This window comes from Telluria antibiotica, from assembly GCF_011682055.1.
Taxonomy (GTDB): domain Bacteria; phylum Pseudomonadota; class Gammaproteobacteria; order Burkholderiales; family Burkholderiaceae_D; genus Telluria; species Telluria antibiotica.
Window position 1 is genome coordinate 113,145 of record NZ_JAAQOM010000002.1, and the last position, 55,278, is coordinate 168,422.

Below are 55,278 nucleotides of genomic sequence, written 5' to 3' on the forward strand. Positions count from 1 at the left end.
ACCTTGCCTGCCTGTTCATCGGCCGCGTGGTGGGCGGAGCGTCGTCGGCCAGCATGTCGGTGGCGGCGGCGTATGCATCCGACGTGTCGACGCCGGAGAACCGCGCGAAAAGCTTCGGCAAGATAGGCGCGGCGTTCGGCTTCGGCTTCGTGTGCGGCCCCGTCCTCGGCGGCCTGCTGGGCAATGTGGGCCTGCACCTGCCGTTCTACGTGGCGGGCGCGCTGTCCGCCGCGAACTTCGTGTACGGCTACGTCGCCGTGCCGGAATCGCTGCCGCGCGAGCGCCGCACGCCGTTCAAGTGGGACCGCGTGAACCCGTTCGGCGCGCTGCTGCGCCTGGCCGGGCGGCGCGACATCCGCGGCCTCATCGTCGTCTACATGCTCGTGTCGTTCGCCCAGATGATGCTGCAGACGACGTGGGTGCTGTTCACGACGTTCCGCTTCGGCTGGACGCCGCGCGACAACGGCATCGCCCTGTTCTGCGTGGGCGTGTGCTCGATCGTCGTGCAGGCCGGGCTGCTCCCGCGGCTGATCAAGCGCTTCGGCGAAGTGCGGCTGTCGCTGATCGGCGTCGCGTCCGGCGCCGTGACCTATCTCCTGTACGCGCTCGCGACGCACGGCTGGATGATGTACGTTTTCATCCTGTGCAACCTGCTGTCGTTCGCGGCCGGTCCGGCGCTGCAGGGCATCCTGTCCAAAGCGTCGTCCAGCCGCGAACAGGGCGAGCTGATGGGCTCGCTGCAATCGGCCAGCAGCATCGGCTTCGTCATCATGCCCATGATCGGCGGGGAGCTGTTGCGCGCCACGAGCCACGTGCCCCCGCTGGACTGGCGCGTGGGCGGGCCGTTCTTCGTGTGCGCCGCGATGCAGGCCACCGCCCTGGTCGTCGCCCACCGCTACTTCCGCAACCACGGCATCCCGGAGACGGCACCCGCCGCCGAACAGGCGTGACACCCGGCACCGCCATCGCGCCGCCCGTACTGCTCGCGGTGCTGGGCGGCGCGCTACTGCACGCGAGCTGGAACGCCATGCTGAAACGGCGCGGCGAACCGCTGCTCGCGGCCGTCCTCGTCATGGCCGGCTCGGCCTGCGTGGCCATCGTGCTGTTGCCCTTCCTGCCCGCGCCCGCGCGGGCCAGCTGGGGCTATATCGCCGCATCCAGCGCCGTCCAGACGATCTATTACCTGCTGCTCATCGCGACCTACCGCGACGGTGACGTCAGCCACGCCTACCCGCTGATGCGCGGCTGCGCGCCCCTCGTCGTGGCACTGGCGAGCGGCCCATTGACGGGCGACCGGCTCTCCCCCGGCCAGTGGAGCGGCATGCTGCTGATCTGCGGCGGCGTGCTGGGGCAGTGGCTCGCCACGCCATCCGCCGGCGCACGCCGCACGACCGGCTTCGCGCTGCTGACCGCAGGCGTCATCGCGGCTTATACGCTGATCGACGGCCAGGGCGTGCGCCGTTCCGGCGCGCCGGCCGCCTACACGTTGTGGATCTTCCTGCTGACCGGGGCCGCCGTCTGCGCCTGCACCGTGCCCGGCCGCGTGCGGACGCTGGCCGGGTTCGCGCGCGCGCGCCCGCTCGTGGCGCCCCTCGGCGGGCTCGCCTCGGTCGGCTCGTATGGCATCGCGCTGTGGGCGATGACGCGGGCACCGGTCGCCGCGGTCGCCGCGCTGCGCGAGACGTCGATCCTGTTCGCGACGGCCATTGCCGCTTTCGTGCTGCGCGAACGGATCGGGCCCGCGCGCATCGCGGCCGTCGTGCTGATCGCCTGCGGCGCCGCCGCGATGCGGCTCGCATGATGCGACTCCCTGAACTGCTAGTGTCGTTTGATTTTTATCAAAGCTAGATTAGGAAGTTCCTACATTTCGCTCACTGCCGAGGCCGATCATGGCGAACAAACCGTTCTCGTTCTTTCCGTTGCCGTGGTCCGGCCCCGTCACCCAGGACTTGCTGGACCACTGGTTCTCGCCGGCCGTCACCTACAATTTCGCCGGCGATGCCACGATCGAGAAACAGGTCGTCGAAAGTGTGGCCAGCTACGGCCGGCAGATCGGCTGGCTCAACGAGGTCGTGCTGGCACTGGCCGGCGGCAAGACGCCGTCAACTGCCACGGTCGAGCGCATGCGGCAGGCAGCGGAACAGGTCGAGGCGTTGAAGGCCATCCACGCATCGAGCGCCTTCGCCGACGCGACGGATGCGCTCGCACGGCTGAAGAAGGAGTCGCCGCGCAGCTACGATCAGTTGCTGCTTACCCTGATCGAGCGGCGGGGCGGCGAGTCGGACCCGGCAGCGGCGTCGCCGGAAGCACGCGATCTGTCCGTCACCAGGACGTGAGCGGCGCACGGGTGAAGGCCCGCCCCGCTCAGCGACGAACGCGATAGCGGATGTGCGTGGCATCAGGCGTGTCGATCACGCGAACGATCTCCAGTTCGATCCGCGCAGGCAACACCTCGAATAACCGCCGCCCGCCACCGAACAGCACCGGGATCCGATGGATCTGCAACTCGTCCAGCGCGCCGGTCTCGAGTGCCCGTTGCGCCGTGTACGCGCCGAGCACCAGCACGTTCAGGTCGCCGGCGGCGGCCTTCGCACGCGCCATCGCGTTCTCGATGCCGTCGCGCACATACGTGACCAACGGATAGTTCGCGACGGATGGGCCGGGCGGCCGGTGGCTGGGCATGAAGATCGGGACACCGTGATTGTCGCCGCCCCAGTGATCGATTTGCTCCACGGTCCGCCGCCCCGCCAATATCGAACCAGGCGTGTTCCATTCGTCCCATAGTTCGCCGACGGCCCCGGACGGCCGCGAGAAATCCCCATACCACTCGTGCAGCCGGTCGAAGGCATCGCCGCCGGGATTGCCGACTTCGTCGTTCGGGCCAGCAATATAGCCGTCGAGCGACATTGACATGAACAGTACCGATGCGGCCATTTGACTCTCCTCCGGTCATGAAAAATGGTGCTGGCTCTTTACGACGGGCGAGGCGCAGCGGAATCGACATGATCGCTTCGGCTTTTTTATGGAGGTTGCAGACCTACCGGAACTTCTATAGCTGTCCGCACAGCGGAATGTCGAAGGGGCACAGGATCTTCATTGTTTACCAAGCGTCGTATGGCGTACACCACCGGCCCGCTTGAGTATCTCCTGGACATCCTGACGATTTTCGAAAATGGCGACGTCGAGCGGGGTGTGGTGTTCCTTCTCGTTGACGGGAAATCCGGCCTTCAACGCGGCCTCGATCACGCCAGCAGAACTCCGCCGGACAAGGATTTCCAGCAACGGCGCGCCCGTCTTGTAAGTGCAGCGCGTATCCACCCGTCCCATCAATGCGGTCATTGCTGCGTCGATGGCCGCGTCCGGATTCTCGAAATCGCGTACACGTCCTGTGCGATCGGGCGACGGCAGATCCAGCAGCTCGTTTGCCGCCTGACACATGGCTTCACTGGTGCCACCGTGTGCGAGCAATTCGTTAGCCTGCTGCAGCGTCGCGCTCCGCGCCCGTGCAGGAACAGGTACCGGCTCTCCAACGGCGGGCAGCGCCTTCAGATCCTCTTCCAGCTTGGCCGCCCACAGTGGGACCATCTTGGTCGTGTGACAATGTCCACCGCAGAGTACTTGTTTGAGCGGGGCCAGTAGTTCGGTATGTATCTCGCAGAAATCAGCACCCGACAGCCAATACTGTTTCGCCTTGCCGTTCACGTAGACACTAACCACGGCATGCGCGACTTCCGCTGAACAGGCGGAACTATCCGTGATCTGGAACGAGGCATGGCGCGTCGGACCATCACGGCGCGCGTATTGCGCGACGATCTTGCGCGCCGCGTCCGCGTCCACTGCGCGCATGTCGACGGATGAGTAGTCGCGGTCGCGCAGCAGCCAGGCGTGCTCGCCATCGATGAACAGGCCGAAGCGCGTGCCCAGGTCGTGTTGCACGAACACCGCCTCATCCACCCGTGCGAGCGGCACCTGCTGCAGGAAGTACCGCATTTGCCAGCCGCGTTGGTCGATTGTTTCATAGAGATTGAAGGTATCGTTCCAGCCCGGCCGGATCGGCGGCGCGTCTGCCCGCTGCGCTGCAAACGTCAGGTCCCAGCCGGCAGGCACGTCCATGGCCCGCGTCGTACCGGCCAGGCATCCCAATGCAGCCAGCAGCCATACTCCCCAACCGCAGGTGCGCCTCATCTCGTTTTCTCTCCTCCCCGCTCACGCGTATACACGCCGGCGGCTTTGCCATATATCTCGGTGTCCGCTTCATAAGCGAGGCCGAGGCGCTTGGCCACGCGCAGCGACGATTCGTTGGCTGCAGCGATCAGCGCACGGACTTTCGGTTCGCACCGGATCTCGAGCGCATGATGCAGGACGGCAGCGGCCGCTTCGTTGGCGAATCCCTGGCCCCAAAACGCACGATAGGTATTCCAGCCAAGCTCCATCACAGGGGATTCCTCGCGAAAGAACGCGCCCACGTTCCCGACGAGTTGCCCAGTTTCCTTTTCCTCGACAGCCCACCAGCCCGCACCGTAGATGAGCCATTGTCCCGCTTGTGAACAGAAAATTCGCCACGCCGCATGATGATCAGCCGATGCCAGGTGGGCCGAGCTGACGGGGTCGGCTAAATGTGCCGCGAACTGGGCAAAGTCCTCCCGCCGATATTCGCGAAGCAGAAGGCGTTCCGTGTGGAGGTAGGGAACAGACGTGGTGAATTCGCTATTCATGCGTTGGATTCCGTGTGCTGGTGCCAGAGAAATTCTCCATCATCTTCTGTTCGGGAAGTGGCACGAATGAATTCGGCGCATCAAGAACGGCTTCTGGCCGGCTCCCATTGCGGACATCCCGTACGCTGATCGCCGTCCTTAACGGCTTGGATATCGACGGACACTTCGGCATACTGATCTCTTTTGATGATCCTGTACGTGAACCGCCCTTCGCCTAATGGCTGTTCTCCGACATAGTCTTCAGGTTGAAGATGAATTTTTTTCCCAGCCATTACAAGTTGCAGGTCGGCGTAACGGTATGCGGCTTTCATGTGTCGATATCCAGTGATCCCACCAGCTCTACCAGCGCCAGCACGACCGCCGACACGAGGAACATCCGCACACCGGTACCGCACACATTGACGACGGAATCAGGTGTATCGACGACAAAATGAAAGGCGATTTCAAATAGGAACGAACCGGCCATGCTCGAAAATAACAATGCATAGCCGAGATGCCATCTGCGCAGCGCGATCAACGCAGCAGCAAGAGGCGGTATCGCGATCACTACCACGGATATGAAAACGTTCTGCACGAAGGTGGTGGGAACCTCGGCATGAAGATGGCTCCATCCATGGAGGCTGCTCGCGCATACGTGCACGGCGACCGACAGATAGGCAGTCCAGCTAGGTGGCGCAACTGTCCCCGTTACACCCCGGTTTGCGACTGGCGATGCGCTCAAGCCGACCAACTGAGCCAGCATAGCATCTTGTCGCTTTGGAATTGTCACGAACCGTCACGGACGGCAAGATTCGAACAGAGCCACTCATCAGTCGAGATTGCGACTCATATCGTCCTGGCAGCCATCGCTGGCGCCGTGGCGCGCCGTACTGCGCGTGCCGCGCGGGAACTGGCGTGCTCATCCCTCCCATGTCAGAATGGCAAAAATGGCACAGGCGCCATTGTTCCGATGATCGCGGACGGTTCGTTGCCGCAGAGGAAACACACGAAGCGTGGAAATTTTGGCAGTTTTTCCAAAGAAAAAATGCTTTTTGGCAAAACCATTTCCACGTTTGCTCGTGCCGCTATAATTGCGCGTCTTTCTATCGAGGTTCACCGTGTCCGATCGCCTTAAAGTCCTGCCCCAGTACCTGCTGCCGAAGCGGCGCCTGACGACCTTCGCCGGCCGCGTGGCCGGTGCCAAGGGCGGCACGATCACGACGCGCCTGATCCGCTGGTTCGTCGCGAAATACGGCGTCAACATGGCGGAGGCCGAAAACGCCGACATCGCGAGCTACAAGAGCTTCAACGACTTCTTCACGCGCCCCCTGAAAGCCGGCGCACGCCCGCTGGCCGACGCCGACTTCGTCTGCCCCGTCGACGGCGCCATCAGCCAGTTCGGCGCCATCGACGACCACCACATCCTGCAGGCGAAGGGCCACCGCTTCACGACGACGGAGCTGATCGGCGGCGACGCCGCGCTGGCCGCGCAATTCCGGCACGGCTGCTTCGCGAACCTGTACCTGTCGCCGAAGGACTACCACCGGCTGCATATGCCGTGCGACGGCAAGCTCACGCGGATGATCTACGTGCCGGGCGCCCTGTTCTCCGTCAACCCGACGACGGCGCGCGGCGTGCCGAACCTGTTCGCGCGCAACGAGCGCGTCGTCTGCGTGTTCGACTCCGCGGAGCACGGGACGTTCGTGATGGTGCTCGTCGGCGCGACGATCGTCGGCAGCATGGCGACCGTCTGGCATGGCGTCGTCAATCCGCCCCGCCTGGAAAAAGTGACGGAATGGACGTACGCCGACCGCGACATCGTCCTCAAGAAAGGCGAGGAAATGGGGCGCTTCCTGCTCGGCTCGACGATCGTCATGCTGTTCCGCCCCGGCACGATCCGCTTCAACCCGGACTGGGCGCCGGAGCGCTCGGTACGCCTGGGCGAGATGATGGGCAACCGGCCGGCCTGACGCATCAAGAAGATATTGTACTGACAAGTATTTCGTGGCAGCATGGCGTTTCCTTTCACGGAGGCAACCATGCCAGACACCGCATCCTCCACATCGCCGACAATCGCCGCCGCGCAGCAGGACATGCGCACTGCCTACCTGGGCGGCGCGCCCGGCCTGTTCGTGTCGGGCTCCGTCTGGGTCATCGCGGGCGTCGTCTGCCTGATGCGCTCGCCGCAAGCGGCCGTCTGGGCGCTGTACATCGGCGGCGCGCTGATCCATCCGGTCGCCGGCCTGCTGACCCGGCTGCTGGGGAGCCCGGGCCGTCACGCGACCGGCAACCCGCTCGGCATGCTGGCGTTCGCGACGACCATCTGGATGATCATGATGCTGGCCCTCGCCTACGGGATTTCCCAGTGGCGCATCGAGCTGTTCTTCCCCGCCATGCTGTTCGTGATCGGCGGGCGCTACCTGACGTTCGCAACGCTGTTCGGCAAAAAGCTGTTCTGGGTATGCTGCGCCGCGCTCGGGCTGGCCGGGTATGTGCTCGCGACGCGCCATGCGGCACCGGTCGTCGGCGCGTTCACCGGAGGCGCCATCGAAATCGCGTTCGGCTGCATCCTGGCGGCCGGCCAGCGCGGCGTCAAGGACGCGGCGCCTGCCTCCGCCTGACCGCTCACGCGGCCTTGTCGCGGTCCTTGCAAAACATCTCGTCCAGCATGTCGAGGAACGCCCGCGTCTTGGCGGGCATCAGGCGCCGGCCCGGGAAGACGGCCCAGCCGGTCGCGACGGGCATCTCCCACTCGGGCAACACGCGCACGAGCTGGCCCCGCGCGACGTGCTTCGCCACGATGAAATCGGTGCTCGCCGCAATGCCCGCGCCGCTGCACGCGATTCGCGCCAGCAACTGGGGCGAATTCGCCGTCAGGCGCGCCGTCAGCGCCTTTTCCCAGCGTACCTTGCCGCGCTGCAGGACCCACGGCACGGCGCCGCCGGCCCGGCTGAGGACGCACAACAGGTCGTGCCGCAGCAGGTCGTCCGGTTGCTCCGGCAAGCCGCGCTGCGCGAGGTAGGACGGCGCCGCATACAGGCCGAATTGCTGGGTGGCCACGCGGCGCGCGGCCAGGGTGGAGTCTTCCGGCAGGTCGCCCATGCGGATCGCGATGTCGAAATTTTCCGCGACGAGGTCCACGCGCCGCGGCGACAAATCCAGTTCCAGCGACACCGCGGGATAGCGCTCGATGAAGCGCGGAATCATGTCGGCCATGACGACGTTGGCGAAATCCTGCGGCATCGAGATGCGCAGCTTGCCGCTCGGTTCGGCCTGGCGGTGCAGGGCCAGCGCGCCGGCGGCCTCCACCTCTTCCGCCACCTTGCGCGCGTGCTCCAGCAGGCTTGCGCCGAACTCCGTCAGCATCAGGCGGCGCGTCGTGCGCTGCAGCAGGCGCTCCCCCACGCTCGCTTCCAGCAGCGCGATCCGGCGCGACACGGTCGACTTCGGCAAGTCCAGGCGTTGCGCGGCGCTGCTGAAGCTGCCGGCCTCGACGATGCGCGCGAACAGCAATAGGTCGTTCGGTTCGACGTCCATAGATTGTTCCACCTGTTGGATAATGTTATCCATTCTACCGTCTTCCGAACGATATTTGGAACCGCTAAAGTGTCTACATCGAAACGCAAACGGACAAGGAAGGAAAACACCATGAACATCCTGCAAATCAACTCGAGCGTACGCGGCACCCAATCGGAATCGACCCGCGTGGCCAATGCCATCGTCGCCAAGCTGACCGCCGCCAATCCGGGCGCGACCGTGACCGTGCGCGACCTGGGCGCGAATCCGCATCCGGTGCTGGACGAAGCGGCGCTGGGCGCTCTGTTCACCCCGGCCGACCAGCGCACGGCCGAGCAGGCCGCCCGCGTGGCGCTGGACGACGCGCTGATCGCCGAAGCACAAGCCGCCGACGTGATCGTGCTGGGCGCCCCGATGTACAACTTCGGCATGCCGATCCAGCTGAAAGCCTGGTTCGACGCCGTCGCCCGTGCGGGCGTGACGTTCCGCTACACGGCCAACGGTCCGGAAGGCCTGCTGAAGAACAAGAAGGTGATCGTGGCCACGGCGCGCGGCGGCATCTATCCGGCCGACGCCGACCCGCAAGTGCCGCACATCCGCGCGCTGCTGAACTTCCTCGGCATGACGGACCACACGTTCATCTATTCGGCTGCCCAGGCGATGGGTCCGGATGCGGCCGCGCAGGGCCAGGCCGAAGCCGACGCCGCCGTCGCGGCGCTGGCCTGATCGTCGCAACAAACGTCCCGGGAACGGTCCCGGGGCGGCACCGTAAGGAGAAGATCATGACCCAGCAAGTGCAAACGCGGGCCGTGGCCACGAGCCGCGGCGTCGAGCGTCTCGTCGGCGGCCAGTTCGTGATGGACGGCGCGGGCGTCAAGATCAACCGCGTGCTGACGCAGCCGCTGCAGCGCCGCCTCGACCCGTTCCTCATGCTCGACGCGTTCGGCAGCGACAAGGCGGGCGACTACATCGCCGGCTTCCCCGAACACCCGCACCGCGGCTTCGAGACCGTCACGTATATGTTGACCGGGAAGATGCGCCACCGCGACAGCGCCGGCCACGAAGGCTACATCACGAATGGCGGCGTGCAGTGGATGACCGCGGGCCGCGGCGTCGTGCACTCGGAAATGCCGGAACAGAACGAGGGCCTGATGGAAGGCTTCCAGCTGTGGCTCAACCTGCCCGCGCAGGACAAGATGACGGCGCCCTGGTACCGCGACATCCCGGCCGACGCCGTGCCGCGCTTCACGCTGGACTCCGGCGCGACCGTGCAGGTGATCGCGGGCAGCACGCACGGCATCGACGGCGCCGTGCAGCGCGCCGTGACGGCACCGCTGTACCTGGACATCGAACTGCCCGCCGGCGCCACGTTCGACCAGCCGCTGCCGGCCGGGCACAACGCGTTCCTGTACGTGTTCCGCGGCGAAGTCGTCGTCGAGGGCAAGGCCGTGCCGCAAGGGCGCATGGCCATCCTCGACAACGCACCGCAGGCCGACGGCGTGCGCATCAAGGCGGCCGCTCCCGCGCGCCTCCTGCTGATCGCGGGCCGGCCGCTGAACGAGCCGATCGCGCAGTACGGCCCGTTCGTGATGAACACGCAGGCCGAGATCTTCCAGGCCGTCGAGGACTTCCGCAACGGGAAGTTCACGGACAGCACGGCCGCGGCGACCGTGTAACCGCATCGTTTTCCGCGCGGGCGGGCGGCCTTTCCAGGCGAGCCCCCCGCGCGTTTCGCCGTCTTGGTCTACACTAGCGGCCATCGCACTACGATGTTTGCCACGATGCCGCTGCTCCCCGTCCTGTCGTCCCTGCTCTCGCGCGCCAGCCGCGCACTTGGCCTGGAAAGCGTCGACGCGTTCCCGCCCGGCCACCAGTACCCGCGCACCCGCTGGGACCGCGCCTATTTCGACATCGCGTCGGACCTGAAGCCCGAGCAGATGGAGACGGCGATCTGCGACGCCATCGCCAACACGCCCGCCGTGTTCGCCCACATCACCCATCCGACACCGCGCATGCAGCGCACCCTGCTGGGCGTGATCCACGCGCGCCTGCGCCGCGGCAGCACGGCGCCGACGGACCTCGTCGCGATGCTCATCGACGCCTGCGACGATCCCCGCACGCCCGAAGCGCTGCCCGGCCTGCGCGCCGCGCTGGCGTCGACGGCCGGGTACGACCCGTCGATGCGCGTGGCCCACCTGCAGGCCTGGCTGGCGGACATGCCGGCCGCGTTCGACCTCATCGAGACGCCCGTGCGGGTGCGGGGCTGAGCGGCCCGCCGGCCGTACCCGTCGTTTCCGCTACAATGCCGGCATTCTTTTTCTTTGGATAGCCGCATGATTCCCGCCAGCCAGCTGCACTTCAAGTCCGTCAACTACACCGGCCAGGGCCCGGGCCCGAACGTCATCGTCATGGGCGCCACGCACGGCAACGAGATCTGCGGCACCCAGGCGATCCAGCGCGTGATGGCGGACATCGACGCGGGCAAGCTCGCCATCGTGAACGGCAGCGTCACGTTCGTCCCCATCGTCAATCCGCACGCGTACGCCAAGAACACGCGCTCGGGCGACCGCAACCTGAACCGCGACCTGTTCCCGAAGGCGGAGCCGCACGACTTCGAAGACCGCGTCGCCAACTGGCTGTGCCCCCTGCTCGCCAGGCACGACGTGCTGCTCGACCTGCACTCGTTCAACGCGGCGCACGGCGAGCCGTTCGTGATGGTGGGCCCGGTCGACAACGACGGCCCGCTGGAACCGTTCGCGCACATGCGCAAAGAGCGCGCGCTGGCGCGCCGCCTGGGCGTGCGCCGCTTCGTCACGGGCTGGATGGCCGCGTACGGCGGCGGCGTGCAGCGCCGCTCGCGCGGTAACGCGCAGGAACTGGAAACCGTGCTGCGCTACGGTGTCGGCACGACCGAATACATGCGCAGCACGGGCGGTTACGCGCTGACCCTCGAATGCGGCCAGCACCTCGATCCGCGCGCGCCGGAAGTCGCCTACACGGCGATCATGAATACCCTCGCCTTCCTGAAGATCATCGACGCGCCGGAGCCGGAGCCCGTGCCGTTCGACGAGATGGAGGCGCTGCAGATGGTCGTCGTCCACGACAAGCTGGCAGATGGCGACCGCTTCACGCGCCAGTGGGCCAGCTTCGACCCCGTCGCGGAGGGCGAGCAGATCGGCGTGCGTGCGGGCGGTACCCCCGTCGTCGCGGAATTCGCGGGCCGCATCCTGTTCCCGGACGCGAACGCGGCGCCGAACCACGAGTGGTACTACCTCACGCGTCCGAACCCCGTGTTCGGCCGAGAATAACGCACGGCGGCGCGGCGGCGCGGCCAGTGCTACCATGGGCAGTATCGTCCACCGCCGCACCTGCCCTGCCATGACCTCGAACACGCTGCTGCTCATCCTCGGCATCCACGCCCTCGCCCTGATCTCGCCCGGTCCCGACTTCGCCGTCGTGACCCGCACCGCCATCGTGTCCGGCCGGCGCGCCGGGCTGTGGGCCGCCGCCGGCGTGGCGACGGCGATCGGCGTGTACGTCCTCGTCTCCGTGCTCGGCATGTCGCTCGTGCTGGCAGCGCTACCTGGCCTGTCGCGCATCCTCGCCATCGTCGGCGCGCTGTACCTCGCCTGGCTCGGCATCCAGTGCCTGCGCTCCAAGGGGCAGTTGCCGGACGCGCAGCCGGCCGGCGCCAACGGCAGGACGTTCGTCAGCGGCTTCCTCACCAATCTGCTGAACCCGAAGGCGATGCTGTACTTCGGCTCCGTGCTGTCGCAGGCGTTGAAGCCGGGCCTGGCCGCGACGGACGTCGCCCTGCTGTGGACCTTGCTCGTCGCGGAATCGCTGCTGTGGTTCGCGCTCGTGGCGCTGCTGTTCTCGTCGCGGCCCGTGCTGGCGTGGCTGCGCGCGCGCCTCGTCTGGCTCGACCGGACGGTGGGCGCCGTGCTGCTCGTGCTGGCGGCCAAGGTGTCCGTGCTCGCCGTGCGCTAAAACCAATGAGGAATCAGACAACCGCGTTGCAGTGCGCCCTGCTCGCGTGCACGCTCGCGGGCGCGCACGCGCAGGCGCTCGACGTGCGCGTCGCCGCGCAGGAAACGCTGGAGCCGAAATGGATCCACGACGGCGAGCGCCTCAGCGGCATCTGTCCCGACGTCATGGCCGCCATCGAACGGATCGAGCCGCGCCTGCACTTCACGGGCTTTCACCGCGCCAGCCGCTCGCTGTCGGCCATCGAGACCGGCCTCGACACGGGCGCGCTGGACGCCGCCTGCGGGCTCGTGTCGTCGCCGCGCCGGCTCGCCATCGGCCAGCCCGTCGGCAAGCCGCTCTATCCCGTCCGCCACCACCTCGCCGTGCGCCGCAACGACCCCGTGACGATCGAATCGGAGGCCGACCTCGCGCGGCTGGGCGACCTCGTGACGACGCAGCGGTCGCCCGTGTTCACGGAACGGCTGCGCGAGGCCGGCGTGCGCATCGACGACGCCACGGACGACAACCGCGTCAACGTGCGCAAGATCCTCGCCGGCCACGGCCGCTTCGCGTACGTCAACGACCTGACCTTGCGCTACCTGATCCGCACGGAAGGCTGGCAGGACCGGGTGCGCGTGCTGCCCGTCGTGCTGGGCGACGAACCGACGTATTTCTGGGTCGGGCACAAGGCCGATCCCGCGCTCGCGCCGCTGCTGGGCGCCGCACTCGACAAGCTGAAGGCCAGCGGCGAACTGGATCGCATTTACGCGCGCTGGTCGGACGCGCCCTGAACAACCGGCCAGCATAGCAGCGGCGCGGCAAGGTCGTCGCGGCTCGGCGAAATCCGGACCTCCCCTGCAGGAATTCGCACCCTGTTTTAAGATGGCCCCTCTCCGCCGCACGATCGCGGCGGATCATTGAAAACAGGAGTACCAATGACGACTTTGTTTGACCCGATCAAGGTCGGCGGCCTCGAGCTGCCGAACCGTATCATCATGGCGCCGCTGACCCGCTCGCGCGCCGTGGGCGCTGGCCGCGTGCCGAATGCCCTGATGGCCGAATACTACGTACAGCGTGCCTCGGCCGGTCTGATCCTGTCGGAAGCGACCTCGGTGACACCGATGGGCGTGGGCTATGCCGACACCCCGGGCATCTGGTCCGACGAACAGGTCGCAGGCTGGAAGCACGTCACCGACGCCGTGCACGCCGCCGGCGGCCGCATCTTCCTGCAGCTGTGGCACGTGGGGCGCATTTCCGACCCGTTGTTCCTCGATGGCGACCTGCCCGTCGCGCCGTCGGCCTTGCAGCCGAAGGGCCATGTGAGCCTCGTGCGTCCCGCGAAGCCGTACGTCACGCCGCGCGCGCTGGCGCTCGAGGAAATCCCCGGCATCGTCGCCGCCTTCCGCAAGGGCGCGGAAAACGCGAAGAAGGCCGGCTTCGACGGCGTGGAAATCCACGGCGCCAACGGCTATCTGCTCGACCAGTTCCTGCAGGACGGCACGAACCGGCGCACCGACGCGTACGGCGGCTCGATCGAGAACCGCGCCCGCCTGATGCTGGAAGTGACGGACGCCTGCATCGACGTCTGGGGCGCCGACCGCGTGGGCATGCACCTGGCGCCGCGCCGCGATGCGCACGACATGGGCGATTCCACGCCGCTGGAGACGTTCGGCTACGTCGCGCGCGAACTGGGCAAGCGGGGCATCGCCTTCATCTGCGCCCGCGAAGCGATCGGCGACGACCGGCTGGGCCCGCAGCTCAAGCGCATCTTCGGCGGCGTCTACATCGCCAACGAAAAGATGACGAAGGAAAGCGCGGAGCAGCTGCTGACGAGCGGTGACGCGGATGCCGTCGCATTCGGCCAGTGGTTCATCGCCAACCCGGACCTGCCGGAGCGCCTGAAGCGCAACGCGCCGCTGAACGAAGCGCGGCCCGACAAGTTCTACTCCGCCACCGCCGAAGGCTATACGGACTACCCGGCGCTGCAAGCCAACGGCTGACGCCATCGTCCCGTGCAGACGTCCGGCGCCCGGACGTCTGCACACGAGGGGCGGCGCGCAGCATCGCCCTTCTTTCTTGCACATATATCCCGGTAAAAAATCCCTCTGTTTCGTCCCGATCGGGTACGAATGCTATTGCCGACATGATATTCTTGCGAGATTCCTACCGGGCGGAGGTCACGAGCTTCCGCCTTCGTTCATCGTCGCAAGGAGTCCCGTGAAGACCTGCCTACCCCGCCTGCTGCCGCTCGCCGTCGCCACCGCGCTGGCGTTTGCCTCCACCACCGCCAATGCCGCCGCCGCGCCCGCAGCGCGCGCCGAAAACGCCTTCCTGTCGCAGGCCGATGCGGCCGCCCGCGCCGCGCGCGTGTCGAACGTCGACTACCAGCTCGACTTCACGCTGACCGGCAAGGAGACGTTCAACGGCACGACGACGCTGACCTTCGACCTGAAGGACACGGACAGCCCGCTGACCGTCGACCTGGACAAGGCCACGATCAAGTCGCTGACCGTCAACGGCAAGGCGGTCGCGCCGCAGTACAACGGCTGGTTCATGACGCTGCCCGCACAGGCACTCGCGCAAGGCCGCAACACGGTCGTCGTCGCGTACGAGCGCCCGCATAGCACGAACGGCGAAGGCCTGCACCGCATGGTCGACCCGGTCGATGGCCGCGTCTACACGTATTCGCATTTCGAACCGGCCGCCGCGCACCAGATGTTCGCCGTGTTCGACCAGCCCGACCTGAAGGCGACGTACCAGGTCACGGTGAGCGTCCCCGCCGACTGGCAAGTGATCTCGACGACGCGCGAGACGAACGTGGCCCCGGCCGGCGACTTGCGCCGCTGGACGTTCGCCCGCACGAAGAAGCTGAGCCCCTATAATTTTTCGATGCACGCCGGTCCGTACACGATGTGGGAAGACAAGAGCGGCAAGTATCCGATGCGCCTGTTTGCGCGCCAGTCGGTCGCGGCGCAGATCAAGCCCGCGGAATGGTTCAAGTACACGAAGGCGGGTCTCGCATTCTTCGACGATTACTTCGGCATCCCTTACCAGTTCGAGAAATACGACCAGGTCCTCGTGCCCGACTTCCTGTACGGGGCGATGGAAAACGCGGCCGCGATCACGTTCGCGGAGCGCGGCTTCATGTACAAGGCCGACATGACGGCGGAGCAGCGCGCGCGCCTCGCCTCCGTCATCATGCACGAGATGGCGCACCAGTGGTTCGGCGACCTCGTCACGATGCAGTGGTGGAACGGCCTGTGGCTGAACGAAAGCTTCGCGTCGTTCATGGGCACCCTCGCGACGGCCGAGTCGACGGAATTCAAGGACGCGTGGCGCGCCTTCTACTCCGAAGGCAAGCAGAACGCATACAACCAGGACCAGCGCACGACGACGCACCCGATCGAAGTGCCGGTGCCGTCCACGCGCAACGCGTTCGACAACATCGACGCCATCACCTACTCGAAGGGCGCCTCCACCCTGATGCAGCTGCGCCACCTGCTGGGCGCCGACGTGTTCCGCAAGGGCGTGCACAACTATCTCGTGAAGTACCAGTACCGCAACGCGAAGCTGGACGACTTCATCAAGAGCCTGGGCCAGGCGGCTGGACGCGACCTCACGGGATGGACGCGCGAATGGTTGTACGAGCCCGGCGTGAACACGATCGCCGCGAACTACACGTGCAAGGGCGGCAAGATCGCCGGTTTCACGCTGACGCAGACGGCGCAGAGCAAGGCCCTGCCCACGTTGCGCGAACAGCGCGTGCAGGTGGCCGCGTTCCGCCTGGCCGGGAAGGAGTACAAGCTCGAACGCAACGTCGCCGTCACGTACAAGGGCGCGCAAACGGCCGTGCCGGCGCTGAACGGCGCCGCATGCCCGGACCTCGTCTACCCGAACTACGGCGACTGGGGCTTCGTGAAGGTGCAGCTCGACCCGCGCTCGTTCGACAGCGCGCGCACGCATCTCGCCGCCGTCGACGACCCGCTGCTGCGCGCGATGCTGTGGCAAAGCCTGTGGGACGGCGTGCGCGACGCCAAGCTGCCGCTGAACGATTTCCTGGCCACGGCGCTGAACAATGCGCCGCAAGAAAAGGACTACACGCTGCTCGGCGACGTGCTGGGCAAGGTCGCGGCCTCGAAGCGCTACCTCGACCTGATGGACCCGCAGGCGCCGTACGCGCAGGCCGTCACGCGCCAGCTGGAAGACATGGCGTGGACCGCCACGGAGGCGAACAAGGACGACGACAACTTCCAGCGCCGCTGGTTCGGCGCCTACGTCGCGCTGGCGAGTTCGCGCCACGCGCTGGACCGCCTGGCTGCCCTCCTCGACGGCAAGGAGAAAGTCGACGGCCTCGCGATCAACCAGGACCTGCGCTGGTCCATCATCGGCCGCCTGAACCGCTATGGCTATCCGGGCGCGGCCGCCCTCGTCGAGACCGAGCAGGCGCGCGACAAGTCCGACTCCGGCCAGGCCGCCGCGCTGTCCGCCGTCGTCAGCCGCCCCGACGCGGCCGTCAAGATGGAATGGTTGAACACCGTGCACGACCTGCAGACGAAGCTGCCGTTCTCGAAGGTGCGCACGGCGATGGAGCATCTGTACCCGGCCGAGCAGCACCTGCTCGGCGAACAGACGGCCGCCGCGCGCTTTGCAGGTCTGCCGCAGCTCGACAAGGCCGCGGGCCCCGTGTACATGCGCGCCTACGGGCCCACGTTGATCCCGGCGGGCTGCACGACCGACAGCGTCAAGCGCCTGCAGGCGGCGGCCGATGCCGACCAGGCCCTGTCGGCCGGCACCCGGCGCGCCCTGCTCGACACGCTGCAGGAAGACCAGCGCTGCGTGGCGATCCGGCAGGCCATGACGGCGCACTGAGTACGGGACGGGCATCTTGGACTGGGATTACCCCCACCCGTTCACGCTGCCACGCGTGCCGCAGGCGGCCGACATCGACGGGCTGAATCACACGAACAACGCCGTCTATGTGCGCTGGTGCGAACAGGCGGGGTGGGCGCATTCGGAGGCCCTGGGCCTCACGCTGGGCGACTACCGGCGGCTGGACCGCGCGATGGCGATCCGGCGCGGCGAATACGATTACCTGCTGCCGACGTTCGCCGGCGACCTACTCGTGCTGGGCACGTGGCTCGTCGCGGGCGACGGCAAGCTCGCCATGGAACGCCGCTTCCAGCTCGTGCGCGAGTCCGATGGCGCGACGGTGCTGCGCGGCCGCTGGGATCTCGTGTGCATCGAACTCTCGAGCGGCCGCCCGCGCCGCATGCCGCAGGCCTTCCTCGACGCGTACATGGGGGCGGTGGTGCCCGTCACGGCACCGCGTCGATGATCCAGTCGGCCGGCTTGCCGCTGGCCTGGCGCGGCAGGCCCGGGCCGAACGTCCAGGCAACCGGGCACTCGGGCGGCGCCAGGCGCTGCCGGGCCCACGCCGGCAACCCGGCGCGCAACGCGGCCACGTCCGCACCGGGTCGTGCCACCACATACGCTTTCAACCGCCGTCCCTCGTCCGGGCGCATCAGGCGCACGGCGGCCTCGCGCACGTGCGGATGTTGCGCGAGCACGTCGGCGACATAGGCCGGGAACACGTTCGTACCGCCCACCTGCACGGCGGCGTCGATGCGGCCGGCCGGCAGGAAGTGAGTCGCGTCCGTCCAATCCAGGCGGTCCTGCAGAGGATAGGAGCGCGTCGACCCGTCGGGCAGCATGCGCAGCAGGGCATCGGAATCGTCCGCGCGGGTCCAGTGCGGCAGCAGTGCGAACGGCGTGTCGGCCCCGTCGCGCCAGCCCACGCCCGCCGTTTCCGAGCTGCCGTACACCTGCAGCAGGCGCAGGCCCGCAGCCGCCAGCGCATCGGCAAGCGCTTCCGGACAGGGTGCCGTCGACGTCACGCCGACGACGTCCTCCGCGAACGCGGGCGCGCACTGCGCGGCCGCTTCCCACCAGGCCGGATGCGCCACGACCAGGTCACCCGCGCGCACCAGGCCGGCCAGCGCGGAGGGTGCGGCGTGGCGGATATCGATCACGGCCAGGTCGCCGAGCCGCTGCGGCAGCAGCACCGTGAACAGGAAACCGTAGATGTGGTGGCTGGGCACGGCGGTCAGGATGCGGCGCCGGCCCGGTGCCAGCGCGGCCAGTGCGGCCGCTTCCTGCGCCAGCGTCGCGAGCGCATGCGTGCAGCGCTTCGGGTCGCCGCTGCTGCCGGACGTGCGGAAGGTCAGCGCAAGGCCGGATGCGTCCAACCCGGCGCGCGCGCTCTCGATCCAGCCGGCGAGGCGGGGCCGCGCCAGCAGCAGCTCGTCGATGCCGGCGTCGAGGTGCAGGGTGTCGACCAGCGCCGCGCCGAGGCCCATCAGGTCGAGCGAGTCGGCACCGAGGTCGCGCACGAACTCGACGCCCGGCGCCCACGGCGCCGCCGGTGGCGGACGGCCGGGCCGCATCCGGCCCAGTTCGGCCGCGAGCAGGTCCGTCACGACGCGCTCGAGGAAATTCCCGCGCGTCCACCACGCGCCGCTGCCGGCATGATTTGTTGCAGAATGATCTCGTTCGGACATGGTGTCTCGCGATATGGCGGGAGCGCAGACTTTGACGGGCGCCGCCGCACCTGTCAAACGCGTGCGCAAATGTCACGTATGCATACGATTGATTTGACAGAGACATGATGCCATGTCACTATGGATTTCCTGTTTGCAACATGACCGACACAGTCTGCGGAGACCCGATGACCGCCACTGAATTGACCTTCGACACGCCGAACCTGCTGGCCCATCTCGCGCTGCTGTCCGCGGACGAGCTCGATCGCCTCGACTTCGGGGTGATCGGGTTCGACGACGCGACCTGCGTCTGCCGCTACAACCGCTTCGAGGCCAGTGCCGCCGGCCTCACGCCCGCGGGCGTGCTGGGCCAGCCGCTGTTCACGAACGTCGCGCCGTGCCTCAACAATTCCATGGTGGCGCAGCGGTTCGAGGATGCCGAGGACGACGGGACGGCACTCGACGACACGATCGCCTACGTGCTCACCTTGCGCATGCGCCCAGTGAAGGTGGCCCTGCGGCTGCTGGCCGCACCTGGCGTCCCCGTCCGCTACGTCCTCGTGCAGCGCAAGCAATGACGGCCGGCGTAGACTCCCACGCCTACCTGCGCCTCGCCGCCGAGCACGAGGCCCTGATGCAGTTCCTGTACCTGGCGCCGGTGGGCCTCGTGCAGACGGCGTCCGACGGCAGGATCGTCATGATCAACCCCGCCGCGGCCCAACTCCTGATGCCGCTGCAGCGCGACGGCAACCTCGCGAACCTGTTCGATGCGCTGGCCGGCGTCGCGCCCGGGCTGCGCGACCTGTGCGCGGCATTCACGCGAACGCACGGCATGGTGTGCGACGGCCTGCGCATCCCCTTGGGCGGCCCCGACGCGCGGGCGACACGCCTCACCCTGCTGAAACTCGACGAAGCGCGCCTGATGGCCGTGCTGGCCGACGTGACGGCCCACGCGGACGGCGCGCCTTCTACCCACGATACTCGCGCAGCGAGGCCATGATGGATACGAACAAATCCGACGCCTACGAGGCCCTCGTCCAGTTCCTGTACCGCGCGCCCATCGGCCTCGTTCAGACGGGCCTGGACGGCACGGTCGACATGCTGAACCCGATGTCGTCGAACCTCCTGATGCCGCTCGCGCGCGACGGCAGCCTGGACAACCTGTTCACCGTCCTGGAGGACGTGGCGCCGCAGCTGCGCGCGCTGACGGGCGCATTCGAGCAGCCATCGGGCGTCGTGTGCGAGGGCCTGCGCGTGGCGCTGGGCAGCGCCGCCGCGGAAGGCGGGCCACAAGTGCTGGCGCTGAGCGTCCTGAAGCTCGACGGCACCCGGCTGATGGCGACCGTCACCGACGCCACCGCCGACATGCGGCGCGAGCAGGACCGGCTGGCGCGCCGCCTGGAACGCCAGGCCCGCACGGACGCGCTGACGCGCATGCCGAACCGCGAAGCGATGCTGGAACAGCTGCAGCAGATGCTGGACCGGCCCGCGGCGGCGGGCGCGGGGTTCGCCCTGTTGTTCCTGAATTGCGACCGCTTCCGCCAGATCAACGACGCGCTCGGCCAGGACACCGGCGATGCCCTGCTCGTGCAGATCGGCGAACGCATCCGCGCCACCTTGCGCCCGCCGAGCGACCGCATCGATCCGCACGCGGGCAGCGGCCAGATGGCGGCCCGCGTCGGCGCCGACGAATTCGCCGTCGTGCTGGACGGCCTGCGCGCCCGCGCGGACGCCGAACGCGTGGCCACGCGCCTGCTCGACGCGCTCGCGCGGCCGCACGCGCTGGCGGGCCAGGACGTCACGTGCAAGCTGAGCATGGGCGTCGTGTGGAGCGGCGACGCCGCCGCCGGCGCCGGCGAGATGCTGCGCGACGCCAGCATCGCGATGGTGGAAGCGAAGCGCGTCGGCGGCGCCCGCTGGGTCGCGTTCGAGACGGCGATGCGCGAGAAGGCCGCGCGTCGCGCCGACATCGAGTCGGAACTGCGCCTCGCGCTGCTGGAAGACCAGCTGTTCGTCGTCTACCAGCCCGTCGTCGGCCTGCGCGCGGATGGCGCCACCGACGTTGCCGCCGGCGTCGAGGCGCTCGTGCGCTGGCAGCATCCCATCCGGGGCGTCGTGCCCCCGTTCGAATTCATCCCCGTCGCGGAAGAATCGGGGCTCATCGCCCCGCTGGGCGACTTCGTGCTGCGCCGCGCCTGCAGCGACTTCGCCGCGTGGCAGCGCGCTCTGGGCGAAGAGGCGCCGCGGCTGCTCGCGGTGAACCTGTCGCGCGCACAGCTCGCGGAACCAGGCTTCCCGCACATCGTGCGCGACGTGCTCGCGCAGAACGGCATGCGCCCGGAGCAGCTGCAGCTGGAAGTGACCGAAAGCCTCGCGGCGCAGGACCAGCACGTGCAGCAGCGGCTGCACGAACTGAAGGCCATCGGCGTCACGTTGGCGCTGGACGATTTCGGCACCGGTTATTCGTCGCTCTCGAGCCTGCACCTGCTCCCCGTCGATACGGTCAAGATCGACCGCTCGTTCGTGGCGCAGGCCGACACGAGCCACCACCACCGCGTGCTGATCGAGGCGACGGTGAAGGTGGCGCAAAGCCTCGGCATGAACACGGTGGCCGAAGGCATCGAGACGGAGGCGCAGGCCGCCGCCGTGCGCGCGCAGGCGTGCGCGAAGGGGCAAGGCTATCTGTTCAGCCGCCCGCTCGCATCGAACGACCTCCTCGCGTGGCTGGGCGGCCACCGCGACGACCCAGCCGCGGGCACGCGGGCGCCGGGTTGCGCGCGGCACTGAGGGAGGGACGCACCGAGCGCCGCGTTCAGCGCATCGCCAGCGGACGGCGGCGTGCCGGTGGCGGAAAGGCCGCGTCCAGCAGCGCGCGGTCGTCCGGGCCGAGGCGCGGCGCGAGGTCCAGCGCGGCGCGGTTGGCGCGCACGTGGGCCGGCTGCACGGCTTTGGGAATCGTGACGACGCCGTCCTGGCGCAGCAGCCACGCGAGCGCCACCTGGGCCGGCGTCGCATCGTGGCGGCGCGCCACCTCCGCCAGCTGCGGACGCCCCAGCAGCGCGCGCTGCTCGGCCGGCGTCGATTCGAGCGGCGAGTAGGCCATCACCGGGATGCCCCGGTCGCGGCACCACGGCAGCAGATCCCATTCGATGCCGCGCTTGACCAGGTTGTACAGCACCTGGTTCGCGGCGATCGCCCCGCCTTCCGGCAGCGCCGCCGCTTCCAGCATGTCGTCCGTGTCGAAGTTCGAGACACCGTAATCGCGGATCTTGCCTTCTTCCTGCAGGCGCACGAACGCCTCCAGCGTCTCCGCCAGCGGCACGCCGCCGCGCCAGTGCAGCAGGTACAGGTCGAGACAGTCCGTGCGCAGCCGTCGCAGGCTGCGCTCGCACGCGGCGCGCACGCCCGCGCGCGAGGCGTTGTGCGGATACACCTTACTGACCAGGAACACGTCGTCGCGCCGGCCGGCGATCGCCTCGCCGACGACCTCCTCTGCGCCGCCCTCGCCGTACATCTCGGCCGTGTCCACGAGCGTCATGCCGAGGTCCAGGCCGAGCCGCAGCGCGGCCACCTCGGCCGGGCGCGCGGACGGGTCTTCGCCCATGTTCCACGTGCCCTGGCCGAGGATGGGGATCGTGCGGCCGGAAGGCAGGGGCAGTGTCTTCATCGTAGTCTCCATGGTCGTGCGTGCGCTACGGCAATGCGTCGATATCGTAGGGTGGGCACCCCGTGCCCACGCGGACGTTTGCGTCGACGCGGCGTTACGCGTGGGCGGATTATTTCGCGGCCCTGGCCGTCGCGATCTGGTCGAGGATGTGCTTGGGCACCGCCGCGTAGTGCTTGAACTCCATCGTGTACGTGGCGCGGCCCTGCGTCAGCGAGCGCAGCGTGGTCGAGTAGCCGAACATCTCCGCCAGCGGCACGACGGCGTCGATCAGCTTCCCGCCGCCGCCCGGGATCTCGTCCATGCCCTGCACGACCCCGCGCCGGGTCGACAAGTCGCCCATCACGTTCCCCGTGAATTCCTCCGGCGTCTCGACCTCGACCTGCATCATCGGCTCGAGCAGTTCCGGCGCCGCCTTGCGCATCCCGTCCTTGAACGCCATCGACGCCGCCACGCGGAACGCGTTCTCGTTCGAGTCGACGTCGTGGTACGAGCCGAAGGTCAACGTGGCGCGCACGTCGACGACGGGGTAGCCCGCGAGCACGCCGGCCTGCAAGGTCTCCTGGATGCCCTTGTCGACCGCGGGGATGTACTCGCGCGGCACGACGCCGCCCTTGATCGCGTCGACGAACTCGTAACCCTTGCCCGGCTCCATCGGCTCGAGCTTCAGCACGACGTGGCCGTACTGGCCCTTGCCGCCCGACTGCTTGACGAACTTGCCCTCGATGTTTTCCACGGTCTTCTGGATCGTCTCGCGGTACGCCACCTGCGGCTTGCCGACCGTCGCCTCGACGCCGAACTCGCGCTTCATCCGGTCGACGAGGATCTCGAGGTGCAGCTCGCCCATGCCGGACATGATCGTCTGGCCCGATTCCTCGTCCGTGCGCACGCGGAACGACGGGTCTTCCTGCGCGAGGCGCGACAGGGCGATGCCCATCTTCTCCTGGTCGGCCTTCGTCTTCGGCTCGACGGCCTGCGAGATCACCGGTTCCGGGAACGACATCTTTTCCAGCACGATGACCTGGTCCGGATCGGACAGCGTGTCGCCGGTCGTCACGCCCTTCAAGCCGACGGCAGCCGCGATGTCGCCCGCGAACACCTCCTTGATCTCCTTGCGCTCGTTCGCGTGCATCTGCAGGATGCGGCCCAGGCGCTCCTTCTGGCCCTTGGTCGGGTTGTAGACGGTGTCGCCGGAATTCACGACGCCCGAGTACACGCGGAAGAACGTCAGCTGGCCGACGAACGGGTCGGTCATGATCTTGAAGGCGAGCGCGGAGAACGGCTCGGAATCAAGCGGATGCCGCTCCAGCGGACGGTCGTCCTCATCGTGGCCGGCGATCGCCGGCACGTCCACCGGCGACGGCAGGTATTCGACGACGGCGTCCAGCATCGCCTGCACGCCCTTGTTCTTGAAGGCGGAGCCGGCCAGCATCGGGACGATCTCGCCCGCGATCGTGCGTGCGCGCAGCGCGGCCTTGATCTCGTCTTCCGTGAGTTCCTCGCCGTTCAGGTATTTCTCCGTCAGTTCCGGTGTCGCGTCGGCCGCCACCTCGATCATGTGCTCGCGCCACGTCTGCGCCAGCGCCTGCAGGTCGTCCGGGATGTCTTCGTAGGTGAAGCGCACGCCCTGGCTCGCGTCGTCCCAGCGGATGGCGCGCATCTTGACGAGGTCGATCACGCCCTCGAAGTGCTCTTCCGCGCCAAGCGGGATCTGGATCGGCACGGCGTTGCCCTTCAGCCGGTCCTTGATCTGCTGCTGGACGCGGAAGAAGTCGGCGCCCACGCGGTCCATCTTGTTGACGAACGCGATGCGCGGCACCTTGTACTTGTTCGCCTGGCGCCACACGGTTTCCGACTGCGGCTGCACGCCGCCGACGGCATCGTAGACCATGACGGCGCCGTCGAGCACGCGCATCGAGCGCTCGACCTCGATCGTGAAGTCGACGTGGCCCGGCGTGTCGATGATGTTGATGCGATGCTCGGCGAAATTGCCGCCCATGCCCTTCCAGAACGCCGTCGTCGCGGCCGACGTGATCGTGATGCCGCGTTCCTGTTCCTGTTCCATCCAGTCCATCGTCGCCGCGCCGTTGTGCACCTCGCCGATCTTGTGGTTGACGCCGGTGTAGAACAGGATGCGCTCCGTGGTCGTGGTCTTGCCGGCATCGATGTGGGCACTGATGCCGATGTTGCGGTAACGCTCGATGGGGGTCTTACGGCTCATCACAATCTCCTGTGGCTACGGAACGCCAATGTAAGTGTATATACCCGTATTTTCAAGACCGGACGAGTCCGCCTGGTCTTCCGACATGGGTCTTGCCGCACAATGTAACTGAAGTGCGGCTTTCGTGCAGGCAGCGGACAGGATATGCGATGCGGGTGCGCGCCGCTCAGCCGACGATGGTCTGGAGCCCCCTGGCCGGGATCTCGACCGCCGCTTCCTTCCGGTCGACGAACAGGCGGTAGCGCTGCGGCGCGTCGCTGCGGTTCATGACGACGACGGCGAGCGTGCCGTCGGCGTTGCGGAACGCCGTCGCGGCCAGGGTGCTGCGGCTCGTGGCGGCGCTCACGCGGTGCGCGCGCGGCCGGATGTAGCGGCTGAAGTGGCCGATCGCCGTGTAGATGGGCGTGAACACGAGCTGGCCGTCGGCACTCGCATGCAGCGGCGCGAAGCAGAAATTGTTCTTGTGGTTCGGGCCGCCGCGGCTGTCGAGCAGCATGTTCCAGTCGACCCAGCCGCAGGCGCCCGCGTTCAGGTCGGCGATCATCTGGCTCGCGTAGCGCTCGCCGTTGGCCCAGTCCTGCAGGCGCGCCGCGTCGAATTTCTCGATGCAGCCTTCCGTCATCAACAGGTTCACGTCCGGCCACGCCTCGTGCACGGCGGCCACGTTGGCGTGCATCGGCTCCCCGCCCGCCCACGTCTCGTACCAGTGGTAGCCCACGCCCCACACATAAGGCCGCGCCTTCGGGTCGGACAGGATGTGCGCCGCGCGCTGCGGCAGCAGGTCGCGGTTGTGGTCCCACACGATGATCTTGCGGCTGCCCAGGCCTGCCGCCCGCAGCGCGGGCCCCAGGTGGTCGGCGAGATAGCGCGTCTCGTCCTCCGCGGTGAAGACCATCGATTCCCACGTCTGCTTCGCCATCGGCTCGTTCTGCACGGACAGGCCCCACAGCGGCACGCCCGCGCCTTCGTATGCCTGCACGAATTTCACGACGTAGCGCGCCCACGTGTCGCGGTACGCGGGCAGCAAGGTACCGCCGCCCAGCATGCTGCCGTTGGACTTCATCCACGCGGGCGCGCTCCACGGGCTCGCGAACACGCGCACGTCCGTGCCGTGTGCCCGCCCCGCCGCCAGCGCCGCCCGCAGCAGCGGCACGCGCAGCTTGAGGTCGGGAGCGATGCTGAACGATGCGAGCGCCGTGTCGCCGTCGCGCACGTACGTGTAGCTGCGGCTGCCGAAATCGGAACTGTGGATCGTCGTGCGCAGCACGCTGTAGCCCAGGCCCGCGCGCGGATCGAAATACGCGGCCAGGAACGCCTGCTGCGCGCTTGGCGCCAGCGCCGCGTGGACTTCGGCGACGGCATCCGTCATGGCGCCACCGAAGCCGAACACTTCCTGGAAGCGCCGGGTCGTGTCCACGAACACGTCGATGTCCGTCTCGGGCGGCTGGCCCGCCGGCTGGAACGCGCCGAGCGGACGCGCCATGAAGCGCTCGGTGCCCGGCGCGGACGTGACGACTTGCCACGCCGTCTCCTTCGTTGCCGCGCCCTGCCGTCCCGCCGGCGCGGCCGAGGACCGGCCCGCCGCTGCCACCTGCCCGCCCGCCAACGTGGCGGCACCCAGCAGCCGCATCGCGTCCCGTCTCGTCGTCATCGTGTCTCCCGTCGTTGTGTGCGCGGAATTGGAAACGTTCCCAATTCATCGCGGACGACTATAGCACAAGAGGCCGTCGAGATCGACGCCTGCCGGCACGGAGGGCCCCGCGCCGCCCTCCCGGTGTGTCTTACAGGATCTCGCGCACCAGCTCGGCGGGCCGGCACAGGCGCACGCCTTTCGGCGTCACGACGAACGGCCGGTTGATCAGGATCGGATGCGCGACCATCGCGTCCAGCAGCGCGTCGTCCGTCGTCGCCGGGTCGTCCAGTCCCAGCGCCGCGAACAGCGCTTCCTTGCTGCGCACGGCGTCGCGCACGGACAGGCCCGCGCGCGCAATGAGGTCCCGCAATTCGTCGCGCGACGGCGGCTGCGCGAGATAGTCGACGACACGCGGTTCGACGCCGGCAGCGCGGATGGTCTCCAGCGTGGTGCGCGACGTGCCGCAGCGCGTGTTGTGAAAAATCGTGATGGCCATCTTGAAAATCCTTGTTCGAGAGGCAAGGATGATACCGACGGGGCCGCAACGCTTCCAGTTTTTTCGCTTGTCCCCCTCCCGGGGGCGCTATAAAATGCCCGGTTTGCTTGCCAGGGCACAATGGAAATTACCGGGACAAGGCCTGGTCATAACGCTGTCGAGACATAGAACATGGACGAATACCTGACGCGCCCCGCGGCGCTGCCGACCTGGCGCCAGCGCATGGCGCTGCGCCTGCTGAACGCGCTCGGCTGGACCCTGCGTTTCAAACCGCTGCCCGGCCCGCACGGCATCGTCGTCGTGTATCCGCACACGTCGAACTGGGATTTCCCCATCGGCCTGCTCGCCAAATGGGCCGTCGGGCTGCATTTCCGCTGGCTCGCGAAGGATTCTCTGTTCCGCGGCCCGATGGGCGTCCTGATGCGCTACTGGGGCGGCGTCGCCGTCGACCGCAGCGCGCCGCAGGGCGCGATCGTGCGCCTCGCGCAGACGATGCGCGCGGCGCCGTGGTTCTGGCTCGCCATCACGCCGGAGGGCACGCGCAGCTACCGGCCGTACTGGAAGAGCGGCTTCTACCGCATCGCGCTGGCCGCCGACGTGCCCGTGCTGCTCGTCGCGCTGGACTACGGCAAGAAAGTCGTCGACGTCACGCGCACCCTGACGCTGACGGGCGACGAAGCGGCCGACATGGCTGCCGTCGCGCAGGCGTACGACGGGGTGCGCGCGCTGTATCCCCAGGAAGCCGCGCCGATCCGCCTGGCCGACCCGGCGCCGCCGTCAGACGAACCCCGCAAGCAGACATAAGCCCGCTGCACCGATCGCGGCGCCGGCCCAGCGCCGCACGCGCGCGCCCGGCAGCGCGCCCGCCAGCATCAGCGCGCCGCTCGCGAGCAGGAAGCCGGCGCCGCTCGCCGTCCCCGCCAGCTCGCGGCCATGCGCCAGACCGTGCAGCACGGCACAGCTTCCCACGACGACGACCGCCAGCTGCGGCGGCACGCGCCGCTGCCAGCTCGGCGCGCACGCGACGAGCCCGCCCAGCAGCAGCACGGTGGCGGCGATCGACGTCTCCAGCGCCGGCAACACGAGGCCCGCATCTGCGCACGCGGCGCCCGCCGCCATCAGCGCGAGGAACACGGCCGGCAGCACGGCGCCGTGGCGCTGCGTGCGGCTCCACAGGCCGACGGCCAGCAGGGCGAGCAGGTGATCCAGCCCGGTCAACGGATGCAGCAGGCCGGCCGCGAAGCCCGTTTCCGCATGGCCCGGATGCGCCGCGGCGGGCAGCGCGACGGCCAGGCCCGCCAGCATGATCGCCGCGGCGCCCAGCCGCGACCCGGCCGGCGCGCGGCCGCCCATATCGTCATTCCCGTTCATGATGTTCCTTTCGATGGGTGGCAATGTCATTGGTCGAGCAATCCCTGCTCGCGGATGAAGTCGACGACGTCGTCCACGCCGTCGCCCGTGCGCAGGTTCGTGAACACGAACGGCCGGCTGCCGCGCTGGCGGCGCGCGTCGGCCGCCATCACGTCCAGGTTCGCGCCCACGTGCGGCGCCAGGTCCGTCTTGTTGATGATGAGGAGGTCGGAGCGCGTGATGCCGGGGCCACCCTTGCGCGGGATCTTTTCGCCGCCCGCCACGTCGATCACGTACAGGGTGAGGTCCGACAGCTCCGGGCTGAACGTGGCGGCCAGGTTGTCGCCGCCGGACTCCACCAGCACCAGTTCCAGCGCCGGGAATTCGGCCTGCAGGCGGGCGATGGCTTCCAGGTTGATGGACGCGTCCTCGCGGATGGCCGTGTGCGGACAGCCGCCCGTCTCCACGCCCATCAGCCGCTCCGGCGGCAGCGCCTCGGCGCGCAGCAGGATCTCCATGTCTTCGCGCGTGTAGATGTCGTTGGTGATGACGGCCATGTCGTAGTGCGCGCGCATGCGCCGGCACAGCAGTTCGCACAGCGCAGTCTTGCCGGAGCCGACGGGGCCGCCGATGCCTACGCGTAGGGGATTCGATGTCATGGTGTTTGCCTCCTTCAGGAACGATACAACCGCCCATGCTGCACCTCGTGCCGCATCGACAGCATGGACAGGCCGGGGGCCCAGTTCGACAGCGCCTCGTCGGGCAAGCCGCGCGCCGTGGCGGCCGCGCGCTCGAGTTCGGGGCGAAGCGCCAGCAGCAGGCGCTGCCCCGCCACCTGCCCCAGCGGCACGGACTTCACGCACACGAGCACCTGGTTCTCGGCCCAGGCGAACAGCTGCGCGAGCAGCGCCTCCTCGTGCGGGATACCCAGCGCGCACACGGCGCACGCGTAGGCGGCCGGCAGCGGCACGTCGTCGCCCAGCGGGCCGGCGTCCGCGACGCCCAGGTCCGCGAGCAGCCGCGTGAGCGAATACCCCATCTGCACGGTCTCCGCGCGCAGCTCGGCCGTGTCGCGCGACGCGAGGTAGCACGCGCTCCAGTCGGCGACGGCGGCCATGTCGCGCGCGGCGTACGCCTGCATCAGGCGCCACAGCAGCGGGCCGTCCCAGCGGGCCTGTACTTCGTCCAGGCAGCGCTCGATCCAGGCATGGGCGCTCGCCGCATCGTGCACGCTCCCGGCCTCGATCGCGGCCTCCAGTCCTTGCGAGTAACTGTAACCACCGATCGGCAGCGCGGGGCTCGCGAACTGCAGCAGGTGCAGCAGGCTCGCCGCGTTCATGCGTCCGTTGCCAGGTCGGCCGGCCGGTGGATCTTCTGGCGCACCGGCACGGGCGCAAGCAGCCCGCCGCCGTGGCCGTGGTGGCCATCGTGGCCGTGTCCGTGGCCGGCATAGGCGCCCGGTTCCGGCTCGAACTTCGCCTGTTCCTCGTCGACCTGCGCGCCGAGGCCCAGCACCATCTCCTTCAGCACGGGATCGACGCGGATGCGCAGCCAGTGTGGCCCCACCTGCACCTGCGTGTGGCGGTTCCCGAGGTGGAAGGCGCAGCGCGCGAGCATGGTGGGCGTCTCGCAGCGCACGACGTACGTGGGTTCGAGCGCCGCGACGACGCGCACGACGCGCCCGCCCTCGCCCGTCAGCAGCTCGCCGTCGCGCAGCACGGTGCCGCGCACGAGGAACAGCGCGACCTCCTCGCCGGACGCGAGGCGCGCACGCTGGCGGCAGCGCTCGCGCTGGTCGTACGGCAGCACGAGCTCGTCGTGGACCTCGTCCGCGTGAGCGATCTTCGTATGCAATGACAGCATCTTAGCTCCGATCATCGAATTCGCCAGGGTGGACAGGTTCTCCTGTCCACCCTACCCGGTTCAAAACAAAAAATAACGTTGCGCCAGCGGCAGCACGGCAGCCGGTTCGCACACGAGCAGCCGCCCGTCCGCACGCACTTCGTACGTCTCCGGGTCGACTTCCATGTGCGGCGCCGCCCCGTTGTGGATCATGTCGCGCTTGCGCAGCCCGCGCGTCGCGCGCACGGGGATCACGGTCTTGGAAAGCCCCAGCCGCTGCGCGACACCAAGGTCGAACGCGGCCTGCGACACGAACGTGAACGACGTGCGCAGACCGCCGCCGAAGGCGCCGAACATGGGCCGGTAGTGCACGGGCTGCGGCGTCGGAATCGACGCGTTCGGGTCACCCATCAGGCTCGCCGCGATCATCCCGCCCTTCAGGATCATCGACGGCTTCACGCCGAAGAACGCGGGCCGCCACAGCACGATGTCGGCGATCTTGCCCGGCTCCAGCGAGCCGACCGCGTGCGCGATGCCGTGCGTGATGGCGGGATTGATCGTGTACTTCGCCACGTAGCGCTTAACGCGCGCGTTGTCGCTGCGGGACGTGTCGCCGTCGAGCGGGCCGCGCTGGACCTTCATCTTGTGCGCCGTCTGCCACGTGCGCGTGATCGTCTCGCCCACGCGGCCCATCGCCTGCGAGTCGGACGACATCATCGAGATGGCGCCGATATCGTGCAGGATGTCCTCGGCGGCGATGGTCTCGCGGCGGATGCGCGATTCCGCGAACGCCACGTCTTCCGCGATCGCGGGGTCGAGGTGGTGGCACACCATCAGCATGTCCAGGTGCTCGTCCAGCGTGTTCACCGTGTACGGTCGCGTGGGATTCGTCGACGACGGCAACACGTTGTCGCGGCCGACGGCGGCGATGATGTCCGGCGCGTGCCCACCGCCCGCGCCCTCCGTGTGGAACGTGTGGATCGTGCGGTCCTTGAACGCGGCCAGCGTCGACTCGAGGAAGCCAGCCTCGTTCAGCGTGTCCGAATGGAGGGCAACCTGGATGTCCATGCGCTCCGCCACGGACAGGCAGCTGTCGATGGCGGCCGGCGTGCTGCCCCAGTCCTCGTGCAGCTTCAGGCCCACGGCGCCGGCCTCGATCTGTTCTTCCAGCGGACGCGCGGCGCTCACGTTGCCCTTGCCGAAGAAGCCGAGGTTCATCGGGAACGCGTCTGCCGCCCGCAGCATCGACTCGATGTGCCAGGCGCCCGGCGTGCACGTCGTCGCCGCCGTGCCGACCGCCGGGCCCGTGCCGCCGCCCAGCATCGTCGTGATGCCGGACATCAGGGCTTCCTCGATCTGCTGCGGGCAGATGAAGTGGATGTGCGTGTCGACCCCGCCCGCCGTGACGATCATGCCCTCGCCCGCGATGATCTCCGTCGCGCCGCCGATGGCGATCGTCACGCCCGGCTGGATGTCCGGGTTGCCCGCCTTGCCGATGGCGGCGATCCGGCCTTCCTTGATGCCGATGTCGGCCTTGACGATGCCCCAGTGGTCGACGATGACGGCGTTCGTGATCACCGTGTCCATCACGTCCGCGCGCACGCGCTGCGACTGGCCCATGCCGTCGCGGATCACCTTCCCGCCGCCGAACTTCACTTCCTCGCCGTAGATGGCGTAGTCCTTCTCGATCTCGATGACGAGGTCCGTGTCGGCGAGGCGGATGCGGTCGCCCGTCGTGGGGCCGTACATGTCGGCATAGGCCTGGCGGCTGATCGTCACCATTTACGCACCTCCGTCGAGCGGACCGCCGATGCGGCCCTGGAAGCCGTGCACCACGCGGTCGCCCGCGAGGTCGACCAGTTCGACGGTGCGTCGCTGGCCCGGCTCGAAGCGCACGGCGGTGCCGGCCGCGATGTTCAGGCGCATGCCGCGCGCGAGCGCACGGTCGAACTGCAACGCGTCGTTCGCCTCGTGGAAATGGTAGTGCGAGCCGACCTGCACCGGGCGGTCGCCCGCGTTCGCGACGACGAGCGTGACCGTGCGCCGGCCCGCGTTGAGGACGACGTCGCCGTCGTCGAGGAAGTATTCGCCCGGGATCATGCGGCCTCCGGCATCGTCAGGGTTTTCGTGTACTCGGCCATCGCGCTGGCTGCATCGCCCGCGCGCGCGTAGCCGAGGTCGCGGATCAAGCCTTCCGCGCCGCTGCCGGCCAGCGCCACGAGGCGCAGTTCGCCGCGCCCCAGCGCGCGCGCCTCCGCTTCCACCGCGCGCAGCAGCACGCCGCCGATGCCGCGCCGGCGCGCGCGGCTGTGCACCATCAGCGCCCGGACGAATGCGAGATGCTGGCCATCCGGGCGCTGGCACAGGTCCAGCTGCACGGTGCCAAGCAGTGCGCCGTCGTGCGCGGCGGCCAGCAGCACGCGCGTGCCGGCGGCGATGGCCGCGCCCACGTCTTCCCAGTAGCGCTGCACGTGGCGGCCGTGGGGAATGGCGGCGGGGTCGGGCGATGCGCCGTGCGCCACGGCGTCGAGCAGCAGGTCGGCCAGCTTGACGCGCATGACGCCGCAGGCTTCGGCATCGAGAAGGAGGATTTTCATGGCGGGGTCACGGGATCGGGTTGTGAACGGTGACGAGCTTGGTGCCGTCGGGGAAAGTGGCTTCGACCTGGATTTCCGGGATCATCTCCGGCACGCCGTCCATCACGTCGGCGCGCGCGAGGATGGCCGTGCCTTCGCTCATCAGCTCCGCGACGCTGCGGCCGTCGCGCGCGCCTTCCATGATCGCGGCCGTGATCAGCGCGACGGCTTCCGGATAGTTCAGCTTGAGGCCGCGCGCGCGGCGGCGTTCGGCCAGCAGCGCGGCCGTGAAGATCAGCAGTTTGTCTTTTTCTCGTGGCGTCAGGTCCATGGTGTTCCCGTTATGTGTTCCAGATGCGCGGCAACGTCGCCGGGCGGTCGAGCAGGTGCGGACGCAGCGCCTGCCACGCGCCGGCGAGCGCGGCGCGCGCGCGTTCGCCGTCGTCGCCGAGGAAGCGGGCCACGAACACCTGCTTCACCTGGCTGACGGCCAGGTCCGGGTCGACGGCGCGCACGACGTCCTGCAGCGCGGCGGGCACGGGCTTGCCGACGGCGACCAAGGTGGCGCACACACTGCGGCCCCGCAGGCCCAGCGGGCTGGCCAGCGTGTCGGCCGTGACGGCGCCCTGCTCCCACCACACGGGTCGGCCGCCAATGCGGATGCGCGTGCGCTGCGCCACGCGTCCATGCGTGAAGCGCTCGCCGGACGCGCGCCGGCCGAAACACAGGACTTCGCTGCCGACGTAGACGGCGCCCGGCGCGAGGTCCACGTCGTGCGTCAGCGTCACGTCGGCGCCGTCGTAGAAAATCGTTTCCTGCGGCAGCCACTCGATGGCGGCGCCGGCCGCCGCAACCAGGCGCACGTCCTGGCGCGCGATGCGGCCGTTCGCGCGATACCATTTCGTGGCGCCGGGCGACGTGGCGAGCACGTGGCAGCCTTCCTGCGCGTCGAGCGCGATGTCGAGGCGGTCGCCGCCGACGATGCCGCCGGGCGGATGCACGACGATCACGTGGCAGGTGCCCGGCCCTTCCGGATACAGCGCCTTTTGCACGCGCAGCGGCCCGCGGTGCTCGCGCCGCACGAGGCGCGTGCAGGCGCCGTCGCGCGCGAAGCCCAGGTGCAGGCTCGCGTGCCAGGAGGCGGAGGAAACAGGATCGTCGGCAGTACAGTCGCGCATGCCGGATGAGTTAGCACGATGCGTGCCAGTCGCAAACGGGTGCGCGGCGGGCACCACGCCGGGGCATTCACTACCCGCCCGGCATGGCGCGCACCAGGACGGCGCCGACGGCACCGCAACGGTGCGGTCGCAACGGGATCACGGACGAGCGCGGTGCGCGCCGGAATCACGGGAGAGCGCGGTGGCGCCGCAAAGCGAATCGGAGGGGTGAAACGGACAGCCGCTCGAAAGCGGCTCGGTGAAGATGCACGCTCGGCCGGCCACGCAGCCGGTCAAGCAGGCGGAAGGCGACCGGGACCGGTCAGCGGCGGCGCAGCGGCCGGGCCACGCGGGCGGTGCGCAGGGCGCGCTCGCGGTCGGCGGCCTGCTTCGAAGCGACCAGTTCGAACGTCAGGGCCAGGGCGATGCCGGTCGGGGCGGCGGCAGCGAAACCGAGGACGACGAGGGCGACGGTTGACAACAGAATAACGATAGTGCTCGGGCGAGGCATGATATCCACCTTTTCTCTAAAACCGTGGTTCCATCCTGCCACAGCTGGGATGCGCTTGCAATCGAACGCCGTGCCGTGCGTCAACAATCCGGGTGGTTGCTGTGCTGAAAAAGAGACGGCCGTGCTCACTGCATCGCCAGCTCGACGCAATTGCGACCGGCCCGCTTGGCGCGCGCGAGCGCGGCCTCCGCGCGTTGCGTCAGCGAATCGCCGCTCTCCTGCTCGCCCAGCTGGGCGACGCCAAGGCTCACCGTCACGTGGTCGCAACCCGGGATCTCCGCCTGTTCGATCGCCACGCGCACCTTTTCCGCCATCCGCAAGCCATCGATGGCACTCGTGTGCGGTGCAATGATGTGGAATTCCTCGCCGCCCGAGCGCACGAGCACGTCGCTGGCGCGCAGCACGGCGCGCGCCGTGTCGGCCACGGTGCGCAGCGCCACGTCGCCGACCGGATACCCGTACGTGTCGTTGACCGCTTTGAAACGGTCGATATCGAACGCGAGCAGCGCGAGCGGCACGCGGTAGCGGCGGGCGCGCTTGATTTCCTTGTCCAGCAATTCCTCGCCGTGGCGGCGGTTCGCCACGCCCGTCAACGCGTCCATCGTCGAGATGTACGTCAGGCGCACGAGCAGGTGTTCGTTTTCCTGGCCGATCGCGGCGAGCCGCAGGCCGAAGGCAGCCAGCCGGGCCACGTCGGCCAGGGTGTTCCACTCGTCGAGCGAGAACGCGTGCGGCGCCTCGAACAGCAGCGACAATGCGCCGCGCGGCGCGCCGGGGCCGTCGGCCGGAATCGGCAGGCCGAGTGCCATCGCGGCGCCGTGCGCGCGCAAGCCGTCGGCCAGCGCCGGCTCACCCGGCTGCTCCGGTGCCTCGATCAGGGCGGCGGTTCCGCTAGCGGCGGCCAGCAAGCCGGGGAACGCGTGACGCAGCGGCGCCTGCAGCAACCGGTCCGTGCGTTGCAGTAGCGCGCCCAGCAGCAGGCCGTCCGGGCCCTGTTGCGCGACCAGTAGCAGGTCGCTGCCTTCCCTCAGCAGGAACACGCCCGCATGCAGCACGCCGGGCCACGCACACAGCGCGGCGCACAGGCTTTCCGCCAACGTGTGCGCATCCTCCGCGTCGTCCAGCGCGGCCTGCACGCGGGCGCGCAGGCCGAGCAGCGCACGCAACCCGGCCGCATCGCTCGCCGGGGCGGCCGGCTGCGCAAGAGATGTCTCGACCGTCGCGCGCAGCGCCGTCCCGTTCAGCGGCGTGATGGCATAGCGCAGCGGCCCGAACGCCATCAGGGCGGGCAGCCACGCGGCGCCCGCGAAGGGACACAGCAGCAGCACAGGTGCCCCGGCGCGGCGGGCGACGAGGTCGCCCAGCGCATCGAGGTCGATGCTCGGCTCGAAACGGTCGAGGTCGATGATGAGCAGGTCGGGCTGTGCGCGCGCCATCAGGCTGGCGGCCACGTCCGCGCTGTCGGCCAGGTGCAGGCGCGCGAACAGGGGCCCGCACGCGTCCGAAAAATCCGCGCGCCGCTGCGCCATCGGACTCAGATAGATGCCCGTGCGCCCTGCTTCCTGCTCCGCTGCCTGTTCCGTCTGCTGCGCCATCGTCACCTCGAGAATACTTTGTTACGCCAACAAGTTTGCCACAAAGCCACCAGCATAAGCCAGCAAATGCGCGCAATGTGTGGGACCGCACCGTCAGCGGCGTCTTCACGCGGGAATACTGGCGGGATCATGCACAAGGAGGGCACCATGGCAACACAGGACGATGCGGCGAACAAGCAGAAGGCGATCCAGAACCGCCAGGACCAGCACGACGCGAGCATGCAGAAGGGTGGCCAGGGCAGCGGCGGCAGCGGCGCGGCACAGACGGGCGTCCAGCAGCCGAGCGGCGACTTTCCCGCGCAGCACCTGGCGAAACCGGGCCTGGAAGCCCAGATGGAGCTCAAGCCCAGGTTCATGGCCGAGCAGTACAAGGGCAGCGGCAAGCTGGCGGGCCAGGTCGCCATCGTGACGGGTGGCGATTCCGGCATCGGGCGCGCCGTCGCGATCCTGTTCGCGCGCGAAGGCGCCGACGTCGCGATCCTGTACCTGAACGAGCACGAGGACGCGGCCGAGACCCAGCGCTACATCGAGGCCGAGGGCCAGAAATGCATCACCATCGCCGGCGACGTGAAGGACATGGAATTCTGCCAGCAGGCCGTCGACCAGGTCGTCGCGAAATGGGGCCGGCTCGATGTGCTGGTGAATAACGCCGCGTTCCAGGAACACGCGGAGTCTCTGCTCGACCTCACGGAAGACCGCTTCGACGAGACGATGCGCACGAATATCTACGGCTACTTCCACATGGCGAAGGCCTGCCTGCCCTACATGAAGCGCGGGGCGGCCATCATCAACACCGGTTCCGTGACGGGCCTGAAGGGCTCGAAGAAACTGCTCGACTATTCGACGACGAAGGGCGCCATCCACGCCTTCACGATGTCGCTGGCGGCGAACCTGCTGGACCAGGGCATCCGCGTCAACGCCGTCGCGCCGGGCCCCGTGTGGACGCCGCTGAACCCGGCCGACCAGTCGCCGGAAGAGATCACGAAATTCGGCCAGAGCACGACGTTCGGCCGGCCCGCGCAGCCGGAAGAGATGTCGCCGGCGTATGTGTACCTCGCATCGAACGTCTGTTCCGGCTACGTGACGGGCGTCGTGCTGCCGATCACGGGATCGGTGGGCGAATAAACCAAGGGAGAGCTCCAATGGCACGCAGCATGTGGAAGGGTGCGATCAGCTTCGGGCTGGTGCACATCCCGGTCGAGATGTATCCGGCGGCGAGCGACCAGGGGCTCGACCTGACGATGCTCGACCGGCGCGACTTCGCGCCGATCGGCTTCAAGCGCTACAACAAGGCGACGGGCAAGGAAGTGTCCTGGGACGACATCGTCAAGGGCTACGAATACCGCGACGGCGAATACGTCGTGCTGACCGACGAGGATCTGCGCCGCGCGAACCCGGAAGCGACGCAGACCATCGACATCATCGCGTTCGTGAACGCCGAGCAGGTCCCGCTGGTCTACTACGAACAGCCCTACTATCTTGCGCCCGGCAAGGGCGGCGACAAGGTGTACGCGCTGCTGCGCGAGACCTTGCGCGAGGTCGGCAAGATCGGCATCGCGAACGTCGTCATCCGCGTCAAGCAGCACCTGGCCGCCCTCGTCTGCGTGGGCGACACGATCGTGCTGAACACCTTGCGCTATCCGGACGAGATCCGCCCCGTCGACGAACTCAAGATCCCGGCGGCGGACTCGAAGGCCGCGCAGGTCACGGACAAGGAATTGCAGATGGCGAAAGCGCTCGTGGAAGGCATGAGCGAGAAATGGAAGCCGGAGCAGTACCACGACACGTATCGCGAGGACGTGCTCGCGCTGATCAAGAAGAAGGTCGCCGCGAACCAGACCAAGACCCTCACGGAACCGGAGCCGGAGGAAGAGAAGCCGGCCAAGACGAACGTCATCGATCTCGTGTCTCTGCTGCAGGCAAGCCTGGGCAAGAAGCCCGCCGCGAAGGCCGACGCGGACGACGACGACGAACCGCCACCGGGCGCATCGAAGAAGCCCGCGCGCCATGCGGACGACGACAGCGACGACACCCCGCCGCCGCGCGCACGCAAGGCGCCCGCGCACGCGGCCACGCACGCGAGCGCGAAGCGCACGACGGCCGCGAAGTCGACGAGCGCAAAGACGGCGACGAAGACGGCGGCCAAGCGCGCGACGGCGACGAAGGCGGCCGCCAAGCCGGCCGCGAAAGCGGCACCGGCGCGGCGCAGGAAGGCCGCCTGAGTGGATCTCGACACGCTGCTCGACCTGCTGCAATGGCCGGCGATGGCCGTGACCCTCGTGGCCGCGTTCCTCGTCGGCGCCCGCCACGCGAAGAAGCGCGTGGTCGGCTTCTGGACCTTCATCGCCAGCAACGGGCTGTGGATCGTGTGGGGCGTGCACGACGGCGCGTGGGCGCTGATCGCGCTGCAGGCGGGCCTCGCGGCGATGAACGTGCGCGCCATCTTCCGCAACGAGCGGGGTGACCCGGCGCCGGACGACACCGTCGGCCACGGACAGGAGTCGACGTGAGCGGCTGGGTTGCTCACCTGTCCTCGGGCTTGTACCCCAGCGCCTTCATCGCCTTCGTGAGCGTGGTGGCGCTCTTGTCGTAATCGGCCCACGGCGCGTTGCCTTCGTCGAGGCGCGTGTGCACGGTCTTGACGGTCCAGTGGCTGCCCGACTTCAGCTTCGGCAGCTCTGCCCAGCGCACGGGCACGGAGATGCCGAGGCCGGGGCGCACGCGGGCCGACCATGCGGCGACGGTCGTCGCGCCGCGGCCGTTGCGCAGGTAGTCGATGAAGATGCGGCCCACGCGGTTCTTCGCGCCGCTCTTGGCGGAAAAGCGCTCCGGGAACGTCTTCGACAGGTGGCTCACGATGGCGCGCGAAAAATCCTTCACCGTGTCCCAGTCGAGCTTCGGCTTCAGCGGCACGATGACGTGCAGCCCCTTGCCGCCGCTCGTCTTGAGGAACGGATTCAGGCCCAGTTCCTGCAGGAAGACGCGCATGATCTCGGCGGCCTCCTGCACCTGCGGCCATTCGATGCCCTCGCCCGGGTCGAGGTCGAACACCATGCGGTCCGGCGTATCGTAGTGCTTCGCGGTCGCGTTCTGGCTGTGGATCTCGACGACGTTCCACTGCGCGCTCGACAGCAGCCCCTCGACCGTCGCGATCTGCGTCATGCGCGGATGCTCCGGATCGAGCGCCTGGTCCATCTGCGCGACGCCGGGCATTTTCGCCGTGTCGACGACGTGCTTCTGGAAGAACAGTTCGCCGCCCACGCCCTCGGGCGCGCGCACGAGCGAGACGGGGCGGCCCTTCAGGTGTTCCATCATCAGTTCGCCGACGAGCGCGTAGTAGCGCACCATCTCGACTTTCGTGACGCCGCTTTCCGCGTCCACCACGCGCTCGCCGTGCGTGACCTTGAACGTGGCGGGCAGCTTGCCGGGCAGCGTGGACTCCGCCGGTGGCGCGGTCCTGGCCGCCGCACGCCTCGCGGCCGGCCTCTTCGCAGGCTTCGCGGCGGGCTGCGCATCGTCATCGGCCGCCGCGGGCTGCATGTGTTTCGGCAGTTCGCGTACGACGCTCTTCGCCGGCTTGTCCTTGCGCAGGCCCTGGAATACGGGATGGCGGATCGAATCCGTCGCCGTCCATTCCGAGAAGCTGACTTCCGCCACGAGGACGGGCTTTACCCAATGGTTCGTGCGGCCCGGCACGGCGCGCGGCGGGAACGGGTTCTTGTCCGTTTCGATCTCCTCGAGCACCTCGCGCACGTGGCGCAGCGACGCGCCGTTGAAGCCGCTGCCGCAGTTGCCCGCGTAGCGTAGCACGCCGTCCTTGTCGTGGTAGCCCAGCAGCAGCGAGCCGATACCCGTGCGCGAGCCCTGCGGATCGGTGTAGCCGCCGATGACGAATTCCTGGCGCAGGCCGCATTTCAGCTTGATCCATTCGGGCGAGCGGCGCGTCACGTAGCGCGAATCGCGGCGCTTGCCGATCACGCCTTCGAGCCCGATCTGGCAGGCGGCGGCGACCAGTTGTGCCGGGTCCGTCCCGAACTCCGCGGAGAAGCGCACGATCTCGGACGGTCGCGCATCCAGCACGTCCTGCAGCAGCGCGCGGCGTAGGTCGAGGCGCACGTCGCGCAGGTCGTAGCCCTTGTAGTACGGCGCGTCGAACACGAAGTAGACGATCTTCGCCGTGTTGGAGCCGTCGAACGCGAGCTGCAGCAGATTGAAATTCGGCTTGCCGTTCTCGTCGTGCACGACGATCTCGCCGTCGTACCAGCCGTCCGGCAGCTTCATGCGGCGGATTTCCTGCTGCAGCGGGCCCAGCTTGTCCGTCCAGTCGTTGCCGTTGCGGGTGATGAGGCGGATGTCCTTGCCCGCGACGCGCGCAAGCATGCGGTAGCCGTCGAACTTGATCTCGTAGATGTAGTTTTCCGGGTCGGCCGGCGGCCCGTCGACGAGGGTCGCCAGTTCCGGCGTCAACGTAGCCGGCAGGTCGGCCTTGACGGCACCCTCCGGCATGGCGCCGCGCTTCGGCTTCGCGGCCGCCGTCTTTGTCGCCGTTTTTGCCGCGGCTTTGCGCGCGGGCTTGGCCGCCGCGCCGTCGCGTTCGGCCTTCAATGCCGCCACTTTCGCGGCGGCGCCCCGCTCGGGCATCGGCAAGTCCTTCACGCTGCCGGGAAATTCGTCGACGACGGAGAATTCGGTTGCGGGCTTCGCGTACTCGTCGTTTTCCTTGATGAGGAGCCAGGGTTCCTGCTTGTCCTCGTCGTGGCCGCGCAGGCGCACGAGGACCCAGCGTCCATGCATCTTGTGGCCGTGCATCTCGAACTTGATCTCGCCCTTTTTATAGCCCTGGCGAGGATCGCCGACGGGTTCCCACGTGCCCTTGTCCCAGATGATGACCTTGCCGGCGCCATACTGGTGCGGCGGGATCGTGCCTTCGAAATCGGAGTACGAGATGGGGTGGTCTTCCACGTGCACGGCCATGCGGCGGTCGTGGGTGTCGTAGCTGGGGCCTTTCGGCACGGCCCAGCTCTTCATGACACCGTCCAGTTCCAGACGGAAATCGTAGTGCAGGCGGGTGGCCCAGTGCTTCTGGATCACGAACGTCAGCGCATCCTGGCTCGCTTCGCCGCCCTCTTCGGGCTCGGCCGTGATCTGGAAGTCGCGCTTGGCCTTGTACAGCTTCAACGGGTCCGGCATGGCATCACCTCCGCATCGATTTGCCTCAGTGTAGGCAAGCGGTGCGGGCGCGACTGTTCGCCAGCTAACCGTGGTAGCGCGGGCGGTGCGAACGGTTCGCGTGGGCACGGGGTGCCCACCCTACGGCTGCGGCCGGCGATGCGTTTGGTGGGCACGGGTTGGATGCCCCCGGCATCCGACACCCCACCCAACGGGTCGATTCGCGTAGGGTGGGCTCCCCGAGCCCACCATGCGCCGAGTACCGGTTACTTGCGCTCGGCCGCGGTCGCGTCACGCGCGGCGCGGAACTCGGAATCCTTCGCCCAGTTCGGCCACACCGACGAATCGGCGAGGTCGCGGCCCAACGCGTACAGGATGCCGAGGTCATGCGCCATGCCCGTGAACGGCCACGACGCGCTCCACTCGTCGGCCGGCTGGTGGTAGGCGTTGTTCACGTATTGTTCCTCGTTGGCCTTGCCGGCCGCGACGCCGCCCTGCACCCAGTCCTGGCCCGACTCGAACGACACCGCCGGCACCCCGTGCTTGGCGAACGAGAAGTGGTCGGAACGGAAGAAGTGGCCCGCTTCCGGTTTCGGATCGGGCGAGAAGCGCAGGCCGCCCTGCTTCGCCTTCGCGACCAGCTCGTCCAGCAGGTCGAGCTTGGCGCTGCCGGAGATCGAGAAATCGCGCGCCGGGCCGTACGGACTCAGTGCGTCCATATTGATGACGCCGACCGTCTTCGCCAGCGGGTACACCGGATTGTTCGCGTAGTATTCGGAACCCAGCAGGCCCTTCTCTTCCGCCGTCACGGCGAGGAAGACGACGCTGCGCTTGGGCGCCGGCGCCTTCGCGAAGGCGCGGCCCAGTTCCAGCAGCGCGGCGATGCCCGTGCCGTTGTCGATGGCGCCGTTGTAGATCTTGTCGCCCTTCGCGTCCGGCTCGCCGACGCCGAGATGGTCCCAGTGGCCGCTGTAGATCACCACCTGGTCCGGATGCGCGCTGCCCGGGCGGATCGCGAGCACGTTCTTCGACGTGATGACCTTGGCGTCGACGCCGTAGTGCGCCGACATCGTCACGCCCTTCAGCTCGACGGGCTTGAACGCGCGCGTCTGCGCCTGCTTCTTGAGCTTGTCGAAGTCGAGGCCCGCGTGCTTGAACAGGTCGACGGCGACGTCGTGCTGGATCCACGCTTCGACCGGCGCATGCGATTCCAGCGGATTCTTGCGCACGATGTCGTATTGCACGTTCGTGTTCGAGTTCTTCACCGTGGCCCAGCCGTACGAGGCCGGTGCCGTCTCGTGGACGATCAGGGTGCCCACCGCGCCGCGGCGTGCCATTTCCTCGTATTTATAGGTCCAGCGGCCATAGTAGGTCATGGCCTTGCCGCCGAAGTCGCCCTTGCCCGTCTCGAAGTCCGGGTCGTTGATCAGCACGACGGCCAGCTTGCCCTTCAGGTCCTGGCCCTTGAAATCGTCCCACTTGCGTTCCGGCGCCGTGACGCCGTAGCCGACGAACACGAGCGGCGCATTCTTGAAGTCGACCGCCTTCGCGCCCGTCATGGCGGCGCGGATCGCGATCTCGTTGCCTTGCGTGAACTTCTTCGTCGTGCCGCCCTCGGACACCGTCACGTCGACCGGGCCCTGGATCTCGAAGCGGCCCAGCGGCACGTCCTGCGTCCAGCCGCGCTTGCCGTCGACGAGGTCGCCGCCCGGCTGCAGGCCCGCGAGCTTGAACTGCTCGATCAGGTAGTTCACGGTCTTCGTTTCGCCGGGCGTGTTCGGGCCGCGGCCTTCGAACTCGTCGGACGACAGGACCTTGACGTCCTGCGACAGGCGCTGCGTATCGATGTGGACGGAGTCTGCGGCCTGCGCGGCCAGCGCCGCGGTGGCGAGTGCGATGGCGGTCAGGGTGGTACGGAGGGTGGAGGTTGATGTTCTCACGGGCGATCTCGGTAGTGTCGATGTGGGAGTCTCCGGCCGGGTAGGCCGGGAGTGCCGCAAGAGTATCGTTCGAATAATTTCCAGTGTCAAACACCGCACGGTCGCGTATGCACTTTGTAACGGGATGTAAAGAGTCGTCAACCGGACGCGCGGCGGCGGCGTTTCTGGCCCAGTAGCACGGGAATCGTCCCGTCTCTCAACGACACCTGAAGGAAACACCGCCATGAGCAAAATCGTCGCTACCCTGATCGCAGGCCTGTTCGCCACCGCGGCGTTCGCGCAGACGGCAACCACCCCGGCGGCGACGCCGGCCGCCAAAGCCGAGATGAAGGCGGACAAGAAAGCCGCGAAGGCCGAAGCCAAGGAAGAAAAGGCCGACGTGAAGGCCGACGCGAAGCTGGAGAAGAAAGCCGCGGAAGCGAATGCCGACGTCGCCGTCGCCAAGGCCGACGCCACGAAGAAGAAAGCCAAAGCACACAAGAAAGCCGCCAAAGCCAAGGCGGAAGCCGCGGCCGAGAAGGCCGAGGCACACGCAGACCAGAAGGCCGACGCCGCCAAATAAGGCGACGGGCACCGGCTCAAGCCCCTCCATCCTCGAAAGACAGGGTCCGCCCTGTCTTTTTTTCGTCCGCGCTCTACAATGGCAGTCCTTCTTTGCCTGGGACAGCCATGCACAACATTGTCTTCCTTGACCGCGACAGCCTGATCGCTAACGTCCGCACGCCCGCGTTCGCGCACACGTGGACCGACCACGGGGCCACGCAGCCGGACGAGGTCGTCGAACGCCTGCGCGGCGCGACCATCGCCATCACGAACAAGGTACCGCTGCGCGCGGACGCCATCGCGCAGTTGCCCGACCTGAAGATGGTCGCCGTCGCCGCCACCGGGACGGACAACGTCGACCTCGCCGCGTGCCGCGCGCGCGGCATCGTCGTCGCCAACATCCGTGATTACTCGCTCGTCTCCGTGCCCGAGCACTGCTTCGCGCTGATGCTCGCCGTGCGCCGCAACCTGCGCGCCTACGTCGCCGACGTCGAAGCGGGCCGCTGGGAGCGGTCGACGCGGTTCTGCCTGCTCGACCATCCGATCGGCGACCTGGCCGGCGGCCGCCTCGGCATCGTCGGCTACGGCGCGCTGGGCCGCCGCGTCGCGCAGATCGGGCGCGCGTTCGGGATGGACGTCGCCGTCACGTCGCGCTCGCCCGTCGCGGACACGGACGTCACCGCGCTGCCGCTGGCCGAACTGCTGGCCACGTCGGACGTCGTGAGCCTGCACCTGCCGCTCACGGACGCGACGCGCCACATGATCAGCGCGCGCGAGCTGGCGACGATGAAGCGGAGCGCCATCCTGATCAACACGGCGCGCGGCGGCCTCGTCGACGAAGCGGCGCTCGCGCAAGCGCTCACGGACGGCACCATCGCGGGCGCCGGGTTCGACGTGCTGAGCAAGGAGCCGCCCGTCGCCGACAATCCGCTGCTGCAACTGCGGCTGCCGAACTTCGTGCTGACGCCGCACGTGGCGTGGGCCAGCGGCGGCGCGATGCAGACGCTGGCCGATATGCTGGTCGACAATCTCGAGGCGTGGGTGGCCGGGAAGCCGGTCAACGTCGTGTGATCGGCGTACATTGGTGGGCACGGGGTGCCCACCCTACGGCATCCGACACGCGGCCGCCGTTGTAGGGCGGGCTCCCCGAGCCCACCAGACACCGACCATCACGCGTCGCCTTGTACGGGCGACGGCACCGCCTCGCTTGCGGCCCGCAGCGGCAGCTCGAGGACGAACACCGTACCCGCGTCCGGCCTGCTCTCGACGCGGATGGTCCCCTGCAGCACGGTCGTCACGAGGTTGTACGCGATGTTCATCCCGAGTCCCGTGCCGCCCTGCCCCATGCGGGTCGTGAAGAACGGGTCGAACACGCGCGACAGATGTTCCGGCGCGATGCCGCGGCCGTCGTCGGAAAACTCGATGCGCACGCGGCCGCCGTCCAGCGGCGTCGCGGCCAGCACCATGTGGCCGCCCGGTGCGTCGAACGCGTGCAGCAGCGCGTTGTTGATGAAGTTGATGACGACCTGGCCGAACGGCCCCGGATAGCTGTCCATCGCGATCCCCGGCAGCACGCGCAGTTCGAGCGTGTGGCCGGCGCGGCGCACCTGGTTCATCATCGTGGCGGCGATCTCGTGGCAGGCCTGGCCCAGGTCGAAGCGGCGCCGCTGCGTGCTGGCCTGGTCGACGGACACCTGCTTGAAACTGTTCACGAGGTCCGCCGCCGCGTTCAGGCTGCGCACGATGAGGCTCCCCGCCTCGCGCGCGGCCGCGATCCACGTCTCCAGGTCCGATTTCTTCAGCGCGTTGTGCGCGAAACGGTCGGCCAGCGCGTCCGTCTTTTCCTGCAGCGTGCTGGCCATCAGGAGGCTGTTGCCGATCGGGGTGTTCAGTTCATGTGCAACGCCGGCGACGAGGGCCCCGAGCGACGCCAGCTTTTCGCGCGCCGCCAGCTGCGCCTGCGTTTCCTTCAGCTGGCGGTAGGCGTCCGCATTGTCCAGTGCCACGCCCACGTACGATGCGAGGGTGCTGAGCATGTCGAGCTGCACGTTGTGGTACGCGCCCGGCCGCCCGCTCTGCACCGTGATCACGCCCAGCACGCGGCTGCCGACGAGGATCGGCACGAACAGCAGCGAACGCGGTGGCGGCAGCGCGCCCGCGTCGGGGTCGGCGAGGTCCGTGCCGAGCACGTCGCGCACGAGGCCCGCGAACCGGGCGTAGTCGCGCGCCAGGTCGCCGATCAGGATTTCCTCGCCCGTCGCCAGGCAGTACGCGCCCAGGCCGCGCACGCGCGCGGGGAACAGCCCCGCCTCGGGTACGCGGCTGCCGTCCGCGACGACGTACGGATACGCGAGCGTACCGTCCGCGTGCGCGAGCCCGATCGCGAACAGCGGCGCGTCCATCAGCTGGCGCACCTGGCCGAACACGTTCGCCATGATCGCCTCGCCGTCCAGGTTCGCCGTCAGCTCGCGGCCGATGTCGGACAACAGCGCGATGTTGCGGCGCGCCTGCTCCACGGCTTCCTTCTGCGCCTCGGCCTCCTGCTTGCGGCGCTCCGCCTGCTCCTTCTGCAGCACGAGTTCCGCCGTGCGTGCGCCCACCTGGTATTCGAGGCGCGCCGTCTGCTGCACGAGCACGCGCACGCGCAGCCGGTACAGCGCGACCGCGGTCGCCGCCAGCACGCTCGCCACCGCCAGGCGGAACCACCACGTCATCCAGAACGGCGGCGTGATCGAGATGCCGAGCGTCACCGGCTTCTCGCTCCACACGCCGTCCTTGTTGGCGGCCCGCACCTCGAACACATAGTCGCCCGGGTCGAGGTTCGTGTACGTGGCGAAGCGCTTGCCGGCATCCGTCTCGGTCCAGTCCTGGTCGAAGCCGCGCAGGCGGTAGGCGTAGCGGTTCGCCTGCGGGTCGGCGTAATGCAGCGCGGCGAATTCCAAAGTGAATACGGAGTCGCGGTGGGAGAGGCGCAGGTCGTGCAGACGCTCGATGGCGGCGGGCAGCGCGCGCGGCCGGTTGAACACGAGGAAGTCGGTGATGGCGACGGCAGGCGGGAACGGGTTGTCGTGGATGTCCTCGGGCTGGAACGACGTCATGCCGCTGACGCCGCCGAAATGCAGTTCGCCGTCGGCGCCGCGCGCGGCCGAGCCGACGAAGTACGAACCGTCCGTGAGGCCGTCCTTCGCGGTGTAGTTCTTGTAGCGGCCCGTGTCCGGGTCGACGCGGGTCAGGCCGACCGTCGTGCTGACCCAGATCTGCCCGTTGCCGTCTTCGAGGATGCCGCCGATCGGCACCTGGTCGCGCGCGGCCGTCACGGGAAACGGGCGGAAGGTGATGTGGCCGCCGGCGCCCCGCTCCACGCGGTGCAGGCCACCGGCCGTACCGACCCACAGGTCACCGCGCGCCGATTCGTACAGGTAGTACACGCGGTTGTGGCCCAGGCTCGACGGGTCGGCCGGGTCGTGGCGGTAATGCGTGAAGATGCCGGTCGCGCGGTCGTAGCGGTCGAGGCCATTCTCCGTGCCGATCCAGATGGCACCCGCGCGGTCCTCGAGGACGGCGAAGCCGTAATTCTCGCCGAGGCTGCCCGGCACGGCCGAGTCGTGGCGCCAGCTGCGCAGCGTCTGGCCGTCCGGCGCCAGCATGAACAAGCCGCCGCGGGTGACGATCCACAGCGCCCCGGCGTGGTCGAGCATCAGGTCCTGGACCCAGTTGGCGCCGGCCTCGCGCCCCAGCGGCACCTGCGTGAAGCGGCCCGTCGCCGGGTCGCGCCACGACAGGCCGCTCGGGGAACCTACCCACAAGCGGCCACGCCCCGGCAGCACGCGGTTCACCATGTCGTCCGGCAAGCTCGCGGGATTCGCAGGATCGTGGCGCAGGACGTCGACGTGGCCGCTGTTGGGGTCGAGATGCACGATGCCGCCACCGGTCGTGCCGAGCCACAGCCGCCCGTCGGCGCCGATGGCGATCGTGCGGATCTTGCGCGCGCTGCGCGGGTCGGCCGCTTCGCCCGGCAGCATGGAGAAGCGGGCAAAGCCGCCGCTCGCCAGGTCGGCGCGGTTGACGCCGCCGAACATCGTGCCGGCCCACAGCGTTCCCGTGCGGTCGACCCACACCGACGTGACCTGGCTGTCGGACAGCGAGTGGCGGTCGAGCGGCTGGCTGGCATAGCCGACGAAGCGGCCGCTGGCCGGGTCGCGCCATTTGAGGCCGTCGAGTTCCGTGCCCACCCACAGGTTGCTGCCCTGGTCGTGATACAAGGTGCGCACCCGGCCGTCGCCCATGCCTTCGTCGACGCCGACGTGGTGGCGCTGCGGCGGACCGTCGCCGATGCGCCACGCTTCCAGGCCGGCATCGGTGCCGATCCACAAGGTGTCGCGCGGTCCCATCGACAGCGCACCCACCGCATTGCGCTTGCCGTTGCCGGCCTCGATGTCGACATGCTCGAAGCGCATGCCGCCCGCCGGCAAGTGGTCGAGGCCCACGCCGCTGCCGACCCACAGCCCGCCGCGCGGATCGAGGGCGAGCGCCGTGACGCGGTCGTCGCGCAGGCTGCCGGGGTCCCGGCTGTCATGGCGCAGCTTGCGCAATTCGCCCGTCGCCGGATCGACGTGCACGATGCCGTCGCTCGTGCCGACCCAGAGGCCGCGGCCGCCGTCGCCGACGATCGCCGTGACGGCGCTCGTGCGCGTATCGCGCGCGCCACCGGCCTGCAGCGGCTGGCGGATGAAGGTGCGGGTGGTGGCGTCGAAGTGCGCGAGGCCGCCGCGCGTGCCGAACCACAAGCGACCCTGGCCATCCTCGTATGCGGCGCGGACGTAGTTGTCGGCCAGGCTGGCCGGGTCGTTGGGATCGCTGCGGAACACCTGGATGCGATAGCCGTCAAAGCGGTTCAGGCCGGCCTGCGTGCCGAACCACATGAAGCCGTCGCGGTCCTGCAGTATGGCGAGGACGGACTCCTGCGACAACCCTTCCTCGAGCCCGATGCGTTCGAAGCGGAGGCTGCGCGGCGCGGCCGCCAGCGCCGCCGAGCACAGGCACGCCAGCAACAGGCAACAGGCCACGCGCAATAGGGCCGGCAGGCGGGGCGCTCGCTCACGGGACGCCATCATTTCGGGTTTCCAGGACACAGGTCTTAATCTACCAGAATGTCCGAAAATGTTGAGAAAAATTAAGACTTCCTCATTCGGCATGCCGCTGCTATAATGCGTGCATCGGGCGGCTGTAGCTCAGCTGGATAGAGTACTTGGCTACGAACCAAGGGGTCGTGGGTTCGATTCCTGCCAGCCGCACCAAGTTTTTCGAAAGGCCAGATCGCGAGATCTGGCCTTTTTCATTGCCGCTCCGGTTACTCATCCGCCACACCCGCCGCCATGCCGAGCCAACTCATCATCCGCTCCCTCACCCCCGCCGACCACGACCAGTGGCGCCCGCTGTGGGACGGTTATAACGCCTTTTACGAGCGCAGCGGCCCGACGGCCCTCCCGGAAGCCATCACACAAGCGACGTGGCAGCGATTCTTCGATCCGGCCGAGCCCGTCCACGCGCTCGTGGCCGAGGAAGACGGCCGCATCGTCGGCCTCGCGCACTATCTGTTCCATCGCAGCACGACTCGGCTGCACGACGTCTGCTACCTGCAAGACCTGTTCACCGTACCGGCGCTGCGCGGGCGCGGCGTCGGGCGGCAACTGATCGAAGGCGTGTACGCGGCGGCGCGCGCCGCCGGCAGTTCGCGCGTGTACTGGCAGACGCACACCACCAACGCGGCCGGGCGGGCGCTGTACGACAAGGTTGCCCGGCACCTGGGCTTCATCGTCTACACGCACGAGCTGTGAACGGTGCGGCGGCCGATGCCGCGGCCCCTTTGCCATTCATGAAACCGCTGCTATAATGCGTGGCTCGGGCGGCTGTAGCTCAGCTGGATAGAGTACTTGGCTACGAACCAAGGGGTCGTGGGTTCGATTCCTGCCAGCCGCACCAATTTTTCGAAAGGCCAGATCGCGAGATCTGGCCTTTTTCTTTGCCTCAGGGCGGATCGCCCTGCCCTCCCTCTTCCCGCGCCGACGCCACACGGATGCCGCGCCGCGCCAGCGCCTCGCGCAGCAGGAATTCGATCTCGGCGTTCACGCTGCGCAAGTCGTTCGCGGCCAGCCGCTGCAACTGCTCCCACAGCGCGGGATCGATGCGCAGCGGATACGACTTTTTTCCCGGGCTCGCCATCGACGCGCTTCAGTTGTACAGCGTGCCCGCGTTGATGATGGGCTGCGCGTCGCGGTCGGAGCACAGCACCACCAGCAGGTTGCTGACCATCGACGCCTTCCGCTCCGCATCCAGCTCGACGATTTCGCGCTCGGCAAGCCCTTTCAACGCATCCTCGACCATCGTGACGGCACCGTGCACGATGCGCGCGCGGGCGCTGATGATGGCCTGCGCCTGCTGGCGGCGCAGCATCACCTGGGCGATCTCGGGGGCGTACGCGAGGTGCGTCAGCTTCGCGTCCAGCGTCTCCACGCCGGCCGCCTCGAAGCGCGCCGTCAGCTCGTCGCTGAGCGCCAGCGCCACTTCGCTCGCGCCGCCGCGCAAGGTCATTTCGCCGGGTGCCAGGTCCTCGCCTTCGTCGTACGCGTATTGCGCGGCCAGGTGGCGCAGCGCGGCCTCCGCCTGCACGCTGACGTAGCGCTCGAAATCGTCGACTTCGAACAGGGCCTGCGCCGTATCGCGCACGCGCCACACGACGGCCGCCGCCAGCTCCACCGGATTGCCGCGCTTGTCGTTGACCTTCAACGTGGACATGTTGAGGTTACGCGCCCGCACCGCCAGCTTGCGCTTGCGGTACAGCGGGAACGCCCAGCGCAAGCCCTCGCCGCGGTCCGTGCCGACATAGCGCCCAAACAAGGTCAGCACGGCCGTCTCGTTAGGCTGGAGCATGTACACGCCCGCACACACGAACAGCCCGGCAATGGCGAGCACAATGCCGCCGACCGCAGCCCCGGCCGACGCCGACCCCATGTTGGCGGCGTGGAGGATCCAGGCGCCGGCCAGCACTGCGAGCAGGCCGCAGGCGAAGACACCATAACCGTTCATCGACGTGAATTGTGCTTCCTGACGAGTATGTGTGGACATGCTGGTTCCTGTGGTTATATGAAAGTGATATCACTTTAGGATCACCTTGGGGGCGATGTCAATGCGCAATGCATGTGCGCGCGATCCCCGGTCTTTTGCCATTCGGGTAACGCGCTGCTATAATGCGTGGCTCGGGCGGCTGTAGCTCAGCTGGATAGAGTACTTGGCTACGAACCAAGGGGTCGTGGGTTCGATTCCTGCCAGCCGCACCAGTTATTCGGATAAAAGGCTCATGACACGCGCAAGCGGTTCATGGGCCTTTTTCTTTCGGAAAAGCCATTCCTCATCCGATAACCCCCCACCCGTTTTTACCAAAAGTTATTCGCCGACACCGCGGCGAATACCCTGCCCCGGTACAGCCGGGCGCCGATAACGTGTTATTGCCGGCTTCCTTGATCTGATGCAAAAACAGCGGACCTGACACGGCCGCCGCGCGTCGGGCCGCACTGGCTCGCTCGGCCCGCCTGTTCGTTTATCCCGTGCCATCAGGCTTTAACTCCACTACAACAGCTATTTCGATTTATTAAGAGTTTCGTTTTTGCCGGATGCGTTTTATGCGGAAATTCCGTTATCAGGCTGTTTACACCTATTTCACTCGTTATATTGAACTGTTGCGACATCGCAATAAGTTCCGTGAATCAGCATATTTTTTTGCGACCGTTAGTATATTTTTCCGGAGAAAAGATATGATTCAGGGAAACAGCTGAGGCTGCTTAATGAAAAGGGCAAAGCCCGCGAAAGCGGGTGACGCAAAGTCAACGGTCTAACGAGCTCCGGCTCCACGACGGCAGGACTGCCAGATGCCAGCTTCCGACCGGCTTGCGCCGGTCGCGACGTGGATGTCATGTGCACGATCCTGCCTTTTGTTACCAAGGAATCGTACGCGATGAAGTCCATCCACTCTTCCCTCCGCATCCTGCCGATGCTCGTCGCCGGCGCCCTCGCCGCCACCGCCGCAATCGCCGCGCCCGCACAGGACGGCGGTTATGCACGCCACCGCATCCTCGTCGAGGCACGTCCGGGCCTGTCGGACGCTGCTCTCGACCGCATCCTGAAGGAACACGGCGGCAAGAAGCGCAAGATCGGGCAAAGCCGCCTGCACGTCGTCGACCTGCCGGCCAATGCATCGGAAGTCGCCGTCGTCGCCAAGCTGCAGCGCCGTCCGGAACTGAAATTCGCGGAACTCGACCGCGTCGTGCCGGCCGCGATGGCCGTCAACGATCCGTACGCCGGCAGCGAGTGGCACCTCACCAAGATCGGTGCACAGACGGCGTGGGACAGCTCGATGGGCCGCGGCGTGACGATCGCCGTGCTCGACTCCGGCGTGAACGTCAACCATCCGGACCTCAAGGACCACCTCGTCGCCGGCTACAACGTCTACGACGGCAACACGGACCTGACGGACGTCTGCGGCCACGGCACGGCCGTCGCCGGCACCGCCGCCGCGACGAGCAACAACGCGACCGGCGTGGCCGGCGTCGCGGGCGCGGCCAGCGTCATGCCGCTGCGCATCGCCTACAGCGACAGCACGGGCTGCCACGCCTACTTCAGCACGATCGCCAGCGGCATCACGTACGCGGCCGACCACGGCGCGCGCATCGCCAACATCAGCTACGTCGGCATCGCCGGCAGCTCGTCCGTGCTGAGCGCCGCCCGCTACATGAACAGCAAGGGCGGCCTCGTGTTCGTTTCCGCCGGCAACAACAACATCGACGAAAACGTGACGCCCGACCCGTCGCTGGTGGTCGTGTCGGCCACCGACGCCAACGACGCCAAGGCCAGCTTCTCGAGCTGGGGCAGCTTCGTCACGATCTCCGCGCCGGGCACGTATATCTGGACGACCAACAATTCGCTGGGCTATTCGCAGTGGAACGGCACGTCGTTCTCCGCCCCGGTGACGGCCGGCGTCGCCGCGCTGATGATGGCCGCACGTCCGGACCTCAGCGGCGACCAGATCCAGTCGCTGCTGTACTCGACGTCCGTCGACCTCGGCGCAGCCGGCCGCGACCCCGTGTTCGGCTACGGCCGCGTGGATGCCGCCGCCGCACTGCGCGCCACGATGGCATACCAGTCGCCGGTCGACACGACGGCACCCGTGGCAGCGATTGCCGCGCCGCTGGCGAACAGCTCGGTCTCCGGCCTCGTCGGCGTGACCGTCAATGCCAGCGACAACGTGGGCGTGGCCCGCGTCGACCTGAAGGTGAACGGCACCGTCATCGCGACCGATACGAGCGCACCGTACACGTTCAGCTGGGACTCGACCGGGACCGCCAACGGCATGGCCAACATCGTCGCCGTCGCCTATGACGCCGCCGGCAATGCGGGCACGTCGGCCACGGTCGCCGTGAACGTCGCCAACCAGGTCACGACGCTGGCCAAGGACACGACGCCGCCTTCCGTCGTGATCAGCAACCCGGTCGCGGGCACCGTGACCGGCAACGTCGCCGTGTCGATCAACGCGTCGGACGACTCGGGCGCCGCCGGCATCACGACGGTGCTGTCGATCGACGGCCAGACCAAGGCCCAGGGCACGGGCGGCGTACTCGGCTACAACTGGAACACGCGCAAGGTTCGCGCCGGCCAGCACACGCTGACGGCGACGTCCCGCGATGCCGCCGGCAACACGAGCACGACGTCGGTCATCGTCACGTCGAAGTAAGCGAAGAAACGAACGAGGCTTGCCAAATAGCGGAATGCCGCTATAATGCGTGCCTCGGGCGGCTGTAGCTCAGCTGGATAGAGTACTTGGCTACGAACCAAGGGGTCGTGGGTTCGATTCCTGCCAGCCGCACCAATTATTCCGATAAAAGGCTCATGACACGCGAAAGCGGTTCATGAGCCTTTTTTCTTTTTGTCCGGACACGCATCGCATTGGCCAACCCGCCAAATTGCTCTTTTCCAAACGGCAAAGCCCCGCTATAATGCGTGCCTCGGGCGGCTGTAGCTCAGCTGGATAGAGTACTTGGCTACGAACCAAGGGGTCGTGGGTTCGATTCCTGCCAGCCGCACCAGCTTCTTCGAAGGGCCAGATCGCGAGATCTGGCCTTTTTCATTTCCGGTGACCCGCCATTCAAGTCCGCAGCTTCTTGATGATGCTGCGATTCCCCAGGATCTCCTCGATCTGCTCGAAACGCACGGGCTTGACCATGTGATGGTCGAAGCCGGCCTCGAACGCCAGTTGACGATCCTTTTCCTGGCCCCAGCCGGTGACGGCGACCATCACCGTCATCGTGCAGCACGACAGGTCGCGGATGCCCCGCGCCAGGTCGTAGCCCGACATCTGCGGCAGGCCGATGTCGAGGAAGGCGTAATCGGGACAGAAGCGCTTGGCGGCGGCCAGCGCGTCGGGGCCGTTGTGGGTGATGACGACGCTGTGCCCCATCGCCGTCAGCAGCGCGCCGATGCTGTTCACGAAGTCGACGTTGTCGTCGGCCAGCAGGATGCGGTACGTCTCGGCGCTGATGAACGACATCGGCGTGGGCTTCGCGGGCAGTTCCGGCTCGACGACGATCGGCAGGCGCACGACGAACTGGCTGCCGTGGCCGACGCCGGCGCTGTGTGCCTCGATGGTGCCGCCGTGCAGTTCGACGAGCTTGCGCGCCAGCGACAACCCGACACCAAGGCCCGCGTTCGAACGCTCCAGCGTGGAATCGACCTGCACGAACATCTCGAACACGGTGTCCAGCATGTCGGGCGCGATGCCGATGCCCGTATCGGACACGACCAGGGTCAGGGTGCGGTCGTCCACCGTCGCCTTCAGCCCCACGCGGCCGCCGCGGTTCGTGTACTTGGCGGCGTTGTTCAGCAGGTTCGACAGGATCTGCGCGAGCCGGGTCGCGTCGCCGTTCAGGAACACGGGACGGTCCGGCAGGTCGATCGTCAACTCGTGGCCGTGCAGCTCGATGTACGGGCGGACGACTTCGAGCGCGTCGTTGACGACGGCCTTCAGCTCCACGCGGCCGCTCTTGATCGTGAACTTGCCCGTGTTGATGCGCGAGACGTCCAGCAGATCGTCGACGAGACGCACCATCTGGCGCAACTGGCGCTCCATGATGTCGGTCGCGCGCTGGGTGGCCTGGGCGTCGCCGCTGCGCAGCCGGAGGATGTCCAGGCCCGTGCGGATGGGCGCGAGCGGGTTGCGCAATTCATGCGCCAGGGTGGCGAGGAATTCGTCCTTGCGGCGGTCGCCCAGGCGCAGCGCCTCTTCCGCGCGCTGGCGCACCTGCATCTCGTGCTCCAGCGTCGCGTTGGCTTCCTGCAGCGCGTGCGAACGACGGCCGATCTCGGCCAGCATGTCGTTGAACGCGGCGACGAGCACGCCGATCTCGCCGCTGTCGTTGCCGGGTACGCGCAACGTGAAATCGCGCCGCTGCATCACCTGGCGCGCGACGTTCGTCACGGCCGCAAGCGGCCGCGTGATGGCGGCCTGCAGCCGCGACGCGACGAGGCCCGCGATCAGCAGTGCGCCCAGCATCACGGCGCCGAGGATCGCGCCATAGCTCACGAGGCGGTCGAACAGGCCGTAGCGCGAGCGCAGGTACACGGTACCCACCATCTCGCCGTTTTCCACGATGTTGCGGAACACGGCCACTTCGCCGGCCTCGATGCGGTAGCCGGACGGCGCCGGCCGCGCGGGGATCGCCTGGTTCGGCGCAGACGCATACGTGGCGAAGCGCGTGCCGTCGCTCGTGTAGACCGCGGCCGCGAGGATCTGCGGGCGCACCCGCAGCACGGCGAGGTT

The 55,278-nt window shown here is 68.0% G+C and carries 53 protein-coding genes, 5 tRNA genes and 1 riboswitch (2 of these 59 running past the window's edge); of the genes, 30 read left to right on the forward strand and 28 right to left on the reverse strand.

Annotation, left to right across the window (positions count from 1 at the left end):
• From HAV22_RS03475 to HAV22_RS03485, 3 genes are all read left to right on the forward strand, one after another.
• Positions 1–950, forward strand: the 3' portion of a protein-coding gene (locus HAV22_RS03475; protein WP_166856570.1) for an MFS transporter. 310 nt of this gene lie to the left of the window's left edge; the window shows 950 of its 1,260 coding nt (coding positions 311–1,260); its start codon lies beyond the left edge, outside the window; it ends in the stop codon at positions 948–950.
• Positions 947–1,801: an EamA family transporter gene (locus HAV22_RS03480; RefSeq protein WP_371869520.1), complete on the forward strand. Its 855-nt coding sequence runs from the start codon at positions 947–949 to the stop codon at positions 1,799–1,801. Before HAV22_RS03475 ends, HAV22_RS03480 begins: the two co-directional genes overlap by 4 nt.
• An 88-nt stretch (positions 1,802–1,889) precedes the next feature.
• Positions 1,890–2,336, forward strand: a complete 447-nt coding sequence (locus HAV22_RS03485) for a hypothetical protein (protein ID WP_166856572.1) — start codon at positions 1,890–1,892, stop codon at positions 2,334–2,336.
• Between the two features lie 28 nt (positions 2,337–2,364).
• Here HAV22_RS03485 and HAV22_RS03490 read toward each other — a convergent pair whose 3' ends face one another.
• From HAV22_RS03490 to HAV22_RS03510, 5 genes are all read right to left on the reverse strand, one after another.
• Positions 2,365–2,934: a dihydrofolate reductase family protein gene (locus tag HAV22_RS03490; RefSeq protein WP_166856574.1), complete on the reverse strand. Its 570-nt coding sequence runs from the start codon at positions 2,932–2,934 to the stop codon at positions 2,365–2,367.
• A 159-nt stretch (positions 2,935–3,093) separates the two neighbouring features.
• Positions 3,094–4,113 (reverse strand): hypothetical protein, encoded by a 1,020-nt coding sequence (locus HAV22_RS03495; protein WP_166856576.1) that lies wholly within the window; start codon positions 4,111–4,113, stop codon positions 3,094–3,096.
• Positions 4,114–4,181: 68 nt separating this feature from the next.
• Positions 4,182–4,715, reverse strand: a complete 534-nt coding sequence (locus HAV22_RS03500; RefSeq protein ID WP_166856578.1) for a GNAT family N-acetyltransferase — start codon at positions 4,713–4,715, stop codon at positions 4,182–4,184.
• A gap of 80 nt (positions 4,716–4,795) precedes the next feature.
• Positions 4,796–5,026, reverse strand: a complete 231-nt coding sequence (locus HAV22_RS03505; RefSeq protein ID WP_166856580.1) for a hypothetical protein — start codon at positions 5,024–5,026, stop codon at positions 4,796–4,798.
• Positions 5,023–5,457 (reverse strand): hypothetical protein, encoded by a 435-nt coding sequence (locus HAV22_RS03510; protein WP_166856582.1) that lies wholly within the window; start codon positions 5,455–5,457, stop codon positions 5,023–5,025. Before HAV22_RS03510 ends, HAV22_RS03505 begins: the two co-directional genes overlap by 4 nt.
• Before the next feature lie 355 nt (positions 5,458–5,812).
• Between HAV22_RS03510 and asd the strand changes: the two genes are divergently transcribed.
• A complete protein-coding gene (asd, locus tag HAV22_RS03515) occupies positions 5,813–6,664 on the forward strand; it encodes an archaetidylserine decarboxylase (protein ID WP_166856584.1) in 852 nt (283 codons plus the stop codon).
• A 69-nt stretch (positions 6,665–6,733) separates the two neighbouring features.
• Complete coding sequence (locus HAV22_RS03520; protein ID WP_166856586.1) at positions 6,734–7,315, forward strand: DUF7010 family protein; 582 nt, start codon at positions 6,734–6,736, stop codon at positions 7,313–7,315.
• Positions 7,316–7,319: 4 nt separating this feature from the next.
• Here the strand turns inward: HAV22_RS03520 and HAV22_RS03525 are convergent, their stop codons facing one another.
• Complete coding sequence (locus HAV22_RS03525; protein ID WP_166856588.1) at positions 7,320–8,231, reverse strand: LysR family transcriptional regulator; 912 nt, start codon at positions 8,229–8,231, stop codon at positions 7,320–7,322.
• A 111-nt stretch (positions 8,232–8,342) separates the two neighbouring features.
• Here HAV22_RS03525 and HAV22_RS03530 point away from each other — a divergent pair, with 111 nt between their 5' ends.
• From HAV22_RS03530 to HAV22_RS03570, 9 genes are all read left to right on the forward strand, one after another.
• The gene (locus HAV22_RS03530; protein WP_166856590.1) at positions 8,343–8,936 is read left to right on the forward strand and encodes an FMN-dependent NADH-azoreductase; all 594 of its coding nucleotides are present in this window, start codon (positions 8,343–8,345) and stop codon (positions 8,934–8,936) included.
• 56 nt (positions 8,937–8,992) lie between these two features.
• Positions 8,993–9,886: a pirin family protein gene (locus HAV22_RS03535; protein WP_166856592.1), complete on the forward strand. Its 894-nt coding sequence runs from the start codon at positions 8,993–8,995 to the stop codon at positions 9,884–9,886.
• Positions 9,887–9,979: 93 nt separating this feature from the next.
• On the forward strand, positions 9,980–10,477 hold the full coding sequence (locus tag HAV22_RS03540) for a hypothetical protein (RefSeq protein WP_229421055.1): 498 nt from the start codon (positions 9,980–9,982) through the stop codon (positions 10,475–10,477).
• 66 nt (positions 10,478–10,543) lie between these two features.
• Positions 10,544–11,518, forward strand: a complete 975-nt coding sequence (locus tag HAV22_RS03545; RefSeq protein ID WP_166856594.1) for a succinylglutamate desuccinylase/aspartoacylase family protein — start codon at positions 10,544–10,546, stop codon at positions 11,516–11,518.
• Between the two features lie 34 nt (positions 11,519–11,552).
• A complete protein-coding gene (locus HAV22_RS03550) occupies positions 11,553–12,200 on the forward strand; it encodes a LysE family translocator (protein ID WP_208296042.1) in 648 nt (215 codons plus the stop codon).
• A 5-nt stretch (positions 12,201–12,205) separates the two neighbouring features.
• The gene (locus HAV22_RS03555; protein WP_166856598.1) at positions 12,206–12,970 is read left to right on the forward strand and encodes a substrate-binding periplasmic protein; all 765 of its coding nucleotides are present in this window, start codon (positions 12,206–12,208) and stop codon (positions 12,968–12,970) included.
• A gap of 144 nt (positions 12,971–13,114) precedes the next feature.
• Positions 13,115–14,179, forward strand: coding sequence for an alkene reductase (locus tag HAV22_RS03560; RefSeq protein WP_166856600.1), 1,065 nt, complete (start codon positions 13,115–13,117; stop codon positions 14,177–14,179).
• Between the two features lie 217 nt (positions 14,180–14,396).
• Positions 14,397–17,048, forward strand: a complete 2,652-nt coding sequence (gene pepN / locus HAV22_RS03565) for an aminopeptidase N (protein WP_371869521.1) — start codon at positions 14,397–14,399, stop codon at positions 17,046–17,048.
• A 16-nt stretch (positions 17,049–17,064) separates the two neighbouring features.
• A complete protein-coding gene (locus HAV22_RS03570) occupies positions 17,065–17,514 on the forward strand; it encodes an acyl-CoA thioesterase (protein WP_166856603.1) in 450 nt (149 codons plus the stop codon).
• Here the strand turns inward: HAV22_RS03570 and HAV22_RS03575 are convergent.
• The gene (locus HAV22_RS03575) at positions 17,495–18,736 is read right to left on the reverse strand and encodes an AMP-binding enzyme (protein WP_166856605.1); all 1,242 of its coding nucleotides are present in this window, start codon (positions 18,734–18,736) and stop codon (positions 17,495–17,497) included. The two genes, HAV22_RS03570 and HAV22_RS03575, sit on opposite strands and share 20 nt — an antisense overlap.
• A gap of 167 nt (positions 18,737–18,903) precedes the next feature.
• On the opposite strand from HAV22_RS03575, the gene HAV22_RS03580 reads away from it, so the two are divergent.
• The 3 genes from HAV22_RS03580 to HAV22_RS03590 are packed head-to-tail and all read left to right on the forward strand — an operon-like array spanning position 18,904 to position 21,502.
• Complete coding sequence (locus tag HAV22_RS03580; RefSeq protein ID WP_166856607.1) at positions 18,904–19,293, forward strand: phosphonate transporter; 390 nt, start codon at positions 18,904–18,906, stop codon at positions 19,291–19,293.
• On the forward strand, positions 19,290–19,715 hold the full coding sequence (locus HAV22_RS03585) for a hypothetical protein (RefSeq protein WP_166856608.1): 426 nt from the start codon (positions 19,290–19,292) through the stop codon (positions 19,713–19,715). Before HAV22_RS03580 ends, HAV22_RS03585 begins: the two co-directional genes overlap by 4 nt.
• A complete protein-coding gene (locus tag HAV22_RS03590; protein ID WP_229421056.1) occupies positions 19,712–21,502 on the forward strand; it encodes a putative bifunctional diguanylate cyclase/phosphodiesterase in 1,791 nt (596 codons plus the stop codon). Before HAV22_RS03585 ends, HAV22_RS03590 begins: the two co-directional genes overlap by 4 nt.
• 25 nt (positions 21,503–21,527) lie before the next feature.
• On the opposite strand, the gene HAV22_RS03595 is transcribed toward HAV22_RS03590, so the two are convergent.
• From HAV22_RS03595 to arsC, 4 genes are all read right to left on the reverse strand, one after another.
• Positions 21,528–22,382 (reverse strand): aldo/keto reductase, encoded by an 855-nt coding sequence (locus tag HAV22_RS03595; protein WP_166856610.1) that lies wholly within the window; start codon positions 22,380–22,382, stop codon positions 21,528–21,530.
• A gap of 109 nt (positions 22,383–22,491) precedes the next feature.
• Positions 22,492–24,600 carry an elongation factor G gene (gene fusA / locus HAV22_RS03600; RefSeq protein ID WP_166856612.1) on the reverse strand — a complete coding sequence of 703 codons (2,109 nt, stop codon included), beginning with the start codon at positions 24,598–24,600 and terminating at the stop codon, positions 22,492–22,494.
• A gap of 166 nt (positions 24,601–24,766) precedes the next feature.
• The gene (locus HAV22_RS03605; protein WP_208296043.1) at positions 24,767–26,251 is read right to left on the reverse strand and encodes a glycoside hydrolase family 30 protein; all 1,485 of its coding nucleotides are present in this window, start codon (positions 26,249–26,251) and stop codon (positions 24,767–24,769) included.
• A gap of 130 nt (positions 26,252–26,381) precedes the next feature.
• The gene (arsC, locus tag HAV22_RS03610; protein WP_166856614.1) at positions 26,382–26,729 is read right to left on the reverse strand and encodes an arsenate reductase (glutaredoxin); all 348 of its coding nucleotides are present in this window, start codon (positions 26,727–26,729) and stop codon (positions 26,382–26,384) included.
• Between the two features lie 171 nt (positions 26,730–26,900).
• Between arsC and HAV22_RS03615 the strand changes: the two genes are divergently transcribed.
• Positions 26,901–27,533: a 1-acyl-sn-glycerol-3-phosphate acyltransferase gene (locus HAV22_RS03615; RefSeq protein WP_166856616.1), complete on the forward strand. Its 633-nt coding sequence runs from the start codon at positions 26,901–26,903 to the stop codon at positions 27,531–27,533.
• Here HAV22_RS03615 and HAV22_RS03620 read toward each other — a convergent pair.
• The 11 genes from HAV22_RS03620 to HAV22_RS03670 form a co-directional block, all read right to left on the reverse strand.
• On the reverse strand, positions 27,507–28,100 hold the full coding sequence (locus HAV22_RS03620) for a HupE/UreJ family protein (protein WP_229421057.1): 594 nt from the start codon (positions 28,098–28,100) through the stop codon (positions 27,507–27,509). The two genes, HAV22_RS03615 and HAV22_RS03620, sit on opposite strands and share 27 nt — an antisense overlap.
• A gap of 26 nt (positions 28,101–28,126) precedes the next feature.
• Positions 28,127–28,738, reverse strand: a complete 612-nt coding sequence (ureG, locus tag HAV22_RS03625; RefSeq protein ID WP_166856619.1) for an urease accessory protein UreG — start codon at positions 28,736–28,738, stop codon at positions 28,127–28,129.
• 14 nt (positions 28,739–28,752) lie between these two features.
• Positions 28,753–29,418, reverse strand: coding sequence for an urease accessory protein UreF (locus HAV22_RS03630; RefSeq protein WP_166856621.1), 666 nt, complete (start codon positions 29,416–29,418; stop codon positions 28,753–28,755).
• Positions 29,415–29,942 (reverse strand): urease accessory protein UreE, encoded by a 528-nt coding sequence (gene ureE, locus HAV22_RS03635; RefSeq protein WP_166856624.1) that lies wholly within the window; start codon positions 29,940–29,942, stop codon positions 29,415–29,417. Before ureE ends, HAV22_RS03630 begins: the two co-directional genes overlap by 4 nt.
• Positions 29,943–30,002: 60 nt before the next feature.
• Positions 30,003–31,703, reverse strand: a complete 1,701-nt coding sequence (gene ureC, locus HAV22_RS03640; protein WP_166856626.1) for an urease subunit alpha — start codon at positions 31,701–31,703, stop codon at positions 30,003–30,005.
• Complete coding sequence (locus HAV22_RS03645) at positions 31,704–32,021, reverse strand: urease subunit beta (protein ID WP_166856628.1); 318 nt, start codon at positions 32,019–32,021, stop codon at positions 31,704–31,706.
• Positions 32,018–32,518, reverse strand: a complete 501-nt coding sequence (locus HAV22_RS03650) for a GNAT family N-acetyltransferase (protein ID WP_166856630.1) — start codon at positions 32,516–32,518, stop codon at positions 32,018–32,020. The genes HAV22_RS03645 and HAV22_RS03650 overlap by 4 nt, the downstream gene beginning before the upstream one ends.
• 7 nt (positions 32,519–32,525) lie before the next feature.
• A complete protein-coding gene (locus tag HAV22_RS03655; RefSeq protein ID WP_166856632.1) occupies positions 32,526–32,828 on the reverse strand; it encodes an urease subunit gamma in 303 nt (100 codons plus the stop codon).
• Between the two features lie 10 nt (positions 32,829–32,838).
• Positions 32,839–33,675, reverse strand: a complete 837-nt coding sequence (locus HAV22_RS03660; protein WP_166856634.1) for an urease accessory protein UreD — start codon at positions 33,673–33,675, stop codon at positions 32,839–32,841.
• Between the two features lie 301 nt (positions 33,676–33,976).
• Positions 33,977–34,135: a hypothetical protein gene (locus tag HAV22_RS03665; RefSeq protein ID WP_166856636.1), complete on the reverse strand. Its 159-nt coding sequence runs from the start codon at positions 34,133–34,135 to the stop codon at positions 33,977–33,979.
• A 155-nt stretch (positions 34,136–34,290) separates the two neighbouring features.
• Positions 34,291–35,760 (reverse strand): GGDEF domain-containing protein, encoded by a 1,470-nt coding sequence (locus HAV22_RS03670; protein WP_166856638.1) that lies wholly within the window; start codon positions 35,758–35,760, stop codon positions 34,291–34,293.
• A 147-nt stretch (positions 35,761–35,907) separates the two neighbouring features.
• On the opposite strand from HAV22_RS03670, the gene HAV22_RS03675 reads away from it, so the two are divergent.
• The 3 genes from HAV22_RS03675 to HAV22_RS03685 are packed head-to-tail and all read left to right on the forward strand — an operon-like array spanning position 35,908 to position 38,270.
• Positions 35,908–36,885, forward strand: a complete 978-nt coding sequence (locus HAV22_RS03675; RefSeq protein WP_166856640.1) for an SDR family oxidoreductase — start codon at positions 35,908–35,910, stop codon at positions 36,883–36,885.
• A gap of 17 nt (positions 36,886–36,902) precedes the next feature.
• A complete protein-coding gene (gene ku, locus HAV22_RS03680) occupies positions 36,903–37,982 on the forward strand; it encodes a non-homologous end joining protein Ku (RefSeq protein WP_166856642.1) in 1,080 nt (359 codons plus the stop codon).
• Complete coding sequence (locus HAV22_RS03685) at positions 37,983–38,270, forward strand: hypothetical protein (protein WP_371869522.1); 288 nt, start codon at positions 37,983–37,985, stop codon at positions 38,268–38,270.
• Positions 38,271–38,283: 13 nt separating this feature from the next.
• On the opposite strand, the gene ligD is transcribed toward HAV22_RS03685, so the two are convergent.
• Together ligD and HAV22_RS03695 are read right to left on the reverse strand one after the other, a co-directional pair.
• On the reverse strand, positions 38,284–40,950 hold the full coding sequence (ligD, locus tag HAV22_RS03690; RefSeq protein ID WP_166856644.1) for a DNA ligase D: 2,667 nt from the start codon (positions 40,948–40,950) through the stop codon (positions 38,284–38,286).
• Between the two features lie 245 nt (positions 40,951–41,195).
• The gene (locus HAV22_RS03695) at positions 41,196–42,869 is read right to left on the reverse strand and encodes a M28 family metallopeptidase (RefSeq protein ID WP_371869523.1); all 1,674 of its coding nucleotides are present in this window, start codon (positions 42,867–42,869) and stop codon (positions 41,196–41,198) included.
• 223 nt (positions 42,870–43,092) lie between these two features.
• On the opposite strand from HAV22_RS03695, the gene HAV22_RS03700 reads away from it, so the two are divergent.
• Both HAV22_RS03700 and HAV22_RS03705 read left to right on the forward strand, forming a co-directional pair.
• A complete protein-coding gene (locus HAV22_RS03700; protein ID WP_166856649.1) occupies positions 43,093–43,431 on the forward strand; it encodes a hypothetical protein in 339 nt (112 codons plus the stop codon).
• A gap of 107 nt (positions 43,432–43,538) precedes the next feature.
• Positions 43,539–44,483 (forward strand): D-2-hydroxyacid dehydrogenase, encoded by a 945-nt coding sequence (locus HAV22_RS03705; protein ID WP_166856651.1) that lies wholly within the window; start codon positions 43,539–43,541, stop codon positions 44,481–44,483.
• A 98-nt stretch (positions 44,484–44,581) separates the two neighbouring features.
• Here HAV22_RS03705 and HAV22_RS03710 read toward each other — a convergent pair whose 3' ends face one another.
• On the reverse strand, positions 44,582–48,526 hold the full coding sequence (locus HAV22_RS03710; RefSeq protein ID WP_166856652.1) for a sensor histidine kinase: 3,945 nt from the start codon (positions 48,524–48,526) through the stop codon (positions 44,582–44,584).
• 106 nt (positions 48,527–48,632) lie between these two features.
• Between HAV22_RS03710 and HAV22_RS03715 the strand changes: the two genes are divergently transcribed.
• The 3 genes from HAV22_RS03715 to HAV22_RS03725 all read left to right on the forward strand — a co-directional run bounded on the left by HAV22_RS03715 (position 48,633) and on the right by HAV22_RS03725 (position 49,394).
• Positions 48,633–48,709, forward strand: a tRNA-Arg gene (locus tag HAV22_RS03715).
• A gap of 78 nt (positions 48,710–48,787) precedes the next feature.
• The gene (locus HAV22_RS03720; protein WP_166856655.1) at positions 48,788–49,249 is read left to right on the forward strand and encodes a GNAT family N-acetyltransferase; all 462 of its coding nucleotides are present in this window, start codon (positions 48,788–48,790) and stop codon (positions 49,247–49,249) included.
• A 68-nt stretch (positions 49,250–49,317) separates the two neighbouring features.
• Positions 49,318–49,394 (forward strand) — tRNA-Arg (locus HAV22_RS03725).
• Between the two features lie 45 nt (positions 49,395–49,439).
• Here HAV22_RS03725 and HAV22_RS03730 read toward each other — a convergent pair.
• Positions 49,440–49,634: a type II toxin-antitoxin system antitoxin gene (locus HAV22_RS03730; protein WP_166856657.1), complete on the reverse strand. Its 195-nt coding sequence runs from the start codon at positions 49,632–49,634 to the stop codon at positions 49,440–49,442.
• Positions 49,635–49,643: 9 nt separating this feature from the next.
• Positions 49,644–50,537, reverse strand: a complete 894-nt coding sequence (locus HAV22_RS03735; RefSeq protein WP_166856659.1) for an SPFH domain-containing protein — start codon at positions 50,535–50,537, stop codon at positions 49,644–49,646.
• Positions 50,538–50,672: 135 nt separating this feature from the next.
• Between HAV22_RS03735 and HAV22_RS03740 the strand changes: the two genes are divergently transcribed.
• The 4 genes from HAV22_RS03740 to HAV22_RS03755 all read left to right on the forward strand — a co-directional run bounded on the left by HAV22_RS03740 (position 50,673) and on the right by HAV22_RS03755 (position 53,548).
• Positions 50,673–50,749 (forward strand) — tRNA-Arg (locus tag HAV22_RS03740).
• Between the two features lie 502 nt (positions 50,750–51,251).
• Positions 51,252–51,338: riboswitch (cyclic di-GMP riboswitch) on the forward strand.
• A gap of 85 nt (positions 51,339–51,423) precedes the next feature.
• Positions 51,424–53,196, forward strand: coding sequence for a S8 family serine peptidase (locus tag HAV22_RS03745; protein ID WP_229421058.1), 1,773 nt, complete (start codon positions 51,424–51,426; stop codon positions 53,194–53,196).
• Positions 53,197–53,254: 58 nt separating this feature from the next.
• Positions 53,255–53,331, forward strand: a tRNA-Arg gene (locus tag HAV22_RS03750).
• A gap of 140 nt (positions 53,332–53,471) precedes the next feature.
• Positions 53,472–53,548 (forward strand) — tRNA-Arg (locus HAV22_RS03755).
• A gap of 59 nt (positions 53,549–53,607) precedes the next feature.
• Here the strand turns inward: HAV22_RS03755 and HAV22_RS03760 are convergent.
• A protein-coding gene (locus tag HAV22_RS03760; RefSeq protein WP_166856661.1) for a sensor histidine kinase, YfiR-like protein-associated crosses the window boundary here: on the reverse strand, positions 53,608–55,278 show its 3' portion. It continues 219 nt past the right edge of the window; the window shows 1,671 of its 1,890 coding nt (coding positions 220–1,890); its start codon lies beyond the right edge, outside the window; its stop codon occupies positions 53,608–53,610.

Excerpts from the sequence above, each read along its gene's own strand:
- HAV22_RS03495 (WP_166856576.1), bottom strand. The coding sequence starts at position 4,113 with ATGGACGTGCCTGCCGGCTGGGACCTGACGTTTGCAGCGCAGCGGGCA.
- HAV22_RS03735 (WP_166856659.1), bottom strand. The coding sequence starts at position 50,537 with ATGTCCACACATACTCGTCAGGAAGCACAATTCACGTCGATGAACGGT.
- HAV22_RS03530 (WP_166856590.1), top strand. The coding sequence starts at position 8,343 with ATGAACATCCTGCAAATCAACTCGAGCGTACGCGGCACCCAATCGGAA.
- ku (WP_166856642.1), top strand. The coding sequence starts at position 36,903 with ATGGCACGCAGCATGTGGAAGGGTGCGATCAGCTTCGGGCTGGTGCAC.
- HAV22_RS03620 (WP_229421057.1), bottom strand. The coding sequence starts at position 28,100 with ATGAACGGGAATGACGATATGGGCGGCCGCGCGCCGGCCGGGTCGCGG.
- HAV22_RS03700 (WP_166856649.1), top strand. The coding sequence starts at position 43,093 with ATGAGCAAAATCGTCGCTACCCTGATCGCAGGCCTGTTCGCCACCGCG.
- HAV22_RS03540 (WP_229421055.1), top strand. The coding sequence starts at position 9,980 with ATGTTTGCCACGATGCCGCTGCTCCCCGTCCTGTCGTCCCTGCTCTCG.
- HAV22_RS03605 (WP_208296043.1), bottom strand. The coding sequence starts at position 26,251 with ATGACGACGAGACGGGACGCGATGCGGCTGCTGGGTGCCGCCACGTTG.
- HAV22_RS03710 (WP_166856652.1), bottom strand. The coding sequence starts at position 48,526 with ATGATGGCGTCCCGTGAGCGAGCGCCCCGCCTGCCGGCCCTATTGCGC.
- HAV22_RS03660 (WP_166856634.1), bottom strand. The coding sequence starts at position 33,675 with ATGCGCGACTGTACTGCCGACGATCCTGTTTCCTCCGCCTCCTGGCAC.
- HAV22_RS03720 (WP_166856655.1), top strand. The coding sequence starts at position 48,788 with ATGCCGAGCCAACTCATCATCCGCTCCCTCACCCCCGCCGACCACGAC.
- HAV22_RS03580 (WP_166856607.1), top strand. The coding sequence starts at position 18,904 with ATGACCGCCACTGAATTGACCTTCGACACGCCGAACCTGCTGGCCCAT.
- HAV22_RS03535 (WP_166856592.1), top strand. The coding sequence starts at position 8,993 with ATGACCCAGCAAGTGCAAACGCGGGCCGTGGCCACGAGCCGCGGCGTC.
- HAV22_RS03585 (WP_166856608.1), top strand. The coding sequence starts at position 19,290 with ATGACGGCCGGCGTAGACTCCCACGCCTACCTGCGCCTCGCCGCCGAG.
- HAV22_RS03490 (WP_166856574.1), bottom strand. The coding sequence starts at position 2,934 with ATGGCCGCATCGGTACTGTTCATGTCAATGTCGCTCGACGGCTATATT.
- HAV22_RS03550 (WP_208296042.1), top strand. The coding sequence starts at position 11,553 with ATGGGCAGTATCGTCCACCGCCGCACCTGCCCTGCCATGACCTCGAAC.
- HAV22_RS03500 (WP_166856578.1), bottom strand. The coding sequence starts at position 4,715 with ATGAATAGCGAATTCACCACGTCTGTTCCCTACCTCCACACGGAACGC.
- HAV22_RS03485 (WP_166856572.1), top strand. The coding sequence starts at position 1,890 with ATGGCGAACAAACCGTTCTCGTTCTTTCCGTTGCCGTGGTCCGGCCCC.
- HAV22_RS03670 (WP_166856638.1), bottom strand. The coding sequence starts at position 35,760 with ATGGCGCAGCAGACGGAACAGGCAGCGGAGCAGGAAGCAGGGCGCACG.
- ligD (WP_166856644.1), bottom strand. The coding sequence starts at position 40,950 with ATGCCGGACCCGTTGAAGCTGTACAAGGCCAAGCGCGACTTCCAGATC.
- ureE (WP_166856624.1), bottom strand. The coding sequence starts at position 29,942 with ATGCTGTCATTGCATACGAAGATCGCTCACGCGGACGAGGTCCACGAC.
- fusA (WP_166856612.1), bottom strand. The coding sequence starts at position 24,600 with ATGAGCCGTAAGACCCCCATCGAGCGTTACCGCAACATCGGCATCAGT.
- ureC (WP_166856626.1), bottom strand. The coding sequence starts at position 31,703 with ATGGTGACGATCAGCCGCCAGGCCTATGCCGACATGTACGGCCCCACG.
- HAV22_RS03520 (WP_166856586.1), top strand. The coding sequence starts at position 6,734 with ATGCCAGACACCGCATCCTCCACATCGCCGACAATCGCCGCCGCGCAG.
- HAV22_RS03595 (WP_166856610.1), bottom strand. The coding sequence starts at position 22,382 with ATGAAGACACTGCCCCTGCCTTCCGGCCGCACGATCCCCATCCTCGGC.
- HAV22_RS03555 (WP_166856598.1), top strand. The coding sequence starts at position 12,206 with ATGAGGAATCAGACAACCGCGTTGCAGTGCGCCCTGCTCGCGTGCACG.
- HAV22_RS03560 (WP_166856600.1), top strand. The coding sequence starts at position 13,115 with ATGACGACTTTGTTTGACCCGATCAAGGTCGGCGGCCTCGAGCTGCCG.
- arsC (WP_166856614.1), bottom strand. The coding sequence starts at position 26,729 with ATGGCCATCACGATTTTTCACAACACGCGCTGCGGCACGTCGCGCACC.
- HAV22_RS03655 (WP_166856632.1), bottom strand. The coding sequence starts at position 32,828 with ATGGACCTGACGCCACGAGAAAAAGACAAACTGCTGATCTTCACGGCC.
- HAV22_RS03745 (WP_229421058.1), top strand. The coding sequence starts at position 51,424 with ATGAAGTCCATCCACTCTTCCCTCCGCATCCTGCCGATGCTCGTCGCC.
- HAV22_RS03730 (WP_166856657.1), bottom strand. The coding sequence starts at position 49,634 with ATGGCGAGCCCGGGAAAAAAGTCGTATCCGCTGCGCATCGATCCCGCG.
- HAV22_RS03525 (WP_166856588.1), bottom strand. The coding sequence starts at position 8,231 with ATGGACGTCGAACCGAACGACCTATTGCTGTTCGCGCGCATCGTCGAG.
- HAV22_RS03590 (WP_229421056.1), top strand. The coding sequence starts at position 19,712 with ATGATGGATACGAACAAATCCGACGCCTACGAGGCCCTCGTCCAGTTC.
- HAV22_RS03705 (WP_166856651.1), top strand. The coding sequence starts at position 43,539 with ATGCACAACATTGTCTTCCTTGACCGCGACAGCCTGATCGCTAACGTC.
- ureG (WP_166856619.1), bottom strand. The coding sequence starts at position 28,738 with ATGACATCGAATCCCCTACGCGTAGGCATCGGCGGCCCCGTCGGCTCC.
- HAV22_RS03545 (WP_166856594.1), top strand. The coding sequence starts at position 10,544 with ATGATTCCCGCCAGCCAGCTGCACTTCAAGTCCGTCAACTACACCGGC.
- HAV22_RS03645 (WP_166856628.1), bottom strand. The coding sequence starts at position 32,021 with ATGATCCCGGGCGAATACTTCCTCGACGACGGCGACGTCGTCCTCAAC.
- HAV22_RS03630 (WP_166856621.1), bottom strand. The coding sequence starts at position 29,418 with ATGAACGCGGCGAGCCTGCTGCACCTGCTGCAGTTCGCGAGCCCCGCG.
- HAV22_RS03575 (WP_166856605.1), bottom strand. The coding sequence starts at position 18,736 with ATGTCCGAACGAGATCATTCTGCAACAAATCATGCCGGCAGCGGCGCG.
- HAV22_RS03615 (WP_166856616.1), top strand. The coding sequence starts at position 26,901 with ATGGACGAATACCTGACGCGCCCCGCGGCGCTGCCGACCTGGCGCCAG.
- HAV22_RS03505 (WP_166856580.1), bottom strand. The coding sequence starts at position 5,026 with ATGAAAGCCGCATACCGTTACGCCGACCTGCAACTTGTAATGGCTGGG.
- HAV22_RS03650 (WP_166856630.1), bottom strand. The coding sequence starts at position 32,518 with ATGAAAATCCTCCTTCTCGATGCCGAAGCCTGCGGCGTCATGCGCGTC.
- HAV22_RS03675 (WP_166856640.1), top strand. The coding sequence starts at position 35,908 with ATGGCAACACAGGACGATGCGGCGAACAAGCAGAAGGCGATCCAGAAC.
- HAV22_RS03510 (WP_166856582.1), bottom strand. The coding sequence starts at position 5,457 with ATGCTGGCTCAGTTGGTCGGCTTGAGCGCATCGCCAGTCGCAAACCGG.